Below are 54894 nucleotides of genomic sequence, written 5' to 3' on the forward strand. Positions count from 1 at the left end.
TGCGCCAATGGCGCGGGCTACAAGGTTGCGCCTGCTGCGCTGTGGGAACTGGGCGCGGAGGTCATCACCATCAACAACGAGCCGAACGGCATCAACATCAACGAGGATTGCGGTTCGACGCATCCGATTGGTTTGATGAAAAAGGTTCATGAAGTGCGCGCCGATGTCGGCATTGCGCTCGATGGTGATGCGGACCGTGTGCTGCTGGTCGATGAAAACGGCACGGTCATCGACGGCGACCAGTTGATGGCCGTCATCGCCGAAAGCTGGGCGGCGAGCGACCGGCTTGAAGGCGGCGGCATCGTGGCGACCGTCATGTCCAATCTCGGCCTCGAGCGCTTCCTTGCCGACCGTCACCTGACGCTGGCCCGCACCAAGGTGGGCGACCGCTATGTGGTCGAGCATATGCGCGAGCACGGTTTCAATGTCGGCGGCGAGCAGTCCGGCCATATCGTCCTGTCCGATTTCGCGACGACGGGTGACGGCTTGATTTCGGCCTTGCAGATTCTTGCCGTCGCGCAGGAGCAGGGCAGGCCCATCAGCGAAGTCTGCCGCAAGTTCGATCCGGTGCCGCAGCTTCTCAAGAATGTTCGCACCGCTGGCGGCAAGCCGCTGGAGAACAAGCGCGTGAAAAGCGCAATCATTGAGGCAACCGAGCGCCTTGGCGGTCAGGGCCGTTTGGTAATCCGCCCGTCCGGCACCGAACCGCTCATCCGCGTCATGGCGGAAGGCGACGACCGCGGTCTGGTGGAAAAGGTCGTCAACGACATTATCGACGTGATCTCATCCGAGGGCAGTGCTGCCGCCTGATCACTCCATGAGCAATTTCAGCAAAGCGCGGGTTCTGTCCCGCGCTTTTTGTTTGGCGGGCGTCCCGAAGAGGGGAGACCGACAGCCGGAGCACGTCCGGTATATTAGTGATTCTTAATGAGCTTGGTAAAAAAACAAGGTTAAGTCGGATTTAACTTTTGCCGAATAGTCTTCCCCGCAAACATCCGTACCGTCGCTTCCGGCGGCGTGATTCTCCGATGGGGCAGACATATGAAAAGTCTTACGAAAACTCTTTTTGCCGGTGTGGCGGCATCGGTTGCCCTCACGGCCATGGTATCTGTCGCGCTGGCGGCCGATATCATCGAACCTGTGCCGGAAGTCCCTGAAGTCGTTGTCGCTCCGCCTGCCGTTGGCGGCTGGTATCTGCGCGGCGACATCGGCTACTCCAAGGCCAAGTTCAAGGATGCGGATTACGCGACCATCGATAATTGCGACACCTGCGGTGGCGGCTCGCCGACCTTCGGCAGCAACACGCTCTATGGCGACCTGAAGGGCTCATTCCTTGTGGGCGGCGGCGTCGGCTATCAGGTGACGGATTATTTCCGCACCGACCTGACGGTCGACTACATGACCCGCGCCAAGTTCGACGGCCATACCTATGGTTCGGCCTGTAACGGCGATATCAACTGCGCTTCCGACGAGCGCGGCCGTTTCTCCGCACTTTCCATTCTGGCGAATGCCTATGTCGATCTCGGCAATTTCGCCGGCTTCACGCCTTATGTCGGCGCCGGTATCGGCGGCACCCGCGTAAAGTGGGGCGATCTCGACGATGTTCGTTATGGCGGCACGCAGGAAGGCGCTGCCAACTGGCGCTTTACCTATGCGCTCATGGCTGGCGCATCGGTCGACCTCACGCATAATCTCAAGCTCGATGCGGGCTATCGCTATCGCCATATCAACGGCGGCAAGATGTTCGAGGGCAACCAGTGGATCGGTGACGGCTACGACAAGGGCATGAATGTGCACGACGTGCGCGTCGGCCTGCGCTACATGTTCGGCGGTGCGGCTCCGGCCTATGCGCCGCAGCAGGTCTCGACCATCGTGGACGGCCCGGTTTACAAGTAAACCGAAGATACAGCAAAGCAATCAGGGCCCGGTTATCCGGGCCCTTTTCGTTTAGAGCGCGTTTCGATCAGATTGGATCAGATCGGCGCCTTGCGGCAGATGCTTTAGAAACACGGTAAACAGATCCCTATATTCATGCGATCTTAACCATGTCCGTTCATACATGATGATACATTCATAAGCGGGGATTTCATCATGTCCATGCAATGGCGTGCCTTCTGTTCGCCGGCTGTGCTGCTGGCCGGATTATGCATCGTATCGCAGTCCTTTGCCGCCGATCTTGATATGATCAGCTATGAGCCGGGCGCTCCGGCACAGCAGCCGGTCGAGGTTGGGTCCGGCTGGTATCTGCGCGGCGATATCGGCTACAACATCTCCTCCAAGGTCAAGGTCCAGACCGAGACGGCTTTCTGGAGCGCGTCGCAAGGCTACGATCTGGACAAGAATGTCGTGCCGTCCGTCGGCGTCGGCTATCAGTTCACGGATAACCTGCGCGGCGACGTGACGTTCGGTTATTCCAAGCAGAGCTTCGATGATCTGGACGTCGATGTTCGCAGCTGGGACATGATGGCCAATGCCTATGTCGATCTCGGCAATTACTACGGTTTCACGCCTTATCTGGGCGCTGGTCTAGGCTTTGCCAATGTGCGGTATTCCATCGATACGGTCTATGGCGCATACAAGGCGGATGATGATTATCGGCTCGCCTGGGCGCTGATGGCTGGCGTGGGCATCGATGTGGCCTCCAATATCAAGCTCGATGTCGGCTATCGATATGGGGTTATCGAGGGGGCGGATATTGCAAGCGCCGCAGGCATCACGCTGAGCGACAAGGACATTCAGTCCCACCAGCTCCGCGCCGGTGTGCGCTTTACGACCTGGTAATATCAGGTCTCATCGAGACTTGGTCAGGCCCGTGCGGCCCTTGAGCATTTTGCGTTAGCAATTTAACGCCCTGCTATAATTGCAGCGGGCCTTTGGGCCCGCCTTGCAGTTATTGTTTCAGGTCTGGCGAATTTTTGGTTTTCATATACGGCCCAAATCCTTACAGGTGAACGAATGCGTCGAACGCGTTTCCTGAAAAGGGGAGGGTTATGAAAGCAATTGCAGCATTTTCAGATTTCGTAGGCCGGACTTTCGCCGTCTGGGTCATTATTTTCGCCATTCTCGGCTTCGTCCTGCCGTCGACATTCAGCGTATTTGCGCCGTGGATCGTGGTTCTGCTGGGCATCATCATGTTCGGCATGGGCCTGACGATTTCCGGCAAGGATTTTGCCGAGGTCGCCAGACGGCCTTTCGACGTCGCCATCGGTGTGCTGGCGCAGTTCATTATCATGCCGCTTCTGGCCGTGCTTCTGACGCGCATCATCCCCATGTCGCCGGAAGTGGCTGCGGGCGTTATTCTGGTCGGCTGCTGCCCCGGGGGTACAGCCAGCAACGTCATGACCTATCTGTCGAAGGGCGACGTGGCGCTGAGCGTTGCCTGCACCAGCGTCACCACGCTGCTTGCGCCGCTCGTGACGCCATTTCTGGTCTGGTTCTTCGCCAGCCATTATCTGCCGGTCGATGCGATGAGCATGTTCATCAGCATCGTGAAGGTGATCCTTGTGCCGCTGGCGCTCGGCTTCGTGTTGCAGAAACTGGTTCCGGGCCTGGTCAAGGCGGCCATCCCCATGCTGCCGCTGGTGTCGGTCATCGGTATCGTGCTCATCGTGGCCGCCGTGGTCGCGGTCAACAAAGCCGCCATCGCGCAATCCGGCCTGCTGATCTTCGCGGTAGTGTTCCTGCACAACGGCTTCGGTCTGCTGCTTGGCTATTTCGCGGCGCGTTTCGCAGGGCTGTCGCTTGCCAAGCGCAAGGCGATCAGCATCGAGGTCGGCATGCAGAACAGCGGGCTTGGCGCCGCGCTCGCCAATGCGCATTTCTCGCCGCTGGCGGCAGTGCCGAGCGCTGTCTTCAGTGTCTGGCACAATATCTCCGGCGCGCTGATTGCAAGCTACTATGCGCGCATGGAAGACGAGCCGACGGAGACGCAAACGGTCACGCGATAAGGAAATTCTACCCGCCCGAAGCAATTCGGGCGGGTTTGATGAAAATATTCCACGAAAGCCGTATTGAGGAAAAACGCGCTTTCGGCTATCCCGGTAAGTGGGCCACGTCTCCCCAACGAGACGCGTGCTATCTGAGAGGATAGAAACAACATGACGACGATTGCGAAGCCGGCAGTTCGCCCGGCTAATCCTAATTTTTCATCCGGTCCCTGTGCAAAACGTCCCGGCTGGTCGCTGAATGCGCTGGTCGATGCGGCACTTGGCCGTTCGCACCGCGCGAAAATCGGCAAGACCAAGCTCAAAGAGGCCATCGACCTTACCCGCGAAGTGCTGCAGGTGCCTGCCGATTACCGTATCGGCATCGTGCCCGCTTCCGACACCGGCGCTGTCGAAATGGCGCTGTGGTCCATGCTGGGCGCGCGCGGCGTCGATATGGTCGCCTGGGAAAGCTTCGGCGCAGGCTGGGTCACGGATGTGGTGAAGCAGCTCAAGCTCGAAGACGTTCGCACCTTCGAAGCGCCCTACGGTGAGATTGTCGATTTTTCCAAAGTCGATTTCGACCGCGATGTGGTCTTCACCTGGAACGGCACCACGTCGGGCGCGCGCGTCCCGAACGCCGATTTCATTCCGGCAGACCGCAAGGGCCTGACCTTCTGCGACGCGACCTCTGCCGCTTTCGCGCAGCGTCTCGATTTCCCCAAGCTCGATGTCGTCACCTTCTCCTGGCAGAAGGTGCTGGGCGGCGAGGGCGCACACGGCATCCTGATCCTTTCCCCGCGTGCGGTGGAACGTCTGGAAAGCTACAAGCCCGCATGGCCGATGCCGAAGATTTTCCGCATGACCAAGGGCGGCAAGCTGATCGAAGGCATTTTCGTCGGCGAAACCATCAACACGCCGTCCATGCTCTGCGTGGAAGACTATCTCGATGCGCTGAAATGGGCGAAGTCGCTCGGCGGTCTCGATGCGCTGGTTGCGCGGGCCGACGCCAATTTCGCCGTCCTGAACGATTTCGTCGAGAGGACGCCGTGGATCGCCAATCTGGCCGTGAAGCCGGAAACCCGCTCCAACACCTCCGTCTGCCTGACGATTGTCGATCCCGAAGTAACCGCCTTGTCTGCCGACGAGCAGGCTGCTTTCGCCAAGGGCATCGTCACGACGCTCGATAAGGAAGGCGTTGCCTATGACATCGGTGCTTATCGCGACGCGCCTTCCGGCCTGCGCATCTGGGCCGGTGCGACGGTGGAAGCTTCCGATCTGGAAGCGCTGACGCATTGGCTGGATTGGGCTTTTGCAACGCAGAAGGCTGCGCTTAAAGCTGCGGCTTAAGCAGATCCATGCATGACACCGTGGTCCGCGTTGGGGCGGCCACGGTCCGCATTCCCCCATTACAGCGCATTTCCTGAAGCAGAACGGTCTGCGTCATCACAGGAAATGCATGGTTTGAAAATGTTTGAAGGAGGCCTCAATGGCACCTCGCGTTCTCGTATCCGATAAGCTTTCGCCCACTGCCGTCCAGATTTTTAAGGATCGCGGCGTGGAAGTCGACTATCTGCCTGATCTTGGCAAGGACAAGGAAAAGCTTCTCGAAGTCATCGGCGATTATGACGGTCTGGCGATCCGTTCGGCCACCAAGGTCACGGAAAAGCTGATTGCCGCCGCCAAAAAGCTCAAGGTCGTCGGTCGCGCCGGTATCGGCGTCGATAATGTCGATATTCCGGCGGCTTCGCGCCGCGGTATCATCGTCATGAACACGCCTTTCGGCAATTCGATCACCACGGCAGAACACGCCATCGCGCTGATGTTCGCTGTCGCGCGGCAATTGCCGGAAGCCGACACATCCACCCGCGCCGGCAAGTGGGAAAAGAACCGCTTCATGGGAGTCGAAATCACCGGAAAGACGCTCGGCGTCGTCGGCTGCGGCAATATCGGTTCGATTGTCGCGACCCGCGCCATCGGCCTGAAAATGCATGTGGTGGCTTTCGATCCGTTCCTGTCCGAAGCCCGTGCGCAGGAACTGGGCGTTGAAAAGGTCGAGTTGGACGAACTGCTCGCCCGCGCCGATTTCATCACGCTGCACACGCCGCTGACCGACAAGACCCGCAACATCATCAACGCGGAAAACCTCGCCAAGACCAAGCCGGGCGTGCGCATCGTCAATTGCGCGCGCGGCGGGCTGATCGTGGAAAAGGACTTGGTGGCAGCACTGAAATCCGGCCATGTCGCAGGCGCCGGTATCGACGTCTACGAAACGGAACCGGCGACGGAGAACGAGCTGTTCTCGTTGCCGAATGTCGTCTGCACGCCGCATCTTGGCGCGTCGACGGCGGAAGCGCAGGAAAATGTCGCGCTTCAGGTGGCCGAACAGATGTCGGACTATCTCGTGAAGGGCGCCGTTTCCAACGCCATCAACATGCCGTCGATCACGGCGGAAGAAGCGCCGCGCCTCAAGCCGTTCGTAAAGCTTGCCGATGTGCTTGGCGCCTTCGTCGGTCAGGTGACGGACGAGCCGATCCAGGAAGTGGAAGTGCTGTTCGACGGTTCCACCGCCACGATGAACACGCGCGCGCTTCTGAGCGCGGCCCTCGCCGGTCTCATCCGTCCGCAGGTTGCCGACGTCAACATGGTTTCCGCGCCGATCATGGTGAAGGAACGCGGCATCATCGTTTCGGAGGTCAAGCGCGACAAGTCGGGCATCTTCGACGGCTATATCAAGCTGACGGTGAAGACCACCCTGCGCGAGCGTTCGATCGCGGGCACCTGCTTCTCGGACGGCAAGCCGCGTTTCATCCAGATCAAGGGAATCAATCTCGATGCCGAGGTCGGTCCGCACATGCTTTACGTCACCAACAAGGACGTTCCGGGCATGATCGGCCTGCTTGGCACGATCTGCGGCAAGCACAATGTCAATATCGCAAACTTCTCGCTTGGACGCGACCATCCGGGTGGCGACGCGATTGCCATGCTCTATGTGGATGAACAGATTCCACAGGCAGCACTTGACGAACTGACGGCTCAAGAGGCAATCAAGGCGGCAACACCGCTTGAGTTCAACGTCGGAGAAGTTTGAGAAAATGGTTGAAGAGATGGTACAGCCGGAATGGCGGCGCATGCACGAGCATGATATTGCGAGCGTGACCGCCGTCGCCAATGTTGTCCATCTCGATTTCTTCGAAGATGAGGCGGTCTTCCGGGACCGCTTCAAACTCTATCCGGCAGGCTGCTTCGTGCTGGCCCGCGAGAACGAGATTCTGGGTTACGGCGTCAGCCACCCGTGGAAGCTCGATACGGTTCCGGCCCTCAACGCTGTTCTGGGCGCGCTGCCGGAAGACACCAATACCTATTACATCCACGATATCGCACTTCTGCCCGAAGCCCGCTCCGGCGGTGCCGCCACTCGCGTAGTCGAGCTGATGGCCTTGCAGGCCGAGCGCGACGGTTTCGTCACCATGTCGCTCGTCGCCGTCAACGGCTCGCAGGGCTTCTGGGAAAAGAAGGGCTTTGTCGTCCGCGATCTCCCAGCGCTCGAGGAAAAGCTGAAAAGCTATTCGGAGGATGCGCTTTATATGGTCCGCGCCGGATAGATCGTAGATATTCACGCTCTGGAGGTCTGCAAATGGCATTCTTTTGAGCTTCCGGTGCTCATGTACTAAAATGTACATTCCGCTCCGGTTCTCAAAGAATACCATTTTCGCCTCTCCATAGCGTGAATCTCAAACGATCTAAGCGCCCTTCGTTCCAGTTGGCGTTCAAAAATCGGGAATTTCTTGCACGAAAGAGTCGCGCAATCCCGTTTCAATCTGTATAGAGACGAGGGATCAGCACCCTGTAGCCTCAGCTGGCGATGACCGGGCCGCTTCGATCCTTGGATTTTCAAATAGAAGCCAAGGAGTTTCTTCAATGGCAAATGTGGTTGTCGTCGGGTCGCAATGGGGCGACGAGGGCAAGGGTAAGATCGTTGACTGGCTGTCCGAACGCGCCGATGTCATCGTGCGCTACCAGGGTGGTCATAATGCAGGTCATACGCTGGTCATCGACGGCGTCAGCTACAAGCTTTCGCTGCTGCCATCCGGCCTTGTACGCGGCAAGCTGAGCGTCATCGGCAACGGCGTCGTTGTCGATCCACATCATTTCGTTTCCGAAGTCGAGAAACTGCGCGCGCAGGGCATCGACATCAATCCGGACGTGCTGCGCATTGCCGAAAATGCCCCGCTCATCCTCTCCATCCACCGCGATCTCGATGCCATGCGCGAAGGCTCCAATTCGGGCCTCAAGATCGGCACGACCAAGCGCGGCATTGGCCCGGCCTATGAAGACAAGGTTGGCCGTCGCGCCATCCGCGTCATCGATCTGGCCGAGCCGGAAACGCTTGAGCCGAAGGTTGAGCGCCTGCTCGCCCACCACAATCTGCTGCGCCGCGGCATGGGCCTTGAGGAAATCGCGGTCGAAACCATTCTGACCGAGCTGACCTCGGTTGCCGACCAGATCCTGCCCTATATCGATCAGGTCTGGCGCGTTCTCGACGAACGCCGCAAGGCGGGCGACCGCATCCTGTTCGAAGGCGCGCAGGGCGCACTGCTCGACAACGACCACGGCACCTATCCTTTCGTGACGTCCTCCAACACGGTTGCCGGTCAGGCTGCCGCCGGTTCGGGCCTCGGCCCGACGGCCATCGGCTATGTGCTCGGCATCACCAAGGCCTATACGACCCGCGTCGGCGAAGGCCCGTTCCCGACCGAACTCAATGACGAGATCGGCGAATTCCTCGGCACCAAGGGCCATGAATTCGGCGTGGTAACAGGCCGCAAGCGCCGCTGCGGCTGGTTCGACGCCGTGATCGTGCGCCAGACGGTCCGCACCTCCGGCATTACCGGCATCGCGCTGACCAAGCTCGATGTTCTCGACGGCCTGGATGAAATCAAGATCTGCGTCGCCTATGAACTCGATGGCAAGCGCATCGACTATCTGCCGTCCTCCATGGGGGCGCAGGCCCGCGTCAAACCGATCTATGAAACGCTGCCGGGCTGGTCGGAAACGACCGCAGGTGCGCGTTCGTGGAACGATCTTCCGGCGCAGGCGGTCAAATATGTCCGTCACATCGAAGAACTGATCGGCGCGCCGGTGGCCATGCTTTCCACCAGCCCGGAACGCGAGGATACCATCCTCGTCACCGATCCGTTCCACGACTGATTGTTTGCAGTCAATGAGCGATATGTTCGGAGCGGCTTTTTCGGAAGCTGCTCCGATTTCGTTTCGGCCGTTGTACAAAGAACGCAATCGGCTGCATAAAGCTTCGCAACAGGGTGAATTTTGCCACTATTTCACCGCATCGTTTTGAAAGTCTTCGCTAAATCGTAGCCGGAGACTTTGCTTTCCCTTGATTATTGTGATTATTGGGACATTTATTGCATCCTGTGCTTATTGTTCATCTGGACGGGCGGAAACCGGGTAAGACGGAATGGCGGATTTTGTAGCGGTACTGAAAAAGACGATCGATGCGCAGGCGGACAAGACTCCTGAATTGCGCCAGCGCGTTTATGCGAAAGCGCGTGCAACGATCGAGCAGAAGCTTGTCACGGCAAACGCCTCGCAGGCCGTGGCTGTCCGCCAGCGTAATATTCTCGAAGACGCCATTGCTGAGGTCGAAGCCTTTTATGCTCCGCCCGCCAGCCCGCCGGAGCCGGTCGAGGATGCGCTGGATGATTTTCTGCAGGAGGCGAATCGCGCTGCTGTGGATCGCGCGCCGTCCCATGAAGACGACGAGCCTGCATTTTCCGCCGCCCCGCAGGATGAACGCCGCGACCGCGTTTCCGACGAGGATGACGACGAACCGGCTTTCGTGGCCGAGCGCAACGACGACTGGAAGCTGGATCGCGCCAAGGAAAAGGCGCAGGCCCGCCGCAGCGAATATATCGAGCGCACGTCCAAGAAGGAAAAGCGCTCCTATAAGGGGCTGGTTGTCGCGTTGATCGCAGTTCTGGCTCTCGGAACCGCCGGTTACGTTGTCTGGAACAACAAGGACAAGATTCAGGAACTCGCGTCGAGCCTTGGCCGCAGCGACGCGCCTGCGACCGGTTCCGACAGCCAGACACAGCCTCAAGACACGACGCCGCCGCCAGCCGACAGCAATGCGGCGACGACGGGCGGCGAACAGACGCCGGAACAACCGCAACAGCCAGCGGGCGAGCAGAAGTTGACGCAGCGGCTGATGCCGGACGGCAGCGAAACCGATAGCGGGCCTGCCGGTGGCGCGAACGGGATCGGGGAGGGCACCTCCACCGCCGCTTCCACTCCTGCACCTGCCGAGACGAACTCGCCAGCGGGCGCGCAGCCCGGACAGAACCAGACCGTCGCCGTCGGCCAGCAGGCGCTTCTCTATGAAGAGCGCGGCGGTGCCGGGTCGGATTCGGTCGAGCGCGGCAATGTGGTTTGGTCGGTGATCGAGGAAAGCCCGGAAGACGGCCAGCCAGCGCAGCCCGCCGTGCGCGCAACCGTCACGATGCCGACGAGCAAGGTCGAGCTGAAGATGACCATTCGCAAGAACACGGACCAGTCGATTCCAGCAAGCCATCTGATCGAAATGGTCTTCACGGTGCCCGAGGGCTTCTCCGGAGGCGTTGTGGATAATGTGCAGCGCGTTACCTTCAAGGACACGGAACAGGCGGCAGGCAATCCGCTGATCGCCGTCCCATCGAAGATCGGCGACAATTTCTTCATCGTATGGCTGAACGACGCCCGCACCGCGCAGGATACCAATCTATCGCTGATGCGACGCCTGCAATGGATCGATATTCCGATCTCCTACCGCAATGGCCGCCGCGCCCTTATCAGCCTTGAAAAAGGCGTGCCCGGCGAGAAGGCGTTCAACGACGTACTGGGTGCGAATTAATCTTCCTGCGAAACGAAAAAAGGCCGCTTCGAGCGGCCTTTTTGTTTGCTGGCGATCAGGATTACTTCTTTTCGGCAAAGGCCTTGATTGCCTTGGCGACTTCGTTCTGCGCGGCTTCCGCGCTGTCGAAGCCTGCGAGTTCCACGACCTTGCGGCCTTCCGGCAGCTGCTTGTAGACGCGGAAGAAGGCTTCGAGACGCTGCTGTTCGATCTTCGGCAGATCGGTGATTTCCTTGATGTTGTCATAGGTCGGATCGATGTCCGTGGTCGGCACGGCAACGATCTTGTCGTCCTGGTCGCCGCCGTCGATCATCTTCAGGACGCCGATGGGACGAACCTTGATGATCGCGCCCGGAACAATCGGCTCACGCGTGTAGATCAGCGCGTCGAGCGGGTCACCGTCACCGGCAAGCGTGCTGGTGATCGAGCCGTAGTTGGCCGGATAGACCACAGGCATGGACTGATAGCGGTCGACCACGATATGGCCGGTCTTGTCGTCGATTTCGTATTTGGTGAAGCTGCCCTGCGGGATTTCAATGGCCGTGAAGAACTCCTTCCCGTCCTGTTCCTTCTGCGGATAATCGAGGAAGGAGACATATTCGGAAGCAGATGCGGCGGTGGCAGCGGTAAGCGCGATAGCTGCGGCGAGCAGGAGCTTTTTCATGGGATGACCTTGAAGCTGGGGTGAAACACGCCCTCGTCCCTAAAGCCAATCCATTACAGTTGTTTGACGGTTTTATATCGGTTGGATGACGGTTTCGACGAGGAAGCGCCTGCGATACTCCGCCGGGCTGATGCCGATCTTCTGGCGGAAATGATGGCGGAGCGTGTGGGCGCTTCCAAAACCGACCGAAGCGGCGATATCGTCGATGCTTGCCTCTCCTTGCGAGAGCAGTTCCTTTGCCGCTGCGACGCGCTCCATGGTGAGCCAGTCGCCGGGGGTAGCGCCGGTCGCTTCGGCAAAGCGCCGCAGGAAAGTGCGCGGGCTCATCCGGCACTCCGCCGCCATGCGCCCGATTGTCCATTCCGCCGCCAGACTGGCGCGCATCCTGTCCAGGACCGGGCTGATTGCCGTGCCCTCGCGCCTCGTCACTGGCCGTTCCAGGAACTGTGCCTGCCCGCCGGTGCGATGGGCGGGCATGACCAGCCGCCGGGCAACCGAATTCGCGGCGAGCGCCCCAAAATCCTGACGCACGATTTCGATCAGGAGGTCCATTCCCGCCGCGCTTCCAGCCGAGGTGAATATGCGATCATGTTCGCGGTAGAGCGACGCATCATCGACATCGATTTCGGGGTGCCTTTTGCGCAGTGCCTCGGCATGGCGCCAGTGCGTGGTCGCGGTGCCGCCGTCGAGCAGCCCCGTCGCGGCCAGCACGAACGCGCCCGAACAGATGGAGGCAAGACGTGCCCCGCGCCGGTGCGCGCGGCGAAGCCTTTCGCTGACCGCTTCCGGCACCGGAATGTCCGCACCTTTCCAGCCCGGAACGATGATGATGTCGGCTTCATCGATCAGGTCGGAACTGCCATCGGGTGTGATGAGCAAACCGCCATGCGCGCGCAGCGGACCCTCTTCAATCGGGCAACTGGCAAAGCGATACCAGCCCGGTCCCATTTCCGGCCGGGGCAGGCAAAAGATTTCGGCGACGATGCCGAATTCAAAAGTGCAAAGCCGGTCATAGAGAAGCGCCACGACGAGCGGGCCTTGCAGGTCTGGTGTGCGGTTTGTCATTATCTTTACGTATATTGTCAATCTCGCCAATTGCAAGCGCATTGGCAAATAGGCGAAATCTTCCTGAAGACAACAGGAGATCGTCCATGGACAGTGCACCCAAGACCGGGAAAAGATCAGCCGTGACGGCCATTTCACCGGCACCGAGCGGGGTGGCCCGCGAACATTTCGCGGCAGAATTCACCTTCGAAACCGATTGTTCGGACGTGCACGACGCCTTGTCGAAGGGCGCCGATTTCGTGCTTCTGGACGTGCGCAGCCCAGCGCTTTTTGCGGAAGGTCACATACCGGGCGCGATCAATCTGCCGCACGGGAAGATCATCGCGTCAAAGATGGCGGAGTGGTCGCAGGATACGGTTTTCGTCACCTACTGCGCCGGGCCGCATTGCAATGGCGCAGCACGGGGCGCCTTGCGGCTCGCCAACCTCTACCGTCCCGTCAAGATCATGGCGGGCGGACTGACAGGCTGGATGGATGAGGGGTTTGAACTCGCGAAGGGCGAGGCGGGCCGGTAGTATTCAAATAGTTCTGCCGCAAAATGGTTTCCCATTCTGCGGCAGTAAAAAGATCAGCAGAGCATATCTGAAACGCGCTTTAGGCGTGCGCTTCCTCGACATGGTTCAGCGCCTTCTGCTGCTTGAAAGCTGCGGCCTTGACCGCGGCCTGAACCTTTTCAAAGGCACGCACTTCGATCTGGCGCACGCGCTCGCGGCTGATGCTGAACTCGCTGGAAAGATCTTCCAGCGTCATCGGGTCGTCGGAGAGGCGGCGGGCCTCGAAAATGCGGCGTTCGCGGTCGTTCAGCGTATCCATCGCCTGTTCCAGCATGGAGCGGCGGTTGTCCAGCTCGTCCTGTTCGATCAGGATCTGCTCCTGGCTGCTGCTGTCATCGACCAGCCAGTCCTGCCATTCGCCCGATTCACCTTCCGAAGCGCGCAGCGGCGCATTCAGCGAGGCATCACCGGACAGGCGGCGGTTCATGGACACCACTTCGTCTTCGCTCACATTGAGCTTGGTCGCGATCTGCTTGACCTGATCGGGGTTGAGGTCGCCGTCGTCGAGCGCCTGAATCTTGCTCTTCATCTTGCGCAGATTGAAGAACAGGCGCTTCTGATTGGCGGTCGTGCCCATCTTCACAAGGCTCCACGAGCGCAGGATATATTCCTGGATCGAAGCCTTGATCCACCACATGGCATAGGTGGCAAGACGGAAGCCGCGTTCAGGCTCGAAACGCTTGACGGCCTGCATGAGACCGACATTGCCTTCCGATATGACTTCACCGATCGGCAGGCCATAGCCGCGATAACCCATGGCGATCTTGGCCACGAGACGCAGATGGCTCGTCACCAGCTTGTGAGCGGCCTTGGGATCGGTATGTTCGTGATAACGCTTGGCCAGCATATATTCTTCCTGCGGCTCAAGCATGGGAAAACGTCGGATTTCTTCCAGATAACGGGTAAGACCGCCGTCACCTGACGTGATGCTTGGGAGATTCATCTGGGCCATAGAGCACCCTCCTTTATGATTTCAGGTTCCCGTCTGGCGAACCTGTCGCGGGGGCTGCCTCCTGCACTTCCCTCTCGCGAGCCTCCATATATAGGCATGATTTTGGCAAAAACACGATCCTTTAACTCATGAAACAAACTGTCACTACAATGTGAACGTTGGTCAGGGCCAAAGGTTTCGCAAATCGTATGAAATGTAAGGTGGCGGAGCATTTTCCCTGTCACCGGAAATGCTCCATCTCTTTGTTTTCAAGCATCATCCGGCACGAAACCGCTTCGCGCTTGGGGGAAATGCTTTGGTGTTGAGAGAGCGGTTTTCACCACAACCGCGCCCCGGATCCTGGTGTTGGTCAGCCTTCAGACCTATCAGTTGTCCATCCTTCCGGCCAACCGTGACGGTTGCCAGTATTATATAGAATGCTTCCGGAAATTTTCCAGAAGGTGCTCCATATCTTCCGGCACCGGCGCTTCAAAACGCATCAGCTCCCCGGTGGACGGATGGGTGAAAGCCAGAAGAAAGGCATGCAAGGCCTGCCGGTGGAAACCGCGCACGGCCTCCTTCAGCGGTTCCGGCAGCTTGTTGGCCTTGGTCTTGTAGGCGCTGCCATAATCCATGTCGCCGACAAGCGGGTGGCCGATATGGGCCATGTGCACGCGGATCTGATGTGTGCGGCCGGTCTCAAGGCGGCATTCGACGAGCGAGGCGAGGGCGGTCGCGTCTTCGCGGGGGCCGAATTTTTCGACCGTGGCATAATGGGTGATGGCGTGGCGGGCATCATCGCGCTCTTCATTGACCACGGCCTGCTTGGTGCGGTCGCGGTGCGAGCGACCGAGATGGGCGTCGATGTAGCCCTGCGGGCGTTCGGTCATGCCCCAGACGAGGGCGAGATAAGCGCGCTCCAGATCTCCGGTGCGGCCATGGTCGGCAAATTGTTCGCTCAGATGCCGGTGTGAAAGATCGTTCTTGGCAACGACCATGACGCCGCTCGTATCCTTGTCGAGGCGATGGACGATGCCGGGGCGGCGGATTCCGCCGATGCCCGACAAGCTATCGCCACAATGATATATGAGGGCATTGACCAGTGTTCCCGCCCAGTTGCCGTTGCCGGGGTGAACGACAAGCCCGGCGGGTTTGTTGATCACGATGAGATCATCGTCCTCGTAGAGAATATCGAGCGGGATGTTCTCGGCAATCGGTTCGGCTGGCTCCGGTTCAGGCAGCACGAGGGCGATTGTCATGCCTTCGCGCAGCTTCTGCTTGGTTTCACGGGCGGGCACGCCGTCGATGGTCACATGGCCTTCGGCAATGAGGGACTGCACGCGGCTGCGCGAGAGGTCCGGCCCCAATGCTGCGGCCAGCCACTGGTCGAGACGCTTGCCTGTGGCATCGGAGTCGGTCGTAAGCTCTTTCACTCGTGTCTTCCTTGTTGAGAGCGGCTCTGTCTTAACGAAATCGTCAGAACTGCTCTGTCTCTTGATTTTACCGCATTTATGCGACGTCAAATGTTTCCATTTGGCTGCAAAATGCTCTATCACGCGCCACACGCCGTAACACGGCGCAGTTCGAACCGGAGTCGTTGAATGCAGGATCCACACTATCCAAGATACCAGAATCATCAGGATTCGGGTTATCAGGACTATCAGCAGGGCTATTACCCGGATGAACAGGGCGAGCCCGCGCTTGATCCAGCCATGGAACGTGTGCGCCGCAAAATGATCCGGCTTCTGGCCGTCTCCATCGGTGTCATGCTGATCGGTCTTATGGCGGTGCTTGTCGCCGTTGTCTACAAGATCAATCGCGCGCCGGAAACCCCGGTTGACGAAGCCCGTTCCGATATTCCCGGACAGGCCGCGCCTGCGCCCGCAAAGCCGGAGCCGCCGAAGCTGATCGAATCGCAGATCAACCTGACGCCCGGTACCCGCCTTCTTTCGCAAAGCCTTTCGGGCAACGAACTTTCGCTGGAAACGCTGCTGCCGGACGGCGGCACGGAACTCATCATCTATGATTATCGCGAGTCCCGCATCATCGGCCGCATCAAGCTCGGCAATGTCGAATAGAGCAGTTCCGTTTAATACGGAATCGTGGAACCGCTCTATCTATTTGTTTTAAAGCATTATCCTGCGCAAATCCGCACCGCGCTTTTGCTGGAAATGCTCTGGGACAAACTGATCAGGGCGGCATGATTGCCGCCCTGTTTCTTTCTGCCTGCAAGGATTGCGCTTTTTCCTTTTGGCGCTTATATCAGCAATATGGCTCAGGCGCCCATCGTCTAGCGGTCAGGACGGCGCCCTCTCACGGCGCAAACAGGGGTTCGATTCCCCTTGGGCGTACCAATAAAATCAACTACTTAGTTAACATTCGCGATGATACGTCGAATATTCGTCGAATAAACGGCGATGTATGAGCGCGAACATTAGCGAATTGCTCAATGAAAAACCCCGCCGTGCGAGCGTTAATCGCGGCGGGGTTTCTCAAGGCTCAGCGCGAGAGGACGTTACGCACTAAGCAAGTGGTGGCCATCACGAAGGGAAGACGAACCCTGCGACGGCCTCGCGATGAACTGGAAGACAAGCCGCCGAACATCGCGATCAAAATCAGTATCTCCGATCATAGTGTCTGACGAGACCAGCAAGAGAGCAACGGGCTGTCTCCCATCATTGGAACCTCAGCCGATAACCCGATGTACTGCCCTTGCCCGTATGGACGATCATGACACCGCTGCCCGCAATGGCAATGACAGCATCAAGAATTGCGCGCTTCACATGTCGGTGCGCGGTCGCATCGCTTGGCCCACCGTTCACGTCATCGACATATAGCGGCTCGATCATCGCTTTCTCTGTTACGCCATGTCCGCCAGCGCGCCATAGTTCGCGCAACACGATCTCAGCGCGCCCAGTGATATTCCGCGCCAAAACCAGCGTTTCCAGATCAGGCACATCAACTGGCGCGTGGCAAAGTGGACAATTCGTCATGCAGCAACCTCCTTTCACCGTCCGCGATCTCTTCATCAGTCGCGACGGGAACCACGAAAAGCAGGCCGCGCGGCCCGCTTACAGTTTTTGTGAAACCGACATCGCCGCCAGAGGCACCGCCGTACCAATGCGCAAAGCCCCGCTCAGCGTAATATCTGCGTAATCCGGCATCGTTGACGGCAACGCCGACGACAGGCGCGCTATCGATCAGATGGCGCACCAACGCGCCACCTACGCCGCTTCCTCGGCAATCTTCGCGCACGGCAAGCATCATCAAACGCAGTGGAAGCTCAGGGGCAGCACCGGAGCAAATCGCAGCGCCGACCAGTTCGCCGCCCTGATGACAAGTCCAGATCGGGAAGTTGTAGCGCCCCATCCCTACGCGAACCCCGCCGCCCGGCTCATCGTCAACGCAATCGATCCCAAAATAATTGCCGTCGAGCGCATATGAGAGCGAGCGCTTTCGTCGGTCTGACGCGCAGACATCGCCACGAATAATCCTCATGGCGAAATCTACAGCGCGCGCCCTACCTTCCAGATCGGTAGCGGCAACAATCATCAATAACCACGCCTGCGAGCTTCTGCCACCGTCTTACGGATTAGGCGTATGTCGTTGCCAGCGCCATGTGCGTTGAGCGATGCAACCACGCCGGGCGATACGGTTTCCAAATCTCTGATGAATGAGCGAGCGGCATTCAGATCAGCATCGGATATTCCCGCCGACTGCACCTCAGACATGCCAGCCGTAAAACTGGCCTCACGTTCCTCAAGCGTAGGCGGCACCATCCCGGCGCTGTGACGCACGATCTCGAACGCCTCTTTCAAATCCGTGGGTTCGGTATCGTTCGCAGCGAAGTCGGCGGCAAGGGCCTGCGTCGCGTGTCCAAGGGCCTCGGCTCGCTCTGTGTCACCGTCAGCGTGAGCCGATAGGCGATAGGTTTCAAGCTCACCACGAACGGCACCCTCGTAATCTGGTTTGGTCGTGTCACCAAACAGGGTTTTGGCGATGTCCGTATCAGGCTTGGCATCGGCGGGCTTAGCGTCTGGCTGGCCCGCTTGCTCTGCCGGTTCGACGCGCCGCATGAGGCGCGCGGCTGCATCGTCCTTGGCAAAGGCGAGCGGGTTCATTGCGGGATCGGGGGCAGATGGCGCATCAGATGGAAACAGAATGTGTGAAGGATCGATATCAGCCATTATGCTGCCTCATCAGTTTCGAGTTCGAGAATGAAGCGCCAGCCAGCGGAGGCGATTTGCGCGACGGAACGTTTGTCGAACAGGCGGGAACCCATGACGTGGAGATCAAGCCGCGAAAGGACATGCTCTCCAAGGCTGTTTGACCCGACAGAGCCGGGGTTGTGGATACCGCTGCGACGAACAGCCAAGTGAGCGGCGCGTTCAGCAACGTCGATTTTCGCGATAAGAGTTTTGAACTGATCAATCAAAGCGTCCGCATCATCTGCCAGCTTCACAAGTTCACCGGCATGGGTTTGGGCCTCGGCCAGCGCTGCCGCCCGTTCTGCCTCGTCGTTGTTATCTTCGGCCTCTACTTCCTTCGCCATAGCCGCCGCCTTGGCACTTTCCAGAATGTCACGGTCGCCCTTCGCCCGCTCGATTTCCTTTCGGATTTCGGCAAGGCGCATGGCCGCATCGGTATTCCCGCTAACGGCAGCAAGCGCTAATTCGGTCGCTTCAAGCTCCAAGCCGTTTAGATGGGAACTCAGACTTGAAAGCTGTTGCGCGATCTCGCGCGATGAAATCACCTTCGTCATGGTCATGCGCCTCCTTCCGGGGCTTCTGGCGGCGGGAAAGCGGCGATTTCGTTGGCGTAACCGCTCAGGATCATTTGTTCGGTGGTGCGGTCACGCTCAGGGGAAGGCAAAGCCCATGAACGGCTATGCGCATATTTCGCGTTGCCGTATCTGCCAGCGATGTGAGTAGCGGCTTGCCCGCTGAGTACCGTTCGAATTTCCGCTTCCTTTGTTTCGATTGCGGCGAGCAATGGGCGCATCTGATCTGCAAGCGCGTCGGCCTGCTGTGCCAGTGCGATCAAATCCTCAATGAGTGTCTGCAAGGGGTCCATCGTCTAAAGTCCTTTCGGTTCAACGTTTAAAGTCGTAAGCGCCGCCAGTTGGGTCGTAATCAACCTCCACATCGTTCGGGCTATCGGGCCAGTCGGGTAGGATTGGGCGATATACGGGCGCTGACTGCGGCTTGGGCGCAGCCCAGTCCTCGACAGGCTGTGACGCTTTCGGCGCGCTGGCAGGCTGGTTCTGTAGCGCGGCGGCGGCTTCTGGCTGCGCAGTCCCGGCATCAGGCGAGGACACGGGCGCTGGCTCGCTCTTAACTGGCGCAGCGGCCATGACTGGCGCGGCGGCTGGCTTCGTATCCAACTGGCGAGCATCCGCGCGGGCAAGGCGATCAGCAAGACCGTCAACGCTTCCGAGCATTAGCTTGTCGTTATACAGGCTCAGGTGACGTGCAAGCTGGTCGAGAGCCTTTGACTTATCGGCCAGCTTCACAACGAAGTTGCCCGCCTTGTCCCAATGCCAACCGACGATAGCGCGTCGCACGTTTTCGGGCAGGCGCTTGATATCCGCAACATTGCGCAGGCCGTGAATGATCCTACCTTCTATAACCCATGCCTCATCTGCATCAGGCTCCGCCTCGCCATCAATCATCAGGTCAGACGGATCATAGAACGCCATGGTGGCTATCTCAGACAGGACGCGCTCAGCCGTGATTTCAAGCTTATCGGCTCGATCAGCCATGGCAGCATTGATTGCCGCTGCGATCTCAGGCCGGGCGAGTATCTGCGCAGCCTGTTCCTTCGCCGTCTTTTCCGAGTAGCCAGCGCGGATAGCGGCCTGTGTGCCGTTGAGGTCAACCAGAAATTCTTGAACGAAAAGTGCTTGTTTAGGGGTCATCGATCCGGCGACGTTAAGTTTTGTGTAGTCGCAGGATCGAAGGCGAACAGTTTCCAACGCCAGCAAAGAAGCGCATAAAAACACGATCAACACGAAATTATTTTTGGGGGACGCCGACCGATGAACAGGAAGCCGCTTGACGAACAGGCGCGAGACTTCTGGTGTGCGGCGTGGTTCTATCGTCGAGCATCAGGACGCGACACGAGCCAAGCCGTGAATATCTTGCAACAGATTGAGCAACAATATCATGAGATGATCAGAATAAAGGCCGCTGATATTCTGACAAAAATCACCCAGGGTGATTGAACACGCATTTCGAGCCGATTATTATGCTGGTCAGCGCGACATCGACGCTGCATCACCGGCATGTAGAAGATCAAAGAATTCCGCTTGACGAAATCATACTGTGATTATGATTGGCGAGAACCAAATCATGGGGGATTTGGTGATTCTGTTGAGGCGGGGATTATCATGAAAATTCGAGTTGCACTTTTGGCAGCTATTTGCGGCTTGGTCGGGTGCCAGACATTCGAAAATATGGATGCTGGGTTGTCTTCGTTGAGAGGAAAGCCATATCAAGCAGCTTTTGACGTTTTGGGATTTCCTGATGCTGAGAGCAAAATAGCAGACCGACGAGTATTCTCATGGGGTACTAGGCAAACTGGATCGTATAACGTTCCCACTTACAACACGAGTACTGCTTATGTTGGCGGGAAACCGGTTTACATTCAATCACAGGGAACAAGTACCGAATATTACGATTACAATTGCCGCATTGATGTCATCGTAAATTCGGCGGGAATTATCGAGCAGTCGAAATATGAGGGGAATATTGGAGGCTGCGAGCGTTATGGGAATTTGTTGGCTCCAAGGAAAAACAAGCCAAAATAGTAGCTGGAATCGGTTCGAACCGGTTCGATCGGTTTTTCCTAAAGTACCCGGATGCTGTGGCGTATACGTAAGAATTATGAGCCTTCTGGTATCTTTATAATAATAACCGATTCCACCCATTCCACCGATTATTATTGAAATAATTCAATATCTTATAGGTGGAATCGGTTTTCCGTTCATCCAATTCCACCAATTCCAAAACCGAAGTTGAGACCACTACATAAGTCAACCAAGTGGAATCGGTTCGTCGGTGGAACCGGTTCACCCGTGCCGAACCAATTCCGGCACAAAGCGCACGTGATCAGCAAAGAACGTGGCAGATACTTTACTTTTGATATTTCAACTGGTTACTGGTAACGCCGCTGCTTCACGGCCATCTCTTTATAGTTCTTCTTTCGCTTGCAACCCATTCAGACCGATAAAACAATCGCAACAATATCAATACGACTGCATTAACAAAAATACCCCGAGGGTTGTTCTTGAAGGCGCCTTTTCCTCCGGGTAGGTCTGATTGCAATTTGTCACAAAAGTCACTGATCTTTTTATCTGAGAACGACAGACCGTGAATGCTGTGCGCAAACTCGTTTCGCACTTTGCGTATTAAGTCGCATTCCGAACGCTCGTGTTCATCAATCAATCCCAAAGCGTAACATGCCTTTATCCGAGATGAGAATGTGCCAAGAGGTGCTGTGCCACCTTCCAGAACATCTTTGGTGATTTTGCCTTTCACCATAAACGAGCGCAGGGTATCCAACAATTTCTGGTCAATCATCGCTGCTCCCACTAGGGCCGCACCTCGTTCCGTTTCATCTTGAAACTCTTTGAGAAAAGAAGAGACCAGTTCAATATCTTTATCGCGCATAACGGTACCACTTGACCAAATCGATTTCCTGATCGATCCATAATGAGAACTACGGGGGGATATATGGGAATTAACAATAGTCGAGAGTTTATTAAGGAAATCAAAGGGCATCCTGAAAATTTCTACGTCATTCACTATTCTTGCCAAAACCTGAATGATGACAATGAGGCGCTCTCACCACGCATCACATCTATTGCCATCACACACTACGCAACGGAACAGACGGTTAGCTTTTCTACGCATTCTATTGCTGAAGAACTTCGTATTCCCCGCGAAAATGTCAGAGAACGGTTCGATGAGGTTGAACTTAGCTTGTTGCGGGGTTTTTATGCTTTCGTGCGGGATCGTCGCGACAAATATTGGGTTCATTGGAATATGCGAAACCTTACCTATGGTTTCGAGCATCTTGAACATAGATACCGTGTTCTTGGTGGCAATGACGCACCAGTGATCCCTGTAGAGCGGCGTCTAAATTTAAATGATCTTCTAGCCGACCGTTACGGTAACGATTACGCGGCACATCCAAAGTTGAAAACTTTAATGGAGTCGAACGGTGGTATACACCGCGATTTTCTCGCTGGCGAAGAAGAAGTCAGAGCATTTCAGAACAACGAATTTATGAGAATGCACAATTCGACGCTGTGTAAAGTAGGTTTCTTTCATTCCGTTATCCGTAAGCTTTTGCGCGGCAAACTGCGCACCGCGTCGCGCGGCTTTGGCATTGCTTTGGATAAGATATTTGAAAGTCGCTATGCGAAAGGCATTGGTCTATTTGCAACGGCAATCACCATAGGCGTCGGCGTCTGGCAGATTTACCTTTGGATTAAGGAGATGATGTCCACCTAAAGAATTAGGGGATTGTCTACTCGTTGCCTGATCCAGCCACACGAATCACTTCACCGAGCAGCACATCAAGTTCAGCGGAAAAATCCACTTGCACAGCGGTAGGCACGTCCTCGCGAGGTCTGATTGGGGAATGCAGATGCATATCGGCAATGTTCCGAAGCGATCCTTCAAGCCGTTGCATAGACGCTTTGAATGATTTCAACGATTTTAGATTACCGTAGTTGTTCGCAACTTCCGCGAACGTGTTGAAGCCGAGTACAGGCGGCACGTGATTAAGGACCGTGCGCAGAAGCATTGCGGTTGACATATGGCAGCGATTGGCCGAAGCAACGTTCATTTCACGGCAAAGCTCTATAAGTCGCGCAAAATCCCATGGCGCATTGCTGATCCCTTGCAGCGCCAGAATACGCCCCGAATCAACATAAGGCTTAGCACCGGCAGGTGATGCGGGGGGCTTTGCTCGCTTACGGTTGATTGCCCTAACCCCGGCCTGAACTATCTTGGATGCTTCTTCAACAGATGCATATGACGGCCCGCCAAAGAAGCCGCCTGCACCGGAGTTTACCGAGCGGATAAGGTTCATCGAATACTCATTCGCATAGCCTAGCTCTTGATCGAGGATGGACTTGGCTTCGATAGCCAATGCCTTGAAACTGGCCGCATGTTGGATCGGGAGATAAAGGCCGGACATACTGCTCCCGTTAACGAATAAGGGGAGAAGCGCGTCCATGGTTTCGGCTATAGCTGTCAAATCTTCGGTCATAAGGCAAACAATCTCGTCGGATGTGAACACGTCAGCTTTCTACCACGGCTGGCTCGCTCCGTAAGAATAGAAAGTGCACAGGAGGTCAGACCAATGCAATCGGTTCGTTGCCGCAAAAAACGCTGCAATGCCCGCCCCGTGACTTCCGTACTGTTTGGTCTCACCAATGGCCCCTTGCCTCCTGACTATCACGCGCCGGGTCACCCGGTCGCCACCACTCAGCAACGTGAAGATCGCCACGCACGTAGGCGCGAACTTTCTTTCCATCAGCATTGCGAATACCGCTATCCTTGCGTTCGAAACCAAGGCCCGCCATAGCTGCTTTCATGCTGGCATGGTGTGCTTTAGTCAGTTTGTTGATGCTGTCAGCCCCATCAATTCCGACCAGCTTCCAAACGTCCACCGCTTCTATCTTGAGTGATCCTTCCGGAAATTGCTCGTCCAGCATTTCCGCCCACGGCCCGAAGTCCGTCACAGATTGCGTCATCACAGCGGCATCAGCCTGTAGCGCTTCATTATCAAGCCAGAGACTTTCATTCGGCTCAGCCGCGAGAGCTTCGGCCCATAGTTGATCACGAACCGATGCGACCCCGGCAGGATCGCAGGACGCGACGTTGACGATCCACCATCTGCGATTGCCGGTTAAATCGTTGAGGAATGCGCTTTCGTTCGTTGTACCGATCAGGACGAATTGCCGTGGCCGCGTGACGGCATATCGAGCATAGGACAGACGCGCTTTGTCAGAAACCGTGGTGATGAACGACTTGACCGCGTTCGCTTCCCTTCGGCTCAACCCGTCAAGCTCAGCGAGTTCTACGACCCATGCGCCGGTTGAATTCTCAATCGTCTCTTTCGCATCGGCTCCGACCTTCAATTGGTCTGTAAACCATGTCTCATCACGGCACAGAGCCTTGACCATTGACGACTTCATCGCGCCTTGCGGTCCCCGAAGCACAAGAGCATGATCAAATTTGCAACCGGGTTGCTTCACACGGCGCACAGCAGCACACAGCGATTTCCTCGAAAACGCCCGGTTTAGCTCCGTATCCTCGGCACCGGCATAATCGATCAGCCAAGTATCCAAGCGTGGGACGCCGTCCCATTCCAGCCCGTCGAGGTAGTCTCGTACAGGATGATATGCGTTGCGCTCAGCGATCAAGCCAATGGCATCAGTGATTTTGTCCTTGGCCGGTTCCTTGCCATTGGCGGCGTATGACACGGAGAAACGTATTTCAGCCAAACGATTGTCGGTCATGGGCACGATGTCACGCGGTCGATGGATTTCAATTTCGCCCGATAGTTCGTTCTGTCTAATCAGCCATTTGCGGTCGATAAGAAAGGCTTCTAACTCGAAGTCGAATTGCTCCATCTTGAGAAGCTGACCAGCACGAAGGTTTTCATTCGCGGGCGGCTCGGTTGGCTTAATGTCTGCCCAACTTTGCCAATGAAAAGGTGCCGCATTGTCAGGCTCGATGTCGCCGGTCAGCCCATCAGCTTCATAGGCGCTTAGCGGTGGTAGTGCAAAACGGTCCATCATGCCCCCCGATCATTAGAATGGCTAAAGCCAAACATGCCGCAGCGGGCTTCAACACGTTCCACAAATTCCCGGCACCGATGGTAGAAGTTGATCGCTGCATAAACCCTCTGGTTGGCTGGCGCATCAATGACGCTATAGCGATCTGGTCGGATGCCGTTGTCGATTAGGAGAAACCGTGGATCGTGCCGGGCGGCAATCTGTGCCGCAAGCTGGTTCGTGACATCATCATTCCAAGACATGATATCGTGCAGTGTAGATCGTACTGCACCGGGCAGTGCTTCAATATCATCAAGATCATGAGCGCGACACGCCAGCAGATAGAATTCCGGGTGCCCGTAATCGTCCAGCGTTCTTGCTAAGTCTAGATCGGTTAAGTTTCCGCAAGCGTCATGAACAGGCATGGGCGCATACGGACGACAAAGACGAATAATGCGGCCACCTTCCGAAGTATAAACAGTCGGAGGGATCGTTAGGATCGATGGGTTTTCAGTTTCTTTTTTCATATTAAGCCCTGCTTTTGACAGGGCCGCCACTGTGATGTATAAAAAAGACACATCATTTATCTTTCGCAGTGCGCGGCCCTCGATTGAAATCGGGGGTTTTTCTTTGCACTGTTCTCACTTGGTTTGGTTGATTTGGATAATTTATGCGACTGCCGATGATGACCGGCAGGGATTACAGCGTTTAAACGTCAAGCCGCGTTGGCCTGCATGTTGTTGATGACCAGCCGATAGCCCTGAGCGTAGCCAACATTCTCAATTCGCACCTGTGTCCCTTCCAGCGCACGGCGGAGCTTGAACAGGCAGACCTTGAAAGCGTTGTACTGTTTCGTTGGCTCATCGGCTCTCTGATCAGCATCGGGACGCATCGCGCGATACATAGTCTCTGTCGCGACGGGCTGGCCGTCACCGGCCCATAGAGCAGCGAGAATGCGCGCTTCCATCTTAGGGAGCGCCAGAACTTCGGTTATGAGATCGGCGTTGAGCAATGGCTGTGCGTTGCCGCAGCACGGGCAGGATATGACCGGCATGACGGAAGGCCTCACGCAGCGTAAGACGGAAGGCCGTCAACGTATGCCTTCAAATCGTCTGCTCGGATCACCGTTCGCGATCCAATTTTGACGGCCTTAACCTCACCCTTATTGAGAAGTTCGTAGAATTTTACGCGACCAATGCCGATCAGCTTGGCGGCTTCATCTACAGTGTAAGCAAGTTTCTGTTCCATGTCCGAACCTTTCTGTATTCGTTCGAACATTTAGATAATACGAATTTCTGGCGTTGTGTAAAATTTCAGAATTCCTGAATTTCAGAAGCTATATTTTCACGGAAATAGCCGTTGTGTAAAATACAACGTCAATCACTAAGCTTATGAAATGACTACGGATGCAACACTAGATTTAATGTCGCCGCCGTTCGAAAATAAATTTTAATTTTTACACTTGACGCGTTTTTTCGTTAGGCGGTGCGCGTGCTTGCCTATCTTCCATCAAAGATAGAGACGATCCGCCGACTATTTTCAGGAACCAGCGGCACAATAGCTTGTGCGACGAGTTCCTCAAGGCCGGTCGCGATCCACTTCGCGTAATGGCGTTCAATCATTGCCACACTGGTATCATGAACGGCGGCGACCAGCCGGATAGGCAGATTGACCCGGATGCCACGCACGATAGACGAGTGGCGCAAGGCATAGGGGATTACACCCGACATCTTGGCTTTTTCAGTTATAGCAATCCAAGGGCGGCGCAATTCCGAAGATGTCACCCACGGACCTCGCCCGGTACGCTCCCATTCTGCCGGTCCGATCTGCTGAACTCGCCAGCGTTCCAAAAGCGTCGCTTCGCCGGGCCTACCGGTCGTAATAGGCAAGAGAACATCAAGAACATCACGACCTACCGGCACGGGCGTTGTGGCGCTCTTATTGCCTCCACGCCCCTTGCGACTGGTTGGCACCATCAGCCGCCCTTTGTCCTGCTGCACGTCTCGAACCTTCATTCGGATAATCTGCGAGAACCGTGCGCCGGTAGCCGCCAGAACCAGTACAAGCCGGAACAAATCACCTTCCCAATTGTGAGCGCTATCGATTTCCATTGCTGCTCGAATAAGGCGTGACACCTCAGCATCTTTCAAAACCTGATTGTCGCGAGCGGTTTCGCTTTCTTCGTGTGGACCGTCATCAGTTCTCGTTGCGAACGCGTGTTTAATTATGCCCGGCAGGGTAGGCGGCAGGCGGTCGCGGTGCGCGGCATAAGCAGCGTTGAGCGCGGCGCGTATGTCGTTCACAAGGCGTTGCCGAGTAGTCCCTTTCATTTCCTGTGGTAGACCGGCAAGCCATAGCGTCAAGTCTTTATCCTTTATGGCATGCAGCGCCACATCTGCTAGTCGATCCGGTTGAATTGCAAGCTGTTTGCCACGCTTCTCTTGCCCCAACAGGTGTCTGGATAAGCGACGGTTGGCATCGGATCGGCCTTCACGTCCCTTGCGGGCCGTCTCTCTAGCGTCTCGTTTCGCGATATATGTCTCAACAGCCGTCCGAATGGTGATCAGAGGACCATCAGCAATCGCTCTTGCTTCCGCTCTTGCTGCTTCAACGTGGGAGCGTCCAAGCCGTTCGGCCTCCAGAAAGGTCAACAATCCCTCTGTGGGCTTGTCGTTGATGTCGTTCGCTGGTCCCACTGGCATTTGTCGATAGTTCGCACCGACGCCGTGATTACGCCAGCGCACGAACCAAACGCCGGAACGCACACCTTTACGATAGAATAAGTGAGCCTCTGCATCGAGCCGACGCGCATGTTCTCCAATCGGCAGGCGTGATCTTGCCTTTGCCGTTGTTAGCTCAGCTTCCTTCAAAATCTTAGCCATCGCTCATATCCAATACGTCGAATATTCGTCGAATATACATATTCGACGGTTTGTGAACAACAGCGAACTGAATTCCTATAACTAATTAATTTTATTGAATGTATGTGAACAGTAGCGAACAAGAAAATACGAATTTTTACGCTCTCTCACGGCGCAAACAGGGGTTCGATTCCCCTTGGGCGTACCAGCATCATCCCCTTTTTCGCGGTCCAGCCAAGCTTGCTTGTCTACTCAAAGTTTTTCGATCCAGCAAAACTGCAATCATCCCATGTTCACGGGATATGAATGCTACGCATGGTAGTGGTAGTATCTGGCATGTGGAAAATTGGATCGACTATTTATCCTCAAATCCATAATGCGGTCAGGGTGAAGGGCATTCTTGCCGAACCTTTCACGCCGAGAGACGTGCGTCGCGTCGCTCCCGGCTGGCCTTACTCCAGATACTTCTCTTTCCTCGCCGAAAATTGTACCGCCAATCAACCGGAAGGCGATGCGCTTTTCGTGCGGGTCGGCAGGGGACAATACCATCTGAACGACAAGGTGTCCGGCTCGCAGGTGGAGCCCGGTCACTGGAGCGTGATCCGGCCGGAGTGAAACGAGGATCGACAAGATCATGCTTCAAACAGACGAGATTGGAGCGCCGAACTGATTCAACCAGATCGATATGCGCTCCCATGCGCAATCCCAACAAGGGCTGGGGAGATCGGTGCGCTGCCAGTTGCAAAAATTTGCAACTGGAGCCCGGACAGTGCATAATTGCCACATGAGTGAATCGTACAAGAAACCCGATTATGAACAGGAACTGCGCCAGGCAGGCGTCCGCATCACGCGGCCGCGCCGGATCATCCTGAACATATTGACCGAGACGGAAGATCACCCCGACGCGCTGGAGATTTTCCGCCGGGCGGTCGAGATCGACAGCAGCATTTCGCTGTCGACCGTCTATCGCACGATGAAGCTTCTGGAAGAGCGTGGCGCGATTCACCGGCACGCCTTTGCCGGCGGGCCCTCGCGTTTCGAGCAGGCGAGCGGCGCGCATCACGACCATATCATCGACATGGATTCCGGCGAGGTGGTCGAATTCCGCTCCGACAAGATCGAAAAGCTGCAGGAAGAAATCGCCCGGTCGCTCGGTTACGAGATCGTCCATCACCGGCTCGAACTTTATTGCAAAAAAATCGGAAACTGACGGAACCAAATTTCGTTTGCCGCGTTTAGCGCCCATGAAGGCCGTGACCCCGCCCCCACAACGCGGTCTTCACAGTTCGCCTCAACCTCCCCGCACGAGGCGAGCGGCGAGAATGCCGCGCTGACCGTTAAACGTTAAGCAGCTGGCGTTCCGCAAATTCAGAGCAAGTCGCCGTGGTTCAGGCTCAAGGCCGGGACCATGGCGGCTTTTTTTTGATCTCCCAAATGTCCCAGAACGCCCACTAAAGCGGTTCCTCACAGAATCGCCGGAACCGCTCTAACTATTTGTTTTATCGCATTATCCAACGCAAAACCGTTTCACACTTTTGCTGGAAATGCTCTAACGCCTTACGCATCAGGCGTCGAACTGCTCCGTGGGGATGGTGAGCGAATAGACCGCCCCGGTACCGTCGATGCGATAATCGGCGTGACCATTGACGGAGGCGGGGACGATGCGCTGCAACACGGCGCTGCCGAACCGCGGGTCATGCTCGAAAACCTCGGGCATCGCCGGATTGGTTTCTTCCCAGAGGAATTCCAGCCGGTCGACGCCGCCCGTCAGATGAAGGACCTTCGCCGAAATCTTCACCCGGCCATAGGGGATGGAAAGACCGCCGAACGAGGTCGCATTGACCACGAGTTCATGCAGCGCAAGGCCGACATGCAGGGCCGCGCCCGGGAAAAGATAGGGGTTATCTCCTTCGATGCTCAGGCGCTCGTCGCTGACGTCGATATATTTCTCGACCTGCGAATGCACGAGATCGCGAAACAATGCGCCGCGCCAGTTCGAATCCGTCACCAGATCCTGCGAATAGGACAGCGACTGGATGCGCCCGCGAAACTTCAGCAGGAAATCATCGATTGTGTCTGTAAAGCGCGCCGTCTGGCTGGCGATGCTCTGCACGATGGCCAGAAGGTTCTTGGAGCGGTGACTTACTTCGCGCAGCAGGGTCTTCAGCACCTGCTCGCGCCGCTTCAGCTCGCTGATCTCGATCGCCGTGGTGACGAGGCCCTGAATATTGCCCTCGTCGTCGCGGTCACAATCGACATGAAACTCTATCCAGCGCAGCTTGTCGCCGTCATTGATGGCGATCTCCACATTCTGCGCTTCGCCCGTATCAAGCGCCGCCTGCTTGGCGCCGACAAGCTTGTGCAGGGCTGCGGAGAAGATGAAGTCGCAGTCGTTGCCGCCCACTTTCCACTTTTCCTGCCAGTAGAGCGGAATGTTCTCGCCCCACGAATAGGCGAGGTCGGGGCCTTGATAGAGCACGCAGACATTGCTGTTGCGCACTGCCCGCAACAGGGCCCGCAGACGCGCTGCGTCCGGCTCGGTATCCTGCAGGTTGAATTTTGTGCCAGCTGTCATGTCTGCCTCATTCAACCCGCAGCCCACTCAGCGCATTTCCAGCAAAAGTGCCAAGCGGTTTTGCGGTGGAGGATGCAACGAAACAAATAGCCGGACCGCCCATTGGCGACACGTCAAAAACTCCGGAAAGACTGATCGGAAATCTGCGTGCCATTGCGTCCGTTTTCTTCGACCGGCTGGCGGGTCGCGGTCGAGCCTTCATTTTCCGGTCGTTGAACCGGCCCAAATCCTTAAATCGGTAAACCGCCGCATGGCTTATGCGGCGGTCACCTTCACTGGAGTCTAATATAGGCTGGGCTTTCAGGAGGTCAAAAACAGCCTTCGGTCTTGTGCGGTCTAAGCCTTGCGGATCGCCGACGCGATGAGCGAAATGACGAGCAAGGCAAGGAACACAAAGAACAGAATCTGCGCTATACCAGCCGACGCACCAGCGATGCCGCCGAAGCCAAGCGCACCTGCTACGAGTGCCACCACGAGAAATACAAGCGCATAGTAAAGCATTTTCGGTCTCCTCTTTATTGGGTGAAGAAGAAACGCCATCCAAGCGGTATTTGTTCCGTGGTCCGGGGAAAATTAGCGCGCTCACAACTCTAAATACTCATAACGGGGCGTAAGGCGGGGTGATTGACAGATGGGCGAAGTGCTAACGGGCCGAAGTCCCGAAAGGCATGCCTTTCGGGACTTCGTATCAAGGCAATCGCTTCGCTTCCTGCCGCTAGGCTGCGACCTGCGAGGCTTCCTCGAAGAAGAGCGCCTGGCTGATCAGTGCTTTCACCATATCCGGATTGAACGGCTTGGTGACGAGGAAGGTCGGTTCCGGGCGTTCGCCCGTCAACAGGCGTTCCGGGAATGCGGTGATGAAGATGACCGGTATTGCATCGTTCTGCAGGATTTCATTCACCGCATCGATGCCCGAGCTGCCATCGGCGAGCTGGATATCGGCCAGCACCATGCGCGGCTTCTCCTGCCTGTAGAGCGCCAGCGCCTCATCCCTGGTGCGCGCGATGCCCACGACCTCATGGCCGAGGCTTTCCACCATCTGCTCGATATCCATCGCGATCAGCGGCTCATCCTCGATGATCATGATGCGCGTCGCCACCTGGCGCGAAATTTCGGTCGAAGCGACCGACAGGACGCGGCTCAGTTCGGCGTCGTCCAGTTCGAGAATTTCGGCGGCTTCCTTGTCGGAAAAACCCTCTACTGCCACAAGCAGGAAGGCCTGACGCGGCAGCGGGGCGATATGGGCAAGATTTCTTGCCGCCTGCTGTTCCCATGCAAATTCCGACGCCGGTTCCGGCACGCGGACGGAGGCCGTCTTGTAGAGATTGCAGAAAAGGCGATAGAGACCGATCCGGTCGGAGGAACCCTCCGGGAATATGCTCACATCGGCGATCAATGCTTCAAGCGCCGCCGCCACATAGGCATCGCCGGAAGCCTGCGAGCCGGTAAGAGCGCGGGAAAAACGACGAAGATAGGGAAGGTGCGGCGCGATACGCGTCGATAACGTCATGGTAATGGAACTCCTCAACTGCCGCTTTCGTTCATTGAATGCACATTGGCGAACAGGTTTGACCCTCTCCCGCCTATGCTTTGAGCGCAGCATTATGTTACCCTAAACGGGGCGTTTTGAAAAAAGTTCCGCAAGTTGGAAATATAATCGGGAACTTTTTAGAAACCCGCGCATTTCCCGGACAAGCAGGGGCTTAGATTAATAGGGTAGGGCAATCAGCCCGGAATGATCAAGATATGGCAGAAAAAGAAAACCTTCTTATGAACGGAGCCGGGGTTCGGTCGACCCGCCGCGTTCAGAAGGATATATTAGGACCAAATTGTGAAGTCGGATTGAAACTAAAGGCACTGTACACCTCGATACAGGACGAGACGATCCCGGATCGCTTCCTCGATCTTCTCGAAAAACTCGATCAGGCTGAACAGGAGAGTATGCGTGAACACAGCACCCGGTCCGTCGGTTGAGAGTAATGCACAGTTCAAGCGAGAACTCCTGTCGTCGCTGCCGAGCCTGCGCGCCTTCGCGGTGTCGCTGATCGGCCAGCATGACAAAGCGGATGATCTCGTACAGGATACGATCATGAAAGCCTGGGCCAAGCAGGAGTCCTTCGAGATGGGGACCAATATGAAGGCTTGGCTGTTCACCATCTTGCGCAATGAGTTCTACACGCAGATGCGCAAGCGCGGCCGCGAGGTGCAGGACACGGATGGCGTGTTCAGCGAGCAACTCGCCGTGCATCCTTCCCAATATGGCACGCTCGACCTGCAGGATTTCCGTGCAGCGCTGGAGCAGTTGCCGGACGACCAGCGCGAAGCGATCATCCTGATCGGCGCCTCGGGATTTGCCTATGAGGAAGCCGCCGAAATATGCGGCTGTGCCGTCGGAACCATCAAGAGCCGCGTCAGCCGTGCCCGCACGCGCCTGCAGGAAATCCTCAAGATCGAGGGCGAAAGCGATTACGGTCCCGATGCGGATTCATCGCGGGCCACGTTGAGAAGCTTCGCATGATGCATCTTTGATGCCCCTGTCCGCTGGACAGGGGAGAGCTTTTGTTGCAGAAAACCCGGACCTGTGCGGGTTTTTGCTCGCAGCGATTGCTTTTTATCTCCAGTCACTTGTAGGTTAGCGGTTGCTGATATTTCTTGTCGGCGCAGTGATTGTTGTTTGTGGGTTGCGTCTTGCCATCAGCCTTGTGGAAAAAACTGCTTCAATCGACGTCGAAGCCGGTTGCGGTTATCGTCTCGCTTGGGCTCGTGCTTCTGTCGGCGATCATGACCCTGTTTCTGTCGTCAGGCGTAAACCACCAGGTAATCGATATTTCCCGCAACTATGCCCTGCGCCAGCAGGTCGACAAGGTTGCGCGCCTTGCCAGCAATATTGAGATGAGCCGACGCGGCTATCTTCTGACGCTCGATGAGACCTATCTCGATCTCTATCGCAATACTATCCTGAGCGTCGACAAGACGCTCGCCGATCTTGAAGCCCTGACGGACCAGAACCCGTTGCAGGATGCGCGGGTCAAGCAGATCCGCGCGCTGGTCGAACGTGAACAGGAAGATGTGCGCGAGACGGTCGGTCTTGCGCAGGCTGGCAATGTGGCGGCAGCGGTGGAGAAAGTGCGCGGCGACGAGGGCAAGGTGCTGATGGACCAGCTCGCCAGCACGGTGACGCAATTCATCGATGCGGAAGAACAGCAGCTTCTCGAGCGCAACAAGCGCATCAACCGCATGCGCTACTGGATGACCGCCACCTCCATCGTGGCGCTGGCTTCCGCCGCCACGCTGGCGCTTTTGCTGTTCAGCCGCGTGCAGCGTTATGCGCGGTCTATGTTCGAGGGGCAGACCGCGCTGCGTTCCGAAAAACAGTTGCTGGAGCAGCGCGTGAAGGAACGGACCGCCGAGCTGGAAGAGGAGCGTCGCATCGCCGAGCGCGAGCGCCAGCGGGTCGAGCTTCTGCTACAGGACACCAACCATCGTATCGGCAATTCGCTGGCAACCGTGTCATCGCTGCTTGGCCTCCAGATGCGCCAGACCCGCAGCGAGGATGCACGCGCCGCCCTTGCCGCCGCCCGCGACCGCGTCCAGACAGTATCGACGGCACATCGCCGCCTGCGTCTGGGCGAGGACATGGAATCGGCCCGCGTGGACGATTTTCTTGGCACCGTCATCGATGATATCCGCAACGCCATCGGGCAGGATCGGAAGATCGAGTTCACCACCGATCTGGCGCCGCTTGACCTGAAAGCCCGCGATGTGACGACGATCGGCATCATTCTGGGCGAACTCGTCACCAATGCGATCAAGCATGCATTCAAGGGGCGCACGGAAGGCCATATCCGCATCAGCCTGAAGCCGGGTGAGGATGCCGTTCCGGTGCTGGTCGTGGAAGATGACGGCGTCGGACTGGACCATCACAAAACCGGCGAAAAGAACGGTCTCGGGACGCTCGTCATCGAGCAGCTTTGCATGCAGTTCGGCGAAAAGCCGGTTTATTGCAAGACCGATAATGGTGTTGGAACGCGGGTGATCGTTCGTCTGTCCTCGCTCCTCGAAAGCTCCGACAAGGCGGCGGGCCAATAGAAGCCCCTGGGTCCGAACGACGAACGCCGACCCCATGAGGCCGGCGTTTTCAAGGTTTGGACAGCGTGTCCCGATCAGGCGTGTCAGCTTCGCGGCGGGCGCTTTTTCTTGTCGGAAAGCAGCGAGACGAGCGCAATGCCCGCAAGCGGCAGGGCGGCGGCCAGTATCGGTCGCTTGAGGATGGCGGGAACGGTTGCGATTGCTGCCGTTGCCATCATGGCCGTCTTCTCCGCCTCCATTTTCTCCTTGCGCTTTCTGGCCTCTGACGCAGCCTGAATCTTCATCACCGCGAGGATGAGAAGCGCCACGATCAGCGACAATGCCGCGAGAATGAGGGCCGCCAGCGGACCGCCATAGCTCTGCGCAAGCGCCAGGAAAGCGGCGACACAGAGGAAGGTGACTGCGATGATCGCGAAGATCGCGATGGCCGCGCCGAAGATCGCGGCGCGTTTCGTCTGGCCCGCCACGAACTTCAGTTCCTCGCCTGCCATTGCAGTCAAAAGGGGCATGAGAGCTTTCAGCATGACCCGCCTCAGCGGCGCGAGAGCAGGGCCAGCAGATAGCCGACGCCGAGTGCAGTGGCGAGCGAGGCAATCGGGCGTTCCCGCACTGTTGCCGTAAGCTGAGCTTCGAGATCCTGCGCCTTGTTGCGCAGATCATCGATGGCGTCTTCGCCCTGGATATAGGCGCTCTTGTAGGTCTCCTTCGCGCTGCGTTTGGCGTCGCGGACCGTCTGCGAACCGAGATTGGCCAGTGTCGCCGCGATGGCGGCAATGTCTTCCTTGAGTTGCTCGACCTGTGCCTGAAGGTCTTCCGCGCTGGCATCGGTCAGCGCTTCCTCGATCTTTTCTTCGATCTTGCTCGTTTTCGCGGATGCTCGCGCCATATCGGCTCTCCTGTTCATTCTTTGTCTGATCGTTCGGATAACGTGCTGCCCGCCCAATGGTTGCATGCAAAGCCGCCAGCGGCAACAAGACCGGACGGTTGTTGCAAGGCATGGTAAATGGCGCTGCCGGAAGGCGCGGAAGCATCGCCTGCAATGCTTCCGCGCATAGTGCGAGGCTTTATTCGGCTTCGCCGTGCAGGATCGTGCCTTCCGGGTCCTTCTTGTAGGCTTCGTCCGAATAGGCGGGCTGGGCCTCAAGCTGTTCCTTGGTGAACTGCGTGAAGACGTTGAGCTTGTCGTCCTTGCCGCTCGCTACATCGAGATTGGCGATCGATACGGCCACCGGCTTGGAATTGATGCCGAGGAAGCCGCCGACATCCACGACGAATGCCTCCGTCTGCCCGTCGGCGGACATCAGCACATCGCCGACTGTCCCGATCTTGGTTTCGTCCGCGCCGAAAACAGTGGCCCCGATCAGCTTGTCGGCGCTCAGTCCTTCCGATGGCACCGGCTTCATGCCCTCGGGCATCACCCTGTCCGCCTTCTGCGTGGTGATCGTCTTTTCGGCGGCGGGCGGTTCGGCGCGCGGCGCGCCGTCGGCTGCGAAGGCCGTGTTGCGGTCGAAGGCCGGTGCCTTTTCGAGCTGTTCCTTGGTGGCATCCACGATCAGCCAGCGCTTGCCGTCTTCGCGAACCACCCATGACAGGCGGTCGAAGCCGATTGCGACGTTCTTTTCGCCGACGCCGAGGAAGCCGCCGACCCCGATCACCACCGCCTGCGGGCTGCCATCGGCGCCAAGGATCATGTCATTGACCGTGCCGATATTGGCGGCGTCATTGGAGGGGCCGTTATAGACCGCCTGTCCGATGAAGCCCGCCACCAGAAGCTGGCCGGGCGATGCAACGAAATATCCATTCTCGCTGGCGATCGGCTTTTCCTGTTTCTCATCGGAGAAAATCGGCGAACGGTCCTGAGCGAAAGCGGGCAGGGCGATCAGCGCGGCAAGAGCCGTGGAGGCGAGAAATCGTTTCATGAAAACTCCTGTCGGTAATTAAGGCAAACCGAAGGCGAGAGCGAATCTCGCCATCAACAGGAGAAAAAACGAGGGGAAACGGTTTCAGTTCCGCTCAAATTCCGTGTTATTGAAGCGTCAAAATTGTGAAGGGCACGGCTTTTTAATGGCGAAAATGAGGCCATGGCCCTTTCAGGTTGTAATTGCTACCTACGCCAGCAGCAGATAAGCCGCCCCTGCCAGCATGATAACGGCCAGTCCGACATGGGCAGGCTTCAGCGAACGTTGCTGCACCGGCAAGGGATCGTCATTTCCAGCCATGGCAGTGCGTGCCGCATGTTCAAGCGTCTGGATATCCTTGAGCATCATTGGCATGTCCTCCGAAATTCCGGTCAAAGCGGAATTGCATTTCCTCCCCGTGCGCCGGAATCTGTTTTTAAAACCAATCCCGAAGCGCTTCGGTCATCCTATCAGGTCTGATTTGACGCCAATGTGCAACTGGCAAAAAGGCGCGAGCCGAAAAATCTTCCCCGACCCCAATTTTGCATGATGAAAATGCCCTTCAAATGAAAACATGACTTGCGTCATCATATTATTGGGAGTTAAGAAGAGGCCCAACAGGCGGCGCGACGGCCTGCATGAGGGTTTGGTCATGTGCGCGCGGATTTGAACAATCAAAAGGCGAACAAAATGACTGGTTTCTGGCGAAAAGGCTTCATGGCTGCGGCGATGGGCATCGGCTTGCTGGGCGCGGCTTCTGCATTGGCCCAAAACGCGCCACAGGATGCATCCTCCCCGACGAATGCACCGGCGACCCCTGCCGTCGAAGCGCCTTCCAGTCCCGCACCGGCCAATACGGCGCCTGCTGCTGCTCCCGCTGCTGCGCCATCGCCTGAACTGATCCAGTCGCAGACGGCTGCTCCTGCAGCCGCGCCGGTCGAAAGCGAAAGTGGCCTGATCCTTCCGCACGACCTGTCGCCATGGGGCATGTTCATGGCTGCCGACTGGGTCGTGAAAGCGGTGATGATCGGTCTGGCGCTGGCTTCGCTTGCCACATGGACGGTCTGGGTCGCCAAATCGCTTGAACTGGCCGGTGCACGTCGCCGCGCTTATAAGGCATTGAAGGTTATCGGGCATTCGGCCACGCTTGCCGAAGCGGTACGTGCGCTCGACGGAGCAAAGGGGCCCGGTGCGGTTCTGGTCCGTGCTGCGGAAGACGAAGTTCGCCTTTCCGGTCCGGCGCTTGCCCGCGCTGGCGGCGAAGGCCTCAAGGAACGCGTATCCTCGCGCCTGTCGCGCATCGAAGCCAAGGCCGGACGCCGCCTCTCCAAAGGCACCGGCATTCTTGCGACCATCGGATCGGTCGCGCCGTTTGTCGGTCTGTTCGGCACGGTCTGGGGCATCATGAATTCATTCATCAATATCAGCCAGGCGCAGACCACGAACCTCGCGGTCGTGGCGCCGGGTATCGCGGAGGCCCTGCTTGCAACAGCCATCGGCCTCGTCGCGGCTATTCCTGCCGTGGTCATCTATAACGTTTTCGCCCGTTCGATCACCGGCTACAGGTCGCTGCTCGCCGATGCTTCGGCGGGCGTGGAGCGCCTTGTCAGCCGCGACCTCGATTTCAGGACGGCCGGTGTGCGTGAAGGCACGCTGCACGCAGCGGAGTAGGCGCCATGGCTGGTAAAGTTCGCCAAGGCGGCGGTGACGATCTCGAGCTGAACCACGAGATCAATGTGACGCCCTTCATCGACGTCATGCTGGTTCTGCTCATCATTTTCATGGTGGCGGCACCGCTGGCCACGGTTGACGTGAAAGTGGACCTGCCTGCCTCGACGGCAGCGCCCGCACCGCGCCCCGACAAGCCGCTTTACGTGACGCTGAAGGAAGACCTCAGTGTCAGCGTCGGCAACGATGTCGTGCACCGCGAGCGCCTCGGCGGTGCGCTGGACGTGCTGTCGGAGAAGAACAAGGAAGCGCGCATCTTCCTGCGCGCCGACAAGAATGTCGGCTATGGCGAATTGATGCGGGTGATGAACCTTCTGCGTGAGGCGGGTTACCTGAAGATCGCGCTGGTGGGGCTTGAAACCGTTGGTGCGAACGCCGGGACCGCTCCGGCGGCTGCAACTCCTGGAACGGCACCTTCCACGCAGGCACCGCAGGGAGCTGCGCAATGAATGCACTCCCGCCCGTGCATCCCCCGATAAAGGTGGCTTCGGCCGACGTTCACCATCATTCCTTCTGGCATGATGCGGGGCGCTGGCTCGGCGCGGGCATTCTTGTTCTGACCGTTCACGCCGCCGGGGCCTATGCCATCCACATGGCGCAGGAAGAAGACCAGCCCGACGGGACGCAGGTTGCCGCCATGGTGGTGGAACTGGCACCTGAACCGGAAGCGCCGATGGAAGAACAGGTGGCGGAGGAAGCCCAGCCGGAAACGGCTGAAGCGCCGCAGGAACTGGCGGAACCGGCCCAGCAGCCGGAACCCGTGCAGGAAGAACCAACGCCGCCCGAGCCGGAAGAGGCGACCCCGCCCGAACCCGCGCCGGAACCGCAGGCCGTTCAGGAACCGGAAGAAGTCGTTCCGGATGTGGTCCAGGCGGAAAAGCCGGAAGTCGCGGTGCCCATGCCCGTTGAAAAGCCGGAAGTGAAGCCGGAGCCCAAGCCAGAGCCGAAGCCGGAACCGAAAAAGGTCGAGAAGCCAAAGCCGGAGAAGCCAAAGCCGCCCAAGGCTGAAAAGCCCAAGCCCAAGAAGGCTGAGAAAGCACCGGAGACCCGTCAGGCCGCTGCGCCGCAGATGGATGCTGACAATGGCGCTCGTGCTGCCGCAAATCGTAGAGGTGAAAACTCTGCATCCGCGGGTGTCAGTTCCGCCAAGTGGACCTCGAAGCTGCAGTCGCATATGGCGCGCAATGTGCGTTTCCTGCAGCGGAAATCACGCAATGCCAAGGGGCTTGTTCAGGTTACCTTCGTGATTGACCCATCGGGCAATGTGCTTTCCGCCCGTCTGGCCGGTTCGTCAGGTAATCCAGACGTGGATCAACTGGCACTGGAAGCGGCGCGCCGAGCCTCGCCGGTGCCTGCACCGCCAGCCGCTGTTGCCAAGGCGCGTATGCCGATCACCTTGCCGTTGCTGTTCAAGTAGGCCATGAAGCAAGCGCGATTTTAAAGGCCTGCCTGCCTAATCAGAACCGGCTTTTCCATTGCCCGCAATCACTCCACAAACCCGAACATCGGGCCATAGCCGCCGTGCCAGGATATGTCGTTGCGCTGCAGCGCCGGGACGTAGATGCCTGCGCCACCGCCACCATCCAGAAACAGGGCGTTCGGGCATTGAAGATGGTCGCGAAACAATCGTGCAAAGTCGTGGAAATTGACCGCATCCTCGCTGACCGTGAAGCGGATCACGCCGCCCTTGCAAATGCCGACGCCGCTGCGCCGCGTCCTGTCGGTGGAGCCGACGATGAAAATCGGATTGACCTTGTTGCCGATAACGAGCATCGGCCCGGACTGGGTTGCCAGACGCGGCTTCATCCCCTGTTTCATGAAACGGTCTGTCGGCAATATTCCAGCGCCCTTGTCACCCAGATAGAAGATGCCGTTCGGCTTCTTGTAGAAGTTTGGCACGGGGCCGGAACCGCGGGCAGGTGCGGCCTTGCTCGCCGGGCGAAGTTCGCGGCCATCCTCGATATAGAGGCCCATTGGCGAAAAGTCCGGCTGGTACATTCCGGCGTTGAGCGCGAAAACCAATGTCTTGCCCTGGCTTGCGGCAGTGCCAGCCAGATTTGAAAAATTGCGGTAAGGCTCGCCATCCGCATCTTTCCAGAACAGGTGCAGGCCGGTGCCTTCGGCTCCGGCGTCGCAGACGATATAATCCGTGTTCTCGAAAGTCTCGCGGTTGCAGCTTTCGGCATGGCCCGGCTGCGTCAGTACAGCAATCGCAGCCGCCATTGTTGCGGCAGCGAACAGGGTTCGCTTGACGGGAATCATCGCTGTGCTGCCTTCCGATATTGGTTATTCGGACGACAGTGCCACAGCCGGGAGCAGGCGGGAAGCCTTGCGCGCGGGCAGGAAGCCGAAGATGAGGCCGGTCGCGAAAGCGCAGGCGAAGGCCAGCAGGACAGGCCCCACGCTGTAGCCGACAGAAAGCCCGGCCCAGCCCGCGACGGCTGCCGCGCCCAGCCCGACCACGACGCCGAAGGCACCGCCAATGGCCGAGACGGTCAGCGCCTCGGTGATGAATTGCAGCAGGATATCGCGCCTTCTCGCACCCGTTGCCATCCGCACGCCGATTTCGCGGGTTCGTTCGGTCACGCTCACCAGCATGATGTTCATCACGCCGATGCCGCCAACCAGAAGCGAGATTGCCGCGACCGACCCCAGAAACAGGGTCATCGTGTTGCCCATTGCCGTCGCGTCCTCGCGGATGGACGACATGTTGGTTATCATCGTATCCTGTTTCTTGTGGCGCTGGTCGAGCAGGTCCTGGATCTGTTCCTGCGTGGTGTTGATGAGGTCAGAATCCTTCACCTGCACGGTGATGGTGCGCACATATTTCTGGCCGAACAGCCGCAGATTGCCGGTCGAAAGCGGCACGATCACCACATCGTCCTGATCCGCACCGCCAAAGCCCGCGCCCTTTGGTTCCAGGGTGCCGATCACCTGAAACGGTATCTTCTGGATGAGGATATACTGGCCGATGGGATTGCTGCCATCCGGGAAGAGGGTGTTGACGACCGTCTTGCCCAGCACCGCGACGGGCGCATAGTTGTCCATATCGCTCTGGCTGATGAAATCGCCGGTCGCCACCTTCCACGATTTGGCTTCGGAAAAGGCGGAAACAGTGCCGTTTGCCTGCGACTGGTAATCGACATTGCCGCGCCGCAGCGTCACCGTTCCGGTCACTTCCGGCACGGCGGTCTTGATGTTCGGCAGTTCCAGAATGGCGGTGGCGTCTTCGGGAACCAGTGTCGCTATCGAGCCTGTTCCCCGGAAACCGGCCATGGAGGGGCGAACCAGAATGAGATCGGTGCCCATGGCATTGATGCGGTCGAGAATGGAATTCTGCGCGCCGGTGCCGATGGCAAGCATCGTCACCACGGAACTGACGCCGATGATGATGCCAAGCAGGGTGAGGACCGTGCGGAAAATATTGGCCCGCAAGGCGCGCATCGCCATCTTCACCGCTTCCGAAACATCGGCAATGCGGGCTGAACTGCCTTCAAGGCTTTCCTGCAGCCGGAAGGGGGCCTGCGTATCGGGAATTGCGCGCTTGACCGTGTCGGAAAGAATCTGCCCATCGCGGATTTCGATCAGCCGGTCGGCGCGTTCGGCGACTTCACGCGCATGCGTGATGACGATGACCGTGTGGCCCTGCTGGTGCATGGAGCGCAGCAGTTCCATCACGTCTTCGCCGCTCTGGCTGTCGAGCGCGCCGGTCGGCTCGTCGGCAAGGATGATGCGCCCGCCATTCATGAGCGCCCGCGCGATGGAAACGCGCTGCTGCTGGCCGCCTGAAAGCTGGTTGGGGCGATGGTCGAGACGGTCACCGAGCTTCAGCTGGTTGAGCAGTTCGGCGGCGCGGGCATGGCGTTCGGAGGCAGGCAGGCCCGCATAGATCGCCGGAACTTCGACGTTTTCCTGCGCGGTCGATGTCGAGATCAGGTTATAGCTCTGGAAGACGAAGCCGAAGGTTCTGCGCCGCAATGCTGCCAGCGCGTCGGCATCGAGTGTCGATACATCCTCGCCGTCGAGCAGATATTGTCCGCCGCTCGGGCTGTCGAGACAGCCCAGAATGTTCATCAGCGTCGACTTGCCGGAGCCGGATGCGCCCATGATCGCAACGAATTCGCCAGCCTGAATATCGAGCGTAATGCCGTGCAACACCTCAACGGCAAGATCGCCGTTGTGATAGGTCTTGCGGATATCGGTGAGCCTGATGAGCGGCGTGTCGGTCATGGGATTATCGGGCATGAGGCGGCTCATCAGAACAGGCGCATGCCGGGCCTGCGGCCACGCTGCCCGGCGGCGGCTTCGGCCCCGCTGGAAGCGCTGGTGACGATAACCTTGTCGCCTTCTTCCAGCCCGCTAATGATCTCGGTCTGTACGCGATTGCGCACGCCGATCTGAACCTCGCGTTCCGTCACCGCGCCGTTGCTGCTTACAACCTTCACCGAAATCTGCGGTTTGCCTTTCTGGTTCCGTTCTTTCTGGTTCTGATCGGCACGCTTGTAGTTCAGCGCCGAGGAGGGGACGATCAACACGTCCTTTGCCTCGTCGAGAATGAAATAGACCTGCGTGCTCATATTGATCATCAGCTCGCCGGTCGGGTTCGGCACGTCGAACAGCGCATAATAGAGAACCACATTGTTCTCGGTCGCGGGCGTCGGCTTTATCTGGCGCAGCGTGCCGGTAAAGCGCTTTTCCGGCTGGCCGAGCAGGGTGAAATAGACCGGCATTCCGGGCTTCAGCCTGCCGATGTCGGCTTCGGACACCTGCGCTTCCACGGTCATCACCTTGAGGTCGGCCACGGTGACGATGGTCGGCGCGCTCTGCACGGCATTGAGCGTTTCGCCTTCCTTGGCGGACTGATCGACGACCGTGCCTTCCATGGGGCTGTAAATCTTGGTGTAGCCGAGATCGACCTTGTCGCTGGCAAGCTGGGCTTCCTGCTGGCGGATCTGCGCGCCGAGCGCCTTCACGTCAGCATCGGCCATGGCGAGGTCGGCATCGGCCTGATCGACGGTGGACTGCGACACGCCGCGCGTGGCCAAAAGCGAGCGCTGGCGCGCCGCATTGGCCTTTTTCAGCGTGAGCTGCGCCTGTTTGCTCAGAAGTTGCGCCTTGAGATTATCGAGCTGGGCGCTGGCGATTTCCACCTTCTTCTCGAAGGGCGAGGGGTCGATTTCAGCGATGAGCTGGCCCTGCTTGACCTGATCGCCCACTTCTACCTTCACGCTTTTAAGCTGGCCGGAAACCTGCGCGCCGACATTGATGCTGCGCAGTGCGCTGAGCGTGCCGACGGCGGTAATGGCGTTTTCGATGTCGCCGCGCGTGACCGTTTCGGCAAGATAGTTCGTCTTCTGGCCGCCAGCTTCCCCCGAGCCGTAGAAATACCAGCCCGCGCCCACCGCGATTGCCGCAACCGGCAGCCAGAGCCACCAGCGGCGCGCCTTGCGCGGCGCGCGCTTCGGCGACGGTGCCTTGTGCTGCCCGGTCTTGGACGAATCGGAAGTTGTAAGCACCGTCAAACCTCAAAACTTTCTGAACCGCCGCTCATCGGAGGTTCATCACCATGTCCCGCATAATTTTTTGCACCATGCAACCAAAGCGGGACCGGGCGCGCTTCGATGGCACATTGCCTCCCGGATATCTATGCTTCCCCGCTCAGGATTTCATCTTAATTATTTGTCATGCAATAATTGCCTTTGGCACAATGGCCGGAGGCTTGTCCGTGCCTTGTCAATTGTTTCCACAGCAAGCGGTGAAATGCTGAAAAGTTGGCGCCAATATACAACTTCAGGTTATTCTTTTCAAAAAGAATGGCTTAAGCCAAATTATCAGTCAGATTAAGTGTTCTTAAATTATCTCCCGGTTAAATAAGGCTGGGAAAGCATAATCTGAAAGTAGAAAGAATAATTCAGAACGTGACCTGTCCGCGAAGGCGGATGGTCGGCGCATGCATGATGCATGTTGCTTGGGAATGGCATGAGAATAAGGTTTCGATGCTCTTGGACGGGAGGGCAAATGGCTTACCTTATTATGGGGCGGAAAAGGTTTTCATTCGTAACGAACAGGTTTCGAAGAATACCGTTACTGTTGTTTTTCAATCGTAATAAAAGCGGCACGGCGGCGGTCGAATTCGCAATATTGGCGCCGGTTTTTCTTCTGATATTGATGGGCATGATTGCGTTCGGCCTCTATCTGGGCGTGGCGAACGCCGTGCAGCAGCTTGCCGCTGATGCGACGCGGACGGCATTGGCTGGCATCGATCCGCCGGAGCGGCTCGCGCTGGCGACCAGCTATATCCGGAAGAACGCGGCGAAATATTCGCTGATCGATCCGGAAAAGATGCAGGTGAACGTGGACAATGCCCAGTCCGACCCGAACCAGTTCACCGTGACGATCCAATATGATGCGGAAAACCTGCCGATCTGGAACCTGATGACGGGCCTGCCGCTTCCGGACACGATCATCACGCGGGCATCGACAATAAGGCTCGGCGGAATCTGAAACGGGCTGGGGGGCAAAAGTCATGCGGGGTTTTGTATCGCGTTTCCTGGGTGCGCGGGGCGGCAATCTGGCGACGATGGCCGCGCTGGTCTCGCCGCTGTTCCTGGCGGTGGCGGCATTCTGCGTGGACACGAGTTCGCTGTTTCTGGAACGGCGGCAGTTGCAGAACATGGCCGACCTTGCAGCCGTCGCCGGAGCGGCTTCCCTTTCGCAGGCCAATGAAGCGGTGCTGCGGCAATTGCAGGCGAACGGCCTAGATCCGGTGCTGATGACAGACGGCTACGACCCCTCCATCGTCAACGGGAAAGCCGACAACAAGACGTGGGTCTGGGTGGAGAAGGGCAACTATTTCCCCGACAAGGACCGTGCGGTCGAAGACCGTTTCGTGGCGGGCGGTGCAAACCCGGATGCGGTTCGCGTCCGGCTGGCGCGTCCGGGCAATCTCTATTTCGGCCAATCGTTCATCAGCCGGCCCGCGCTTGGAGCGACCGGCACGGCGGCAACCAAGGCGGAAGCGGCATTTTCGGTCGGTTCGCGATTGTTGAGCCTGAATACGACGGACAGCGCGTTGAACAGCCTTCTGGGCGGGCTTCTGGGAACCTCCCTTGATCTGAAACTCGCCGACTATAAGGCTCTCGCGGCGACCGATATCAATCTCCTCGGCTTTCTGGACAAGCTTGCTCCCAAAGTGGGGTTGACGGCTGGCACATATCAGAAACTGCTCGACACTGAAGTGTCGGTCGGCATGCTCGCAAGTGTCATGGCGGAGGTCGTAACGAACAATCCGGCGGCGGGCGCCGCGCTGACCCTTCTCGGGAAAAATGCCGGCGCGCTTAACACCAAGCTGCCGGTGGGGAAATTGCTGGGCCTTGGATCGATAGCCGATGTAGCACTCGGATCATCCAATAATTACAACATCACCGCCAACGTGCTGCAGATGATTTCTGCCGCGGCCATGCTTGGGGGGGAGCATCAGCTCCAGCTTGGCCCTGGAATAAAGCTGCCCGGCCTTCTGGGACTCAAACTGGACATCGCTATTGGGGAGCCTGCGCAAAACACCCCCTTCTTCGCTGTTGGAGGGGCAGGCACATTGGTGCGCACGGCGCAGGTGCGCCTCCTTCTGACGCTGGATGTTGGCAGTGAAGGCGTTGTTTCTTATCTGGCAAATGTCCATGTGCCCATTTTCATCGATGTAGCCAGCGCCGAGGCGCAACTGAAAAGTATAAGCTGCCCGCACGGACCAGGCAGCGCCACGGTCAGGCTGGGTGTCAAACCGGGTGTGGCGGGTATATATCTCGGCGATACCGATATCGATTTGATGAAGAATTTCAGCAAGACGCCTGTCGTCAAGACGACTACCATAGCTGAAGTGAAGGCGGTTTTTCTGACAGTCGCAGAGCTCCGTGGACGTGTTCAACTTCCCCTTGGCAACCCCAAAGAGGAGATCAAGACTTTCACATCTGCGGATATTGCGGCCAAAAGGGTCCAGACCGCGAGTACGAGCAAACTCGTCGGTTCGCTGTTTGGCAGATTGATAACGGGCCTTGATCTGGAGGTGGTGCTGAGCGGAGTCCTGCCGTTGCCTTTGGGCGGGCTTACCCAGCTTCTGGGCATTTTGCTCCAGCCCCTGGCACCTGCCGTGGATGGCCTGCTCTTCGGAATTCTCGACTTGCTCGGTGTCAAACTGGGCGAGGCTGACGTTCAGGTGACCGGGGTTCTCTGTCAACGCGCCGTTCTTACACAGTGAGAAAATGGCAATAAAAAGCCCGGCTCAGCCGGGCTTTTGTCTGTGATTGGCGCGTTTAAGCCGTGCCGGTGGAACCGAAACCGCCTTCGCCGCGTGCCGTGTCGGTCACTTCGGTGCGCTCTTCGATCTTCGGCTGGACGACCGGCGCGAAAACAGCCTGCGCGATGCGCATGCCCCGTTCGATGCGAAAATCGTCATCGCCCAGATTGATCAGGAGAACTTTCACTTCACCACGATAGTCGGAATCGATGGTGCCGGGCGTGTTGAGGCAGGTGATGCCGTTTTTGAAGGCTAGGCCGGAACGCGGGCGTATCTGCACCTCGAAGCCTTCCGGAATCTCGAAGATCAGGCCGGTCGGCACCAGCGTGCGACGTCCCGGCAGGAGAACGATCTGGCGATCTTCGGCAACGGCCGCCCGCAGGTCCATGCCCGCCGAGCCGGACGTCTCATAGGCCGGGAGTTCAAGGTCCTTCGCATGTTCGAGCCGGATGATGCCGAGCGTTGGCGCGGAAGAGGATGCTGCGGTCATGAGGGAGCCTTTCCTGCGAGAGTTCAGTTGGCCTGCGAGAGACATTGTTTCATGGCGCATCTGTCTGGAAATTGTTCACACATTTCCCGATGCGCTCAAACTGGCGACGCTCATACGTGAAAACCAATGAAAGGTGTACCGCCTATTTGGCGTTTTGCAATGATAGTACGGCACAGGGTCATGCAATTTGCACCGGGAATGTCCACCGGGAATGAAAAACGCCCGACCGCGCCCATGGAACAAATCCATCCTTGGCCTGTTGGACTTCGTGTCGAAGGAGAGAGGATTTGAAAATGCCGAGCCCGGAAATGACCAGATGTATCGATGCCTGCCTTGATTGCTATCGCGTTTGCCTCCACACGGCCTCCAGCCACTGCCTTGAAGAAGGTGGGGCGCATGTCGAGCCGAAACATTACCGCATCATGCTGGCCTGCGTGGAAAGCTGCCGCACGGCAGCGCACATAATGTTGCTCGACACGCCCCTTCATCGTGAAACCTGCGGAGCCTGCGCGAAGATTTGCGAAGCCTGTGCTCAATCCTGCCGCGAGGTCGGCGGCATGGAAAAATGCGTCGAAGCGTGCGAGCAGTGCGCGGCCATCTGCCGCGAAATGGCTGGCCATTAGAGCGTGTTTCGATCCGATTGAATCAGATTCGGCACTCCGTCTCTTCCATTCGAAGCATATCCTGATCGTCCTCGTTCACTCCGGAGGGATCATGCTCGAGGTGCCGGGAGAGACGCGAAGAACGGGTTGTTTTCCCCGTCAGGCGGTCCCGCACAATCTGCTATTCCTTCAGCGGCACGGCGGTCGTTTCCTTGATCTCCTCCATCACGAAAGAGGCCGAAACGTCCGAGAGCGGCACGCTCGCAATCAGTCGCTGGTAAAGGCGGTCATAGGCCTTGACGTCCGAAACGCGGGCCTTCAGCACATAATCCAGATCACCTGTCATGCGATAAACGCCGACGATTTCCGGAAAGCGGCCCATAGCGGCGCGAAATTTCGTCAGCCAGTCGGGATCATGGCTCGATGTGCGCACCAGAATGAAGACCGACAGGCCGCAGCCGACCGTTTCGGCATCGACCAGGGCGACACGCGCCTTGATGATCCCTTCATCCTCCATACGCTTTACCCGCCGCCAGCAGGCGTTGCGGGAGAGGTGAACGCGCTCTGAGAGAGAATCAACGGACAAGGTTCCGTCGATTTGCAGTTCCCCCAGGATTTTACGGTCAATCTCGTCAAGAAATGGCTTCATCATGGGATGATTGTCCCATTAAATCCACTTTGGCAAGGATATTTTGAGATTTCATCTCGAATGCATTTGCTAGAATGATTTTTCAGAAAGGTGCTTATCGCGCCGGACAAAAGGGAACGAATTGCTCATTGACGGGAGTATTTCCAATGACCACTCGCATCACACGCCTCTTCACCGAACATCCACAGTCGGTTGACGAAACCTATTTCGAACATATGGCCTTTGCCGGTCGTTTTTCGTTCAAGCTTTTTTGTGCGGCGTTTGCAGCACTCATTCATGCAATTTTGCCATTTTTGTTCGAGAAGACGGCGAGCACGATCGTTCGCCAGCTTTATGAGCGGACGCATAACCGGGGCCGGTAATCGCCGGATCAAAAATGTGTCGTTGGGCCGCCTATCTCGGACCTGAAACCTATCTGGAAGACATCATTTCGTCTCCCTGCCATTCGCTCGTGGCGCAAAGCCACGATGCGCATGAAGCCAAAACACGGACCAATGGCGACGGCTTCGGCGTTGCCTGGTACGGCCATCGCGACGAGCCGGGCCTTTACCGGGATATTCTGCCCGCATGGTCCGACCAGAATCTCCGCAGCCTGGCGCGACAGATACGGTCGCGCCTTTTTCTTGCGCATGTGCGGGCCTCGACCGGCGGGCTTACCAGCCGTTCCAACTGCCATCCCTTCGTTTCCGGCCGCTGGAGCTTCATGCATAACGGCCAGATCGGGCATTTCGACCGGTTGCGCCGCAGGCTGGAAAGCCATTTGAGCGATGCGATCTACGGCCAGAAGCACGGCGCCACCGATTCGGAGCTGATCTTTCTACTGATGCTGGAATTCGGCCTCGACAATGACCCCGTTCTGGCGATGAAGCGCATGGTGGCAACGGTTGTCGAGGAAGCGGTCCGCGGCGGCGTGCCGCCATTTCTGCGGCTGACCGCCGCCTTCTCCGACGGAAGCCAGCTTTATGCCATCCGCTATGCGACCGATGCCTTTGCGCCGACGCTCTATACGGCGACGCTGGGCGGGTCGTCGGGCATTTGCGTGGTGTCGGAGCCGCTCGATGGCGAAGCTGCCAACTGGATGGCGGTGCCGGCAAACAGTTTCGTCACTGTTTCCCGGCAGGGGCGCATTGCGATCGAAGCTTTCGAGGAACCGATTTCCCGACCGCAGGATGCCGTGACAGTTTAGAGCGGTTTCTGTTCTAACAGAATCGCCGGAACCGCTCTAACTATTTGTTTGAACGCATTATCCAACGCATCGAAGCGGCATAAGAAATCAGTCCAGTGAACTGATTTCCCGCGTAGGCGTTTCACACTTTTGCTGGAAATGCTCCAGGCGGGCCGCGCCTTATCCTGAAACCGGTTCCCACTTTCGGTTTTTCAGCTGAACGGGAGAGGCGACCGGGAAGCTTCGAAGCCTAGGCGCTGCCGATCAATATGCCCGCCGCCAGCACCAGCGCGCCGCCGAGAACCACCTGAAGCACCGAGCGGAAGAATGGTGTTTCCATATAGCGGTTCTGGATGAAGGCGATGGCCCAGAGCTCGAAGAAGACCAGAATCGCGGCAATGCTTGTGGCGGTCCAGAAATCCTGGATCAAGTAAGGCAGGGTATGGCCGAGGCCGCCCAGCGTCGTCATGATGCCGCAGGACAGGCCGCGCTTGACCGGTGAGCCGCGACCCGACAGCTTGCCGTCGTCGTGGATCGCTTCGGTAAAGCCCATCGAAATACCGGCGCCGACCGAGGCCGACAGGCCGACCAGAAAGGTCTGCCACGTGTCCTGCGTTGCAAAAGCGGCGGCGAAGATCGGGGCGAGCGTCGATACGGAGCCGTCCATCAGGCCCGCGAGGCCCGGCTGGACATAAGTGAGGATGAACTGCTTGCGTTCGGCAGCGCGCTCCTCGTCCTGCACGTCATCCGGCGTCAGGGTGTTTTCCAGCGATTCAGCCTTGGCTTCGTGTTGCTTTTCCTGTTGGGCGAGGTCGCCCAGCAGCTTGCGGGTGTCCGCGTCGCTGACGCGCCTGGCCGCCTCGACATAGAAGCGATAGGCCTGTTCTTCCATTTCCGATGCGGCTTCGCGCACCTTGTCGATGCCAAGCGGACGCACCAGCCAGTCGGGTTTGCGATCATAATAGCCGCTGACATGCTCGCGGCGGATCAGCGGAATTCGGTCGCCGAAGCGGGCCTTGTGGCGTTCGATCAGTGCATCGCGGTGGCCATGTTCCTCTGCCGCCATCTGCTCGAAGATTTTGGCTGATTGCGGAAACTCGTCGCGCAGGCCGTCGGCATAAGCGAGGTAGATGCGGGCATCGTCCTCCTCGGAGGATATGGCGAGCGCCAGAATTTCCTGTTCGGAAAGCGAATCGAAGGGACGGCGGTCATTGCGGAAGAATCGGCTGAGCATCCTGGGAATCCAAAGTTTAGAATGATTCTAAAATATGCCTCGGCATCCGGAAGTCAAGTCTTGCAGTGCGGACACAATTGGCGCATTAAAACCCGGCCCTGAAATGAGGGGCATCATATCAGCGACCCGATCAGAAGAGAGCGAATCGATGGCATCGACGAATCTCCACACAAGCAATAGTCCGCGTCCGCTTGACCGGCAGGATTTCCGCACGCTCGGGCTTTCGGCCCTTGGCGGCGCGCTGGAGTTTTATGATTTCATCATCTTCGTGTTCTTTGCCAGCGTCATCGGCCATCTTTTCTTTCCGCCCGACATGCCGGACTGGCTGGTGCTGATCCAGACCTTCGGCATTTTTGCAGCTGGCTATCTGGTGCGCCCTGTGGGCGGCATCGTGCTGGCACATTTCGGCGACAAGTTCGGCCGCAAGCGCGTCTTCGCCTTCTCCGTCTTTCTCATGTCCATCTCGACGCTGGCCATGGCCTGCCTGCCGACCTATGCGACGCTGGGCGTCGGTGCGCCGATCCTGCTGATCGTCTTCCGCATGTTGCAGGGCGCTGCCATTGGCGGCGAAGTGCCGGGTGCATGGACCTTCGTGGCCGAACACGTTCCGGCCAATCGCGTCGGCATGGCCTGCGGGTTCCTTTGCTCGGGCCTGACGCTCGGAATCATGATCGGCTCGCTGATCGCGACTGCCATCAACTGGATTTTCACGCCGGAAGAACTGTCCGCCTTTGCGTGGCGCATTCCGTTCTTCATCGGTGGTATTTTCGGGCTGTTTGCCGTTTACCTGCGCCGCTGGCTGGCGGAAACGCCGATCTTCACCGAAATGAAGAACAGCCATCTGCTCAAGGACAAGCTGCCGCTCGGCACGGTGCTGCGCAACCATATGCATGGTGTCGTCATTTCCGTGCTGCTGACATGGATATTGTCGGCCGGCATCGTCGTCACCACGCTGATGACCGCGACCTTCCTCCAGAAGCTCTACGGTTACACGCCGCTGCAATCGCTTGCCGCCACAAGTTTCGGCACGCTTTTCCTGATGTTCGGCACGGTCGCCGCAGGCGCTATCGTGGACCGGATCGGCAGCGGGCGCTTCTTCGCCGTTGCAGGCATTTTCTTCGGTGTCGCGACCTTCGTCTTCTACACATATGCGGGGGTTTCCCTGCCCGTCCTCTTCGCGCTTTATGCGGTAATGGGGCTTTCGGTCGGCATGGTCGGCGCAGTTCCCTATGTGATGGTGCGCGCGTTCCCGGCACCGGTGCGCTTCTCGGGCCTGTCGTTTTCCTACAATGTTTCCTATGCGGTCTTTGGCGGGCTGACGCCGGTGATCGTGACCTCGCTTCTGGCGGTCAATCCGATGGCCCACGCCTGGTATCTGGTGTTCATCGCCGTTCTGACCTGCGGGCTTGGCCTATACCTGATGGCCCGCAGCGATCAGGTCGAAGGCGAGATCGGTCTGACGGAGCTTTCGACCGGGAGTGCCGTTCCACAGCCGAACTGAAAAAGGGCCGCGAAAGCGGCCCTTTCTTTTGCGCATGTCTTTATCCCAAAACCGGTTCTCACTTTTGGGAGACATGCTTAGTGTGCCGCGAGCTTTGCGGCACCGGGTTCCTTATCGTGGACGGCAAACCGGTCGATCATGTCGGCGCTTGCTTCATTGAAGCCGATCACCGAAACATCCGTGCCGCTGGCGCGATATTTCAGCACCACCTTGTCGAGCGCGCCGACCGAGGTGATATCCCACAGATGAGCGCGGCTGACATCGATCGTGACCTTGCGTGCAGGCGTTGAAAAATCGAAAGCTGCGATGAAGTTTTGCGCCGAGGCGAAGAAAATCTGGCCCTCCACCGTATAGACGCGTTCGCTTCCGTCCGCGCTCGCGGTTTCGCTTACCCGGAACATTCTGGCGACCTTGCCTGCGAAGAACACGCCGGAAAGCAGAACGCCCACCAGAACACCCTTGGCCAGGTCATGGGTGGAGACGACTGTAACAACGGTTGCCAGCATGACGATGGAGGAGGATGGCGGATTGCGGCGCAGGTCGAGGATCGAACGCCACGAGAAGGTGCCGATGGAGACCATGATCATGACTGCCACGAGCGCGGCCATCGGAATGATACGCACCAGATCGTCGAGAACCAGAATCAGGAACAGCAGGAAAGATCCGGCAACGAAGGTCGACAGCCTCCCGCGTCCGCCGGAGGAAACATTGATGACCGACTGCCCGATCATGGCGCAACCGCCCATGCCGCCGATCAGCGCGGAGGAGATGTTGCTGCTGCCCTGGCCGATGCATTCCTGGCTCTTGTTGCTGGTCGTATCCGTCATGTCATCGACAATCTGGGCGGTCATCAGCGATTCGAGCAGGCCGACTGCCGCCAGCGTGATCGAATAGGGCAGGATGATCTGCAGCGTTTCCAGCGTCAGCGGCACCTGCGGAAGGGCGAAGACCGGCAGTGCGGAGGGCAGTTCCCCGAGATCGCCGACGGTTCGCAAATCCATGCCGGTCGTCCAGGCAAGCGTGGTGAGCATGGCAATGGCGACAAGCGGCGAGGGGATCAGCTTGGTGACGCGGGGGAACAGATAGATGATGGCGAGACCGCCTGCGATCATCCAGTAGGTCTGGACCGGGACATGGATGAGTTCGGGCAGCTGCGCCATGAAGATGAGGATCGCCAAGGCATTGACGAAACCGGTGATGACCGAGCGTGAAACGAAACGCATCAAACGGCCCAGTTTCAGAAACCCTGCAAGAATTTGCAGAATGCCCATCAGGATGGTGGCGGCAAAGAGATATTGCAGCCCGTGTTCCTTGACGAGCGAAACCATCACAACTGCGGTTGCGGCGGTCGCAGCCGAGATCATGCCGGGACGTCCGCCGGTGAAGGCGGAAACACAGGCAATGGCGAAGGAGGCGAAAAGACCGACCATCGGGTCGACGCCTGCGATGACTGAAAAGCCGATGGCTTCCGGAATGAGGGCAAGTGCTACGACGATGCCGGAAAGAATATCGCCGCGAGTATTGGAGAACCACTCGCGGCGGTAGGCAGCAAGACGTGTCATTGAATTTTCCGCAAATAGAAAACGGACAGGAATGCCCGTATCAACATGGCCGATTGTCAAAATGGGGGATGTTGTTGCGTTGTCTGGCGGATAGGCGGCCAGAAGAGCCACCCGGGCTTTCACCGGGTCCTTGCGAATACGCTTGTATAAACAAAAAGAGCGCAGCAGGGCAATGACCCGCTGCGCTCTTTCCTGAACATTACTATTCAGAGAATCTTCTGCATGAAGGTCAGATCGAGCCAGCGCCCGAATTTCTGGCCGACCTGTCTCAGCGTGCCGCGATCCTCGAAACCCTGCGATTTGTGCAAGGCGACGGACGCGGCATTGCCAGCCTCGATGCCGGCAATCAGCACATGCACCTTGCGCTCGCGCGCTTCCTCCAAAAGTTCGGCCAAAAGGGCGCGTCCGATGCCGCCGCCGCGGGCATTGCTCGCCACATAGATCGAAAGTTCGGAGGAATGGCGGAAGCCCTCGAACGGGCGAAACGGGCCATAGCTCGCATAGCCGAGTACAGCGCCGTCGCGCTCGGCAACCAGCACCGGAAAGCCGTCGCGGTTGCGGGCTTTGAGCCATTCGCGGCGGTTTTCCAGATCGACAAGCGTTTCGTTCCAGATGGCAAGCGTGTTTTCGACGGCATCATTGTAGATGGCCAGCAGGGCGGGGAGGTCTGCTTCCGTCGCGTGGCGGATGAGGAGGTTCATTGCGGGGGCCTTGTCGGTAGCGATAGGTTTTACTGAAATAGTCCTCTTGATCCACGATGTAAAAGAAAACGGCGGGATTTCTCCCGCCGTCAACAAATTGCATCCATCTGGCAAGCGCATTCTTCCCTCATCCTGAGGTGCGGCGCGAAGCCTCGAAGGGCCGAGGGAAACGCACGACAATCCTGTCCGAGCGGTTTGGGCAGCAAGATTGCCATCGGGCTGCTCGCCCCCCTCAGCCCTTCGAGACGGTTTCCTTCGCTGCGCTCAGGACACCTCCTCAGGATGAGGGGGAGGAGGCGATGAATATCAGGACGCCTGTTTCAACTCCAGGCGGCGGCGATGCAGGACCGGCTCGGTGTAGCCGTTCGGCTGTTCGCGGCCCTTGAAGACGAGATCGCAGGCGGCCTGGAAGGCGATGGACTTGTCGAAGTCCGCAGCCATCGGGCGATAAAGCGGGTCGCCTTCGTTCTGCTTGTCGACGACTGCTGCCATGCGCTTCATGGTTTCCATCACCTGCGCCTCGGTCACGACGCCATGATAGAGCCAGTTGGCGATGTGCTGCGCGGAGATGCGCAGCGTTGCGCGGTCTTCCATCAGGCCGACATTGTTGATGTCCGGCACCTTGGAGCAGCCGACGCCCTGATCGACCCAGCGCACAACATACCCCAGAATGCCTTGCGCATTGTTGTCGATTTCCTTCTGGATGTCTT

General features: G+C 57.8%; 61 protein-coding genes, 1 tRNA gene and 1 other annotated feature (2 of these 63 cut by a window edge). Of the genes, 28 read left to right on the top strand and 34 right to left on the bottom strand.

Annotated features, from left to right (window positions below):
• The 9 genes from glmM to ACS5UA_RS15805 all read left to right on the top strand — a co-directional run.
• Positions 1-810: the 3' portion of a phosphoglucosamine mutase gene (gene glmM / locus ACS5UA_RS15765; protein ID WP_006473329.1), read on the top strand. 546 nt of this gene lie to the left of the window's left edge; the window shows 810 of its 1356 coding nt (coding positions 547-1356); its start codon lies off the left edge, out of view; the stop codon is at positions 808-810.
• A gap of 231 nt (positions 811-1041) precedes the next feature.
• Complete coding sequence (locus ACS5UA_RS15770) at positions 1042-1896, top strand: outer membrane protein (RefSeq protein WP_021587990.1); 855 nt, start codon at positions 1042-1044, stop codon at positions 1894-1896.
• Between the two features lie 195 nt (positions 1897-2091).
• Complete coding sequence (locus ACS5UA_RS15775) at positions 2092-2781, top strand: outer membrane protein (protein ID WP_021587989.1); 690 nt, start codon at positions 2092-2094, stop codon at positions 2779-2781.
• A gap of 209 nt (positions 2782-2990) precedes the next feature.
• A complete protein-coding gene (locus tag ACS5UA_RS15780; protein WP_443101500.1) occupies positions 2991-3947 on the top strand; it encodes a bile acid:sodium symporter family protein in 957 nt (318 codons plus the stop codon).
• A 150-nt stretch (positions 3948-4097) separates the two neighbouring features.
• On the top strand, positions 4098-5273 hold the full coding sequence (locus ACS5UA_RS15785) for a phosphoserine transaminase (RefSeq protein ID WP_021587987.1): 1176 nt from the start codon (positions 4098-4100) through the stop codon (positions 5271-5273).
• Between the two features lie 139 nt (positions 5274-5412).
• A complete protein-coding gene (gene serA, locus ACS5UA_RS15790; protein ID WP_021587986.1) occupies positions 5413-7014 on the top strand; it encodes a phosphoglycerate dehydrogenase in 1602 nt (533 codons plus the stop codon).
• A gap of 4 nt (positions 7015-7018) precedes the next feature.
• On the top strand, positions 7019-7528 hold the full coding sequence (locus ACS5UA_RS15795; protein WP_021587985.1) for a GNAT family N-acetyltransferase: 510 nt from the start codon (positions 7019-7021) through the stop codon (positions 7526-7528).
• A 316-nt stretch (positions 7529-7844) separates the two neighbouring features.
• The gene (locus ACS5UA_RS15800) at positions 7845-9134 is read left to right on the top strand and encodes an adenylosuccinate synthase (RefSeq protein ID WP_006467698.1); all 1290 of its coding nucleotides are present in this window, start codon (positions 7845-7847) and stop codon (positions 9132-9134) included.
• A 268-nt stretch (positions 9135-9402) separates the two neighbouring features.
• Positions 9403-10833, top strand: coding sequence for a transcriptional regulator (locus tag ACS5UA_RS15805; RefSeq protein ID WP_021587984.1), 1431 nt, complete (start codon positions 9403-9405; stop codon positions 10831-10833).
• A 61-nt stretch (positions 10834-10894) separates the two neighbouring features.
• Here ACS5UA_RS15805 and ACS5UA_RS15810 read toward each other — a convergent pair whose 3' ends face one another.
• Both ACS5UA_RS15810 and ftrA read right to left on the bottom strand, forming a co-directional pair.
• On the bottom strand, positions 10895-11497 hold the full coding sequence (locus ACS5UA_RS15810) for an inorganic diphosphatase (RefSeq protein WP_006467695.1): 603 nt from the start codon (positions 11495-11497) through the stop codon (positions 10895-10897).
• Between the two features lie 72 nt (positions 11498-11569).
• Positions 11570-12562, bottom strand: a complete 993-nt coding sequence (gene ftrA / locus ACS5UA_RS15815) for a transcriptional regulator FtrA (protein ID WP_443101501.1) — start codon at positions 12560-12562, stop codon at positions 11570-11572.
• A gap of 86 nt (positions 12563-12648) precedes the next feature.
• Here ftrA and ACS5UA_RS15820 point away from each other — a divergent pair, with 86 nt between their 5' ends.
• Positions 12649-13077, top strand: a complete 429-nt coding sequence (locus tag ACS5UA_RS15820; protein WP_021587982.1) for a rhodanese-like domain-containing protein — start codon at positions 12649-12651, stop codon at positions 13075-13077.
• 79 nt (positions 13078-13156) lie between these two features.
• Here the strand turns inward: ACS5UA_RS15820 and rpoH are convergent, their stop codons facing one another.
• Positions 13157-14068, bottom strand: coding sequence for an RNA polymerase sigma factor RpoH (gene rpoH / locus ACS5UA_RS15825; protein ID WP_006467693.1), 912 nt, complete (start codon positions 14066-14068; stop codon positions 13157-13159).
• Positions 14069-14475: 407 nt separating this feature from the next.
• Positions 14476-15480 (bottom strand): RluA family pseudouridine synthase, encoded by a 1005-nt coding sequence (locus tag ACS5UA_RS15830; protein WP_021587981.1) that lies wholly within the window; start codon positions 15478-15480, stop codon positions 14476-14478.
• 168 nt (positions 15481-15648) lie between these two features.
• Here ACS5UA_RS15830 and ACS5UA_RS15835 point away from each other — a divergent pair, with 168 nt between their 5' ends.
• Together ACS5UA_RS15835 and ACS5UA_RS15840 are read left to right on the top strand one after the other, a co-directional pair.
• The gene (locus ACS5UA_RS15835; protein ID WP_021587980.1) at positions 15649-16125 is read left to right on the top strand and encodes a hypothetical protein; all 477 of its coding nucleotides are present in this window, start codon (positions 15649-15651) and stop codon (positions 16123-16125) included.
• 201 nt (positions 16126-16326) lie between these two features.
• Positions 16327-16401, top strand: a tRNA-Glu gene (locus ACS5UA_RS15840).
• Between the two features lie 321 nt (positions 16402-16722).
• Here the strand turns inward: ACS5UA_RS15840 and ACS5UA_RS15845 are convergent.
• From ACS5UA_RS15845 to ACS5UA_RS15870, 6 genes are read right to left on the bottom strand one after another with little or no spacing between them, the layout of a single operon-like run.
• Entirely contained in the window at positions 16723-17040 is a 318-nt protein-coding gene (locus ACS5UA_RS15845; protein ID WP_443101502.1) for a hypothetical protein, read from the bottom strand.
• Complete coding sequence (locus ACS5UA_RS15850; protein WP_180881399.1) at positions 17006-17599, bottom strand: GNAT family N-acetyltransferase; 594 nt, start codon at positions 17597-17599, stop codon at positions 17006-17008. The genes ACS5UA_RS15845 and ACS5UA_RS15850 overlap by 35 nt, the downstream gene beginning before the upstream one ends.
• A complete protein-coding gene (locus tag ACS5UA_RS15855; protein WP_443101503.1) occupies positions 17599-18234 on the bottom strand; it encodes a hypothetical protein in 636 nt (211 codons plus the stop codon). Before ACS5UA_RS15855 ends, ACS5UA_RS15850 begins: the two co-directional genes overlap by 1 nt.
• Positions 18234-18809: a hypothetical protein gene (locus tag ACS5UA_RS15860; protein ID WP_443101504.1), complete on the bottom strand. Its 576-nt coding sequence runs from the start codon at positions 18807-18809 to the stop codon at positions 18234-18236. The genes ACS5UA_RS15855 and ACS5UA_RS15860 overlap by 1 nt, the downstream gene beginning before the upstream one ends.
• Before the next feature lie 2 nt (positions 18810-18811).
• On the bottom strand, positions 18812-19120 hold the full coding sequence (locus ACS5UA_RS15865; protein WP_180881396.1) for a hypothetical protein: 309 nt from the start codon (positions 19118-19120) through the stop codon (positions 18812-18814).
• A gap of 19 nt (positions 19121-19139) precedes the next feature.
• Positions 19140-19964 (bottom strand): terminase small subunit, encoded by an 825-nt coding sequence (locus ACS5UA_RS15870; protein ID WP_180881395.1) that lies wholly within the window; start codon positions 19962-19964, stop codon positions 19140-19142.
• 120 nt (positions 19965-20084) lie between these two features.
• Between ACS5UA_RS15870 and ACS5UA_RS15875 the strand changes: the two genes are divergently transcribed.
• Both ACS5UA_RS15875 and ACS5UA_RS15880 read left to right on the top strand, forming a co-directional pair.
• Positions 20085-20270 carry a hypothetical protein gene (locus tag ACS5UA_RS15875; RefSeq protein ID WP_443101505.1) on the top strand — a complete coding sequence of 62 codons (186 nt, stop codon included), beginning with the start codon at positions 20085-20087 and terminating at the stop codon, positions 20268-20270.
• Positions 20271-20354: 84 nt separating this feature from the next.
• A complete protein-coding gene (locus ACS5UA_RS15880; RefSeq protein ID WP_180881394.1) occupies positions 20355-20855 on the top strand; it encodes a hypothetical protein in 501 nt (166 codons plus the stop codon).
• A 367-nt stretch (positions 20856-21222) separates the two neighbouring features.
• Here ACS5UA_RS15880 and ACS5UA_RS15885 read toward each other — a convergent pair whose 3' ends face one another.
• On the bottom strand, positions 21223-21717 hold the full coding sequence (locus tag ACS5UA_RS15885; protein WP_180881393.1) for an MltR family transcriptional regulator: 495 nt from the start codon (positions 21715-21717) through the stop codon (positions 21223-21225).
• Between the two features lie 63 nt (positions 21718-21780).
• Between ACS5UA_RS15885 and ACS5UA_RS15890 the strand changes: the two genes are divergently transcribed.
• The gene (locus tag ACS5UA_RS15890; RefSeq protein WP_180881392.1) at positions 21781-22563 is read left to right on the top strand and encodes a hypothetical protein; all 783 of its coding nucleotides are present in this window, start codon (positions 21781-21783) and stop codon (positions 22561-22563) included.
• 16 nt (positions 22564-22579) lie between these two features.
• On the opposite strand, the gene ACS5UA_RS15895 is transcribed toward ACS5UA_RS15890, so the two are convergent.
• The 6 genes from ACS5UA_RS15895 to ACS5UA_RS15920 form a co-directional block, all read right to left on the bottom strand.
• Entirely contained in the window at positions 22580-23326 is a 747-nt protein-coding gene (locus ACS5UA_RS15895) for a hypothetical protein (RefSeq protein ID WP_443101506.1), read from the bottom strand.
• A gap of 160 nt (positions 23327-23486) precedes the next feature.
• Positions 23487-24860: a VapE domain-containing protein gene (locus ACS5UA_RS15900; RefSeq protein WP_443101507.1), complete on the bottom strand. Its 1374-nt coding sequence runs from the start codon at positions 24858-24860 to the stop codon at positions 23487-23489.
• Complete coding sequence (locus ACS5UA_RS15905; protein ID WP_180882026.1) at positions 24860-25366, bottom strand: hypothetical protein; 507 nt, start codon at positions 25364-25366, stop codon at positions 24860-24862. The genes ACS5UA_RS15900 and ACS5UA_RS15905 overlap by 1 nt, the downstream gene beginning before the upstream one ends.
• Positions 25367-25554: 188 nt before the next feature.
• The gene (locus tag ACS5UA_RS15910) at positions 25555-25893 is read right to left on the bottom strand and encodes a helix-turn-helix domain-containing protein (RefSeq protein WP_180882027.1); all 339 of its coding nucleotides are present in this window, start codon (positions 25891-25893) and stop codon (positions 25555-25557) included.
• 11 nt (positions 25894-25904) lie between these two features.
• Positions 25905-26087: a helix-turn-helix domain-containing protein gene (locus tag ACS5UA_RS15915; RefSeq protein WP_180882028.1), complete on the bottom strand. Its 183-nt coding sequence runs from the start codon at positions 26085-26087 to the stop codon at positions 25905-25907.
• Positions 26088-26338: 251 nt separating this feature from the next.
• The gene (locus ACS5UA_RS15920; RefSeq protein ID WP_443101508.1) at positions 26339-27721 is read right to left on the bottom strand and encodes a tyrosine-type recombinase/integrase; all 1383 of its coding nucleotides are present in this window, start codon (positions 27719-27721) and stop codon (positions 26339-26341) included.
• A gap of 315 nt (positions 27722-28036) precedes the next feature.
• On the opposite strand from ACS5UA_RS15920, the gene ACS5UA_RS15925 reads away from it, so the two are divergent.
• Entirely contained in the window at positions 28037-28315 is a 279-nt protein-coding gene (locus ACS5UA_RS15925) for a hypothetical protein (protein ID WP_031347272.1), read from the top strand.
• 169 nt (positions 28316-28484) lie between these two features.
• Positions 28485-28910 carry a Fur family transcriptional regulator gene (locus ACS5UA_RS15930; protein ID WP_006473346.1) on the top strand — a complete coding sequence of 142 codons (426 nt, stop codon included), beginning with the start codon at positions 28485-28487 and terminating at the stop codon, positions 28908-28910.
• Between the two features lie 354 nt (positions 28911-29264).
• On the opposite strand, the gene ACS5UA_RS15935 is transcribed toward ACS5UA_RS15930, so the two are convergent.
• The 3 genes from ACS5UA_RS15935 to ACS5UA_RS15945 form a co-directional block, all read right to left on the bottom strand.
• A complete protein-coding gene (locus ACS5UA_RS15935) occupies positions 29265-30275 on the bottom strand; it encodes a sensor histidine kinase (protein ID WP_021587977.1) in 1011 nt (336 codons plus the stop codon).
• Between the two features lie 336 nt (positions 30276-30611).
• Positions 30612-30776: a DUF1328 domain-containing protein gene (locus ACS5UA_RS15940; RefSeq protein ID WP_006473348.1), complete on the bottom strand. Its 165-nt coding sequence runs from the start codon at positions 30774-30776 to the stop codon at positions 30612-30614.
• 214 nt (positions 30777-30990) lie between these two features.
• A complete protein-coding gene (locus ACS5UA_RS15945) occupies positions 30991-31785 on the bottom strand; it encodes a response regulator (protein WP_022569738.1) in 795 nt (264 codons plus the stop codon).
• Positions 31786-32021: 236 nt separating this feature from the next.
• Here ACS5UA_RS15945 and ACS5UA_RS15950 point away from each other — a divergent pair, with 236 nt between their 5' ends.
• The 3 genes from ACS5UA_RS15950 to ACS5UA_RS15960 all read left to right on the top strand — a co-directional run bounded on the left by ACS5UA_RS15950 (position 32022) and on the right by ACS5UA_RS15960 (position 34364).
• Complete coding sequence (locus ACS5UA_RS15950; protein WP_006467674.1) at positions 32022-32249, top strand: NepR family anti-sigma factor; 228 nt, start codon at positions 32022-32024, stop codon at positions 32247-32249.
• Complete coding sequence (locus ACS5UA_RS15955) at positions 32221-32793, top strand: RNA polymerase sigma factor (RefSeq protein ID WP_006467673.1); 573 nt, start codon at positions 32221-32223, stop codon at positions 32791-32793. The genes ACS5UA_RS15950 and ACS5UA_RS15955 overlap by 29 nt, the downstream gene beginning before the upstream one ends.
• 170 nt (positions 32794-32963) lie before the next feature.
• Positions 32964-34364, top strand: coding sequence for a sensor histidine kinase (locus ACS5UA_RS15960; RefSeq protein WP_031347271.1), 1401 nt, complete (start codon positions 32964-32966; stop codon positions 34362-34364).
• Positions 34365-34447: 83 nt separating this feature from the next.
• On the opposite strand, the gene ACS5UA_RS15965 is transcribed toward ACS5UA_RS15960, so the two are convergent.
• The 4 genes from ACS5UA_RS15965 to ACS5UA_RS15980 all read right to left on the bottom strand — a co-directional run bounded on the left by ACS5UA_RS15965 (position 34448) and on the right by ACS5UA_RS15980 (position 36631).
• Complete coding sequence (locus ACS5UA_RS15965) at positions 34448-34888, bottom strand: phage holin family protein (RefSeq protein ID WP_021587974.1); 441 nt, start codon at positions 34886-34888, stop codon at positions 34448-34450.
• 8 nt (positions 34889-34896) lie between these two features.
• Positions 34897-35250 carry a DUF883 family protein gene (locus ACS5UA_RS15970; RefSeq protein ID WP_006473237.1) on the bottom strand — a complete coding sequence of 118 codons (354 nt, stop codon included), beginning with the start codon at positions 35248-35250 and terminating at the stop codon, positions 34897-34899.
• 178 nt (positions 35251-35428) lie between these two features.
• Positions 35429-36283, bottom strand: coding sequence for a PRC-barrel domain-containing protein (locus tag ACS5UA_RS15975; RefSeq protein WP_151599191.1), 855 nt, complete (start codon positions 36281-36283; stop codon positions 35429-35431).
• Positions 36284-36472: 189 nt separating this feature from the next.
• Complete coding sequence (locus tag ACS5UA_RS15980; protein ID WP_021587971.1) at positions 36473-36631, bottom strand: hypothetical protein; 159 nt, start codon at positions 36629-36631, stop codon at positions 36473-36475.
• Positions 36632-36916: 285 nt separating this feature from the next.
• On the opposite strand from ACS5UA_RS15980, the gene exbB reads away from it, so the two are divergent.
• Genes exbB through ACS5UA_RS15995 form a run of 3 tightly spaced genes read left to right on the top strand, consistent with a single transcriptional unit; the run spans position 36917 to position 39407 of the window.
• Positions 36917-37933 carry a tonB-system energizer ExbB gene (gene exbB / locus ACS5UA_RS15985; RefSeq protein WP_021587970.1) on the top strand — a complete coding sequence of 339 codons (1017 nt, stop codon included), beginning with the start codon at positions 36917-36919 and terminating at the stop codon, positions 37931-37933.
• A gap of 5 nt (positions 37934-37938) precedes the next feature.
• Positions 37939-38439, top strand: a complete 501-nt coding sequence (exbD, locus tag ACS5UA_RS15990) for a TonB system transport protein ExbD (protein ID WP_021587969.1) — start codon at positions 37939-37941, stop codon at positions 38437-38439.
• On the top strand, positions 38436-39407 hold the full coding sequence (locus ACS5UA_RS15995) for an energy transducer TonB family protein (protein WP_021587968.1): 972 nt from the start codon (positions 38436-38438) through the stop codon (positions 39405-39407). The genes exbD and ACS5UA_RS15995 overlap by 4 nt, the downstream gene beginning before the upstream one ends.
• A gap of 68 nt (positions 39408-39475) precedes the next feature.
• Here the strand turns inward: ACS5UA_RS15995 and ACS5UA_RS16000 are convergent, their stop codons facing one another.
• Genes ACS5UA_RS16000 through ACS5UA_RS16010 form a run of 3 tightly spaced genes read right to left on the bottom strand, consistent with a single transcriptional unit; the run spans position 39476 to position 43506 of the window.
• Entirely contained in the window at positions 39476-40252 is a 777-nt protein-coding gene (locus ACS5UA_RS16000) for a phosphodiester glycosidase family protein (RefSeq protein ID WP_021587967.1), read from the bottom strand.
• Between the two features lie 24 nt (positions 40253-40276).
• Positions 40277-42220, bottom strand: coding sequence for a MacB family efflux pump subunit (locus tag ACS5UA_RS16005; protein ID WP_031347270.1), 1944 nt, complete (start codon positions 42218-42220; stop codon positions 40277-40279).
• A gap of 26 nt (positions 42221-42246) precedes the next feature.
• Complete coding sequence (locus ACS5UA_RS16010; RefSeq protein ID WP_021587965.1) at positions 42247-43506, bottom strand: efflux RND transporter periplasmic adaptor subunit; 1260 nt, start codon at positions 43504-43506, stop codon at positions 42247-42249.
• Positions 43507-44080: 574 nt separating this feature from the next.
• Between ACS5UA_RS16010 and ACS5UA_RS16015 the strand changes: the two genes are divergently transcribed.
• Together ACS5UA_RS16015 and ACS5UA_RS16020 are read left to right on the top strand one after the other, a co-directional pair.
• The gene (locus ACS5UA_RS16015) at positions 44081-44494 is read left to right on the top strand and encodes a TadE/TadG family type IV pilus assembly protein (protein ID WP_021587964.1); all 414 of its coding nucleotides are present in this window, start codon (positions 44081-44083) and stop codon (positions 44492-44494) included.
• A 22-nt stretch (positions 44495-44516) separates the two neighbouring features.
• Positions 44517-46241: a pilus assembly protein TadG-related protein gene (locus tag ACS5UA_RS16020; RefSeq protein ID WP_443101509.1), complete on the top strand. Its 1725-nt coding sequence runs from the start codon at positions 44517-44519 to the stop codon at positions 46239-46241.
• Positions 46242-46296: 55 nt separating this feature from the next.
• Here the strand turns inward: ACS5UA_RS16020 and dut are convergent, their stop codons facing one another.
• From dut to ACS5UA_RS16035, 3 genes are all read right to left on the bottom strand, one after another.
• The gene (gene dut, locus ACS5UA_RS16025; protein WP_021587962.1) at positions 46297-46770 is read right to left on the bottom strand and encodes a dUTP diphosphatase; all 474 of its coding nucleotides are present in this window, start codon (positions 46768-46770) and stop codon (positions 46297-46299) included.
• Between the two features lie 110 nt (positions 46771-46880).
• Positions 46881-47390, bottom strand: coding sequence for a hypothetical protein (locus tag ACS5UA_RS16030; RefSeq protein WP_021587961.1), 510 nt, complete (start codon positions 47388-47390; stop codon positions 46881-46883).
• A 163-nt stretch (positions 47391-47553) separates the two neighbouring features.
• Entirely contained in the window at positions 47554-48021 is a 468-nt protein-coding gene (locus ACS5UA_RS16035) for an Lrp/AsnC family transcriptional regulator (RefSeq protein WP_006473245.1), read from the bottom strand.
• Positions 48022-48167: 146 nt separating this feature from the next.
• Here ACS5UA_RS16035 and ACS5UA_RS16040 point away from each other — a divergent pair, with 146 nt between their 5' ends.
• Together ACS5UA_RS16040 and ACS5UA_RS16045 are read left to right on the top strand one after the other, a co-directional pair.
• Positions 48168-48383 (top strand): DUF6356 family protein, encoded by a 216-nt coding sequence (locus ACS5UA_RS16040; protein ID WP_006473246.1) that lies wholly within the window; start codon positions 48168-48170, stop codon positions 48381-48383.
• A 14-nt stretch (positions 48384-48397) separates the two neighbouring features.
• Complete coding sequence (locus ACS5UA_RS16045) at positions 48398-49207, top strand: class II glutamine amidotransferase (RefSeq protein ID WP_006467656.1); 810 nt, start codon at positions 48398-48400, stop codon at positions 49205-49207.
• 229 nt (positions 49208-49436) lie between these two features.
• Here the strand turns inward: ACS5UA_RS16045 and mbfA are convergent, their stop codons facing one another.
• Positions 49437-50420 carry an iron exporter MbfA gene (gene mbfA, locus ACS5UA_RS16050; RefSeq protein WP_025090940.1) on the bottom strand — a complete coding sequence of 328 codons (984 nt, stop codon included), beginning with the start codon at positions 50418-50420 and terminating at the stop codon, positions 49437-49439.
• Positions 50421-50568: 148 nt separating this feature from the next.
• On the opposite strand from mbfA, the gene ACS5UA_RS16055 reads away from it, so the two are divergent.
• Positions 50569-51921: an MFS transporter gene (locus ACS5UA_RS16055; RefSeq protein ID WP_113477246.1), complete on the top strand. Its 1353-nt coding sequence runs from the start codon at positions 50569-50571 to the stop codon at positions 51919-51921.
• 77 nt (positions 51922-51998) lie between these two features.
• Here ACS5UA_RS16055 and ACS5UA_RS16060 read toward each other — a convergent pair whose 3' ends face one another.
• The 3 genes from ACS5UA_RS16060 to ACS5UA_RS16070 form a co-directional block, all read right to left on the bottom strand.
• On the bottom strand, positions 51999-53483 hold the full coding sequence (locus ACS5UA_RS16060; protein ID WP_443101510.1) for a SulP family inorganic anion transporter: 1485 nt from the start codon (positions 53481-53483) through the stop codon (positions 51999-52001).
• 77 nt (positions 53484-53560) lie between these two features.
• Positions 53561-53616, bottom strand: a sequence feature (sul1 is cis-regulatory element that is thought to sense ions involved in sulfur or methionine metabolism; They are found in Alphaproteobacteria).
• Positions 53617-53689: 73 nt separating this feature from the next.
• On the bottom strand, positions 53690-54184 hold the full coding sequence (locus ACS5UA_RS16065) for a GNAT family N-acetyltransferase (protein WP_443101511.1): 495 nt from the start codon (positions 54182-54184) through the stop codon (positions 53690-53692).
• A 306-nt stretch (positions 54185-54490) separates the two neighbouring features.
• A protein-coding gene (locus ACS5UA_RS16070; protein ID WP_443101512.1) for a malate synthase G crosses the window boundary here: on the bottom strand, positions 54491-54894 show its end. The gene runs 1783 nt beyond the window's last position; the window shows 404 of its 2187 coding nt (coding positions 1784-2187); the start codon falls outside the window, past its right edge — the gene reads right to left on this strand; the stop codon is at positions 54491-54493.

The sequence above is a fragment of the Brucella sp. RRSP16 genome (assembly GCF_052246815.1).
In the GTDB taxonomy this organism is placed as follows: Bacteria; Pseudomonadota; Alphaproteobacteria; order Rhizobiales; family Rhizobiaceae; genus Brucella; species Brucella intermedia.

Bases quoted from the DNA above. Each gene is read 5' to 3' on its own strand.
- ACS5UA_RS15770 (WP_021587990.1), top strand. From the start codon at position 1,042: ATGAAAAGTCTTACGAAAACTCTTTTTGCCGGTGTGGCGGCATCGGTT.
- ACS5UA_RS15775 (WP_021587989.1), top strand. From the start codon at position 2,092: ATGTCCATGCAATGGCGTGCCTTCTGTTCGCCGGCTGTGCTGCTGGCC.
- ACS5UA_RS15780 (WP_443101500.1), top strand. From the start codon at position 2,991: ATGAAAGCAATTGCAGCATTTTCAGATTTCGTAGGCCGGACTTTCGCC.
- ACS5UA_RS15785 (WP_021587987.1), top strand. From the start codon at position 4,098: ATGACGACGATTGCGAAGCCGGCAGTTCGCCCGGCTAATCCTAATTTT.
- serA (WP_021587986.1), top strand. From the start codon at position 5,413: ATGGCACCTCGCGTTCTCGTATCCGATAAGCTTTCGCCCACTGCCGTC.
- ACS5UA_RS15795 (WP_021587985.1), top strand. From the start codon at position 7,019: ATGGTTGAAGAGATGGTACAGCCGGAATGGCGGCGCATGCACGAGCAT.
- ACS5UA_RS15800 (WP_006467698.1), top strand. From the start codon at position 7,845: ATGGCAAATGTGGTTGTCGTCGGGTCGCAATGGGGCGACGAGGGCAAG.
- ACS5UA_RS15805 (WP_021587984.1), top strand. From the start codon at position 9,403: ATGGCGGATTTTGTAGCGGTACTGAAAAAGACGATCGATGCGCAGGCG.
- ACS5UA_RS15810 (WP_006467695.1), bottom strand. From the start codon at position 11,497: ATGAAAAAGCTCCTGCTCGCCGCAGCTATCGCGCTTACCGCTGCCACC.
- ftrA (WP_443101501.1), bottom strand. From the start codon at position 12,562: ATGACAAACCGCACACCAGACCTGCAAGGCCCGCTCGTCGTGGCGCTT.
- ACS5UA_RS15820 (WP_021587982.1), top strand. From the start codon at position 12,649: ATGGACAGTGCACCCAAGACCGGGAAAAGATCAGCCGTGACGGCCATT.
- rpoH (WP_006467693.1), bottom strand. From the start codon at position 14,068: ATGGCCCAGATGAATCTCCCAAGCATCACGTCAGGTGACGGCGGTCTT.
- ACS5UA_RS15835 (WP_021587980.1), top strand. From the start codon at position 15,649: ATGCAGGATCCACACTATCCAAGATACCAGAATCATCAGGATTCGGGT.
- ACS5UA_RS15845 (WP_443101502.1), bottom strand. From the start codon at position 17,040: ATGACGAATTGTCCACTTTGCCACGCGCCAGTTGATGTGCCTGATCTG.
- ACS5UA_RS15850 (WP_180881399.1), bottom strand. From the start codon at position 17,599: ATGATTGTTGCCGCTACCGATCTGGAAGGTAGGGCGCGCGCTGTAGAT.
- ACS5UA_RS15855 (WP_443101503.1), bottom strand. From the start codon at position 18,234: ATGGCTGATATCGATCCTTCACACATTCTGTTTCCATCTGATGCGCCA.
- ACS5UA_RS15860 (WP_443101504.1), bottom strand. From the start codon at position 18,809: ATGACGAAGGTGATTTCATCGCGCGAGATCGCGCAACAGCTTTCAAGT.
- ACS5UA_RS15865 (WP_180881396.1), bottom strand. From the start codon at position 19,120: ATGGACCCCTTGCAGACACTCATTGAGGATTTGATCGCACTGGCACAG.
- ACS5UA_RS15870 (WP_180881395.1), bottom strand. From the start codon at position 19,964: ATGACCCCTAAACAAGCACTTTTCGTTCAAGAATTTCTGGTTGACCTC.
- ACS5UA_RS15875 (WP_443101505.1), top strand. From the start codon at position 20,085: ATGAACAGGAAGCCGCTTGACGAACAGGCGCGAGACTTCTGGTGTGCG.
- ACS5UA_RS15885 (WP_180881393.1), bottom strand. From the start codon at position 21,717: ATGCGCGATAAAGATATTGAACTGGTCTCTTCTTTTCTCAAAGAGTTT.
- ACS5UA_RS15890 (WP_180881392.1), top strand. From the start codon at position 21,781: ATGGGAATTAACAATAGTCGAGAGTTTATTAAGGAAATCAAAGGGCAT.
- ACS5UA_RS15895 (WP_443101506.1), bottom strand. From the start codon at position 23,326: ATGACCGAAGATTTGACAGCTATAGCCGAAACCATGGACGCGCTTCTC.
- ACS5UA_RS15900 (WP_443101507.1), bottom strand. From the start codon at position 24,860: ATGGACCGTTTTGCACTACCACCGCTAAGCGCCTATGAAGCTGATGGG.
- ACS5UA_RS15905 (WP_180882026.1), bottom strand. From the start codon at position 25,366: ATGAAAAAAGAAACTGAAAACCCATCGATCCTAACGATCCCTCCGACT.
- ACS5UA_RS15910 (WP_180882027.1), bottom strand. From the start codon at position 25,893: ATGCCGGTCATATCCTGCCCGTGCTGCGGCAACGCACAGCCATTGCTC.
- ACS5UA_RS15915 (WP_180882028.1), bottom strand. From the start codon at position 26,087: ATGGAACAGAAACTTGCTTACACTGTAGATGAAGCCGCCAAGCTGATC.
- ACS5UA_RS15920 (WP_443101508.1), bottom strand. From the start codon at position 27,721: ATGGCTAAGATTTTGAAGGAAGCTGAGCTAACAACGGCAAAGGCAAGA.
- ACS5UA_RS15925 (WP_031347272.1), top strand. From the start codon at position 28,037: ATGTGGAAAATTGGATCGACTATTTATCCTCAAATCCATAATGCGGTC.
- ACS5UA_RS15930 (WP_006473346.1), top strand. From the start codon at position 28,485: ATGAGTGAATCGTACAAGAAACCCGATTATGAACAGGAACTGCGCCAG.
- ACS5UA_RS15935 (WP_021587977.1), bottom strand. From the start codon at position 30,275: ATGACAGCTGGCACAAAATTCAACCTGCAGGATACCGAGCCGGACGCA.
- ACS5UA_RS15940 (WP_006473348.1), bottom strand. From the start codon at position 30,776: ATGCTTTACTATGCGCTTGTATTTCTCGTGGTGGCACTCGTAGCAGGT.
- ACS5UA_RS15945 (WP_022569738.1), bottom strand. From the start codon at position 31,785: ATGACGTTATCGACGCGTATCGCGCCGCACCTTCCCTATCTTCGTCGT.
- ACS5UA_RS15950 (WP_006467674.1), top strand. From the start codon at position 32,022: ATGGCAGAAAAAGAAAACCTTCTTATGAACGGAGCCGGGGTTCGGTCG.
- ACS5UA_RS15965 (WP_021587974.1), bottom strand. From the start codon at position 34,888: ATGCTGAAAGCTCTCATGCCCCTTTTGACTGCAATGGCAGGCGAGGAA.
- ACS5UA_RS15970 (WP_006473237.1), bottom strand. From the start codon at position 35,250: ATGGCGCGAGCATCCGCGAAAACGAGCAAGATCGAAGAAAAGATCGAG.
- ACS5UA_RS15975 (WP_151599191.1), bottom strand. From the start codon at position 36,283: ATGAAACGATTTCTCGCCTCCACGGCTCTTGCCGCGCTGATCGCCCTG.
- ACS5UA_RS15980 (WP_021587971.1), bottom strand. From the start codon at position 36,631: ATGATGCTCAAGGATATCCAGACGCTTGAACATGCGGCACGCACTGCC.
- exbD (WP_021587969.1), top strand. From the start codon at position 37,939: ATGGCTGGTAAAGTTCGCCAAGGCGGCGGTGACGATCTCGAGCTGAAC.
- ACS5UA_RS15995 (WP_021587968.1), top strand. From the start codon at position 38,436: ATGAATGCACTCCCGCCCGTGCATCCCCCGATAAAGGTGGCTTCGGCC.
- ACS5UA_RS16000 (WP_021587967.1), bottom strand. From the start codon at position 40,252: ATGATTCCCGTCAAGCGAACCCTGTTCGCTGCCGCAACAATGGCGGCT.
- ACS5UA_RS16005 (WP_031347270.1), bottom strand. From the start codon at position 42,220: ATGACCGACACGCCGCTCATCAGGCTCACCGATATCCGCAAGACCTAT.
- ACS5UA_RS16020 (WP_443101509.1), top strand. From the start codon at position 44,517: ATGCGGGGTTTTGTATCGCGTTTCCTGGGTGCGCGGGGCGGCAATCTG.
- dut (WP_021587962.1), bottom strand. From the start codon at position 46,770: ATGACCGCAGCATCCTCTTCCGCGCCAACGCTCGGCATCATCCGGCTC.
- ACS5UA_RS16030 (WP_021587961.1), bottom strand. From the start codon at position 47,390: ATGGCCAGCCATTTCGCGGCAGATGGCCGCGCACTGCTCGCACGCTTC.
- ACS5UA_RS16035 (WP_006473245.1), bottom strand. From the start codon at position 48,021: ATGAAGCCATTTCTTGACGAGATTGACCGTAAAATCCTGGGGGAACTG.
- ACS5UA_RS16040 (WP_006473246.1), top strand. From the start codon at position 48,168: ATGACCACTCGCATCACACGCCTCTTCACCGAACATCCACAGTCGGTT.
- ACS5UA_RS16045 (WP_006467656.1), top strand. From the start codon at position 48,398: ATGTGTCGTTGGGCCGCCTATCTCGGACCTGAAACCTATCTGGAAGAC.
- mbfA (WP_025090940.1), bottom strand. From the start codon at position 50,420: ATGCTCAGCCGATTCTTCCGCAATGACCGCCGTCCCTTCGATTCGCTT.
- ACS5UA_RS16055 (WP_113477246.1), top strand. From the start codon at position 50,569: ATGGCATCGACGAATCTCCACACAAGCAATAGTCCGCGTCCGCTTGAC.
- ACS5UA_RS16060 (WP_443101510.1), bottom strand. From the start codon at position 53,483: ATGACACGTCTTGCTGCCTACCGCCGCGAGTGGTTCTCCAATACTCGC.
- ACS5UA_RS16065 (WP_443101511.1), bottom strand. From the start codon at position 54,184: ATGAACCTCCTCATCCGCCACGCGACGGAAGCAGACCTCCCCGCCCTG.